Source organism: Pseudomonas fluorescens (genome assembly GCF_902497995.1).
In the GTDB taxonomy this organism is placed as follows: Bacteria; Pseudomonadota; Gammaproteobacteria; order Pseudomonadales; family Pseudomonadaceae; genus Aquipseudomonas; species Aquipseudomonas fluorescens_BK.
In genome coordinates this window covers 287,335-341,292 of sequence record NZ_CABVII010000001.1, presented here as the reverse complement: position 1 = coordinate 341,292, position 53,958 = coordinate 287,335, and the positions used below count along the sequence as shown (strand labels likewise).

Annotated in this window: 64 protein-coding genes (2 of these 64 cut by a window edge); 37 read left to right on the top strand and 27 right to left on the bottom strand. The window is 60.0% G+C overall.

Features of this window, described 5'->3' with window-relative positions; genetic code table 11:
- The 3 genes from F8N80_RS01580 to ribBA form a co-directional block, all read right to left on the bottom strand.
- Positions 1–956 carry the 5' portion of an ABC transporter substrate-binding protein gene (locus F8N80_RS01580; protein ID WP_150744361.1) on the bottom strand. It extends 70 nt beyond the left edge of the window, so 956 of the gene's 1,026 nt are visible here — the first part of the coding sequence; its start codon is at positions 954–956; its stop codon lies off the left edge, out of view.
- Between the two features lie 143 nt (positions 957–1,099).
- On the bottom strand, positions 1,100–1,576 hold the full coding sequence (locus tag F8N80_RS01575) for a hypothetical protein (RefSeq protein ID WP_150783069.1): 477 nt from the start codon (positions 1,574–1,576) through the stop codon (positions 1,100–1,102).
- A gap of 112 nt (positions 1,577–1,688) precedes the next feature.
- Positions 1,689–2,795 (bottom strand): bifunctional 3,4-dihydroxy-2-butanone-4-phosphate synthase/GTP cyclohydrolase II, encoded by a 1,107-nt coding sequence (ribBA, locus tag F8N80_RS01570; RefSeq protein ID WP_150783068.1) that lies wholly within the window; start codon positions 2,793–2,795, stop codon positions 1,689–1,691.
- Between the two features lie 71 nt (positions 2,796–2,866).
- Here ribBA and F8N80_RS01565 point away from each other — a divergent pair, with 71 nt between their 5' ends.
- Complete coding sequence (locus tag F8N80_RS01565; RefSeq protein ID WP_150783067.1) at positions 2,867–3,163, top strand: DUF1330 domain-containing protein; 297 nt, start codon at positions 2,867–2,869, stop codon at positions 3,161–3,163.
- Between the two features lie 186 nt (positions 3,164–3,349).
- Here F8N80_RS01565 and F8N80_RS01560 read toward each other — a convergent pair whose 3' ends face one another.
- The 9 genes from F8N80_RS01560 to F8N80_RS01520 all read right to left on the bottom strand — a co-directional run bounded on the left by F8N80_RS01560 (position 3,350) and on the right by F8N80_RS01520 (position 11,130).
- Entirely contained in the window at positions 3,350–3,913 is a 564-nt protein-coding gene (locus F8N80_RS01560; RefSeq protein WP_150783066.1) for an NUDIX hydrolase, read from the bottom strand.
- 2 nt (positions 3,914–3,915) lie between these two features.
- The gene (locus tag F8N80_RS01555; protein WP_150744357.1) at positions 3,916–4,668 is read right to left on the bottom strand and encodes a GntR family transcriptional regulator; all 753 of its coding nucleotides are present in this window, start codon (positions 4,666–4,668) and stop codon (positions 3,916–3,918) included.
- Positions 4,669–4,752: 84 nt separating this feature from the next.
- Entirely contained in the window at positions 4,753–5,142 is a 390-nt protein-coding gene (locus F8N80_RS01550; RefSeq protein ID WP_064677219.1) for a carboxymuconolactone decarboxylase family protein, read from the bottom strand.
- A 133-nt stretch (positions 5,143–5,275) separates the two neighbouring features.
- A complete protein-coding gene (locus F8N80_RS01545; protein ID WP_150744356.1) occupies positions 5,276–5,761 on the bottom strand; it encodes a flavin reductase family protein in 486 nt (161 codons plus the stop codon).
- Between the two features lie 12 nt (positions 5,762–5,773).
- On the bottom strand, positions 5,774–7,255 hold the full coding sequence (locus F8N80_RS01540) for an aldehyde dehydrogenase (protein WP_150744355.1): 1,482 nt from the start codon (positions 7,253–7,255) through the stop codon (positions 5,774–5,776).
- Positions 7,252–8,085, bottom strand: a complete 834-nt coding sequence (locus F8N80_RS01535; RefSeq protein ID WP_150744354.1) for an alpha/beta fold hydrolase — start codon at positions 8,083–8,085, stop codon at positions 7,252–7,254. Before F8N80_RS01535 ends, F8N80_RS01540 begins: the two co-directional genes overlap by 4 nt.
- Before the next feature lie 45 nt (positions 8,086–8,130).
- The gene (locus F8N80_RS01530) at positions 8,131–8,721 is read right to left on the bottom strand and encodes an amino acid synthesis family protein (protein ID WP_150744353.1); all 591 of its coding nucleotides are present in this window, start codon (positions 8,719–8,721) and stop codon (positions 8,131–8,133) included.
- Positions 8,722–9,097: 376 nt separating this feature from the next.
- Positions 9,098–9,730 (bottom strand): response regulator, encoded by a 633-nt coding sequence (locus tag F8N80_RS01525; RefSeq protein ID WP_150744340.1) that lies wholly within the window; start codon positions 9,728–9,730, stop codon positions 9,098–9,100.
- 32 nt (positions 9,731–9,762) lie between these two features.
- Positions 9,763–11,130 carry a cache domain-containing protein gene (locus F8N80_RS01520; protein ID WP_150783065.1) on the bottom strand — a complete coding sequence of 456 codons (1,368 nt, stop codon included), beginning with the start codon at positions 11,128–11,130 and terminating at the stop codon, positions 9,763–9,765.
- A gap of 397 nt (positions 11,131–11,527) precedes the next feature.
- On the opposite strand from F8N80_RS01520, the gene F8N80_RS01510 reads away from it, so the two are divergent.
- From F8N80_RS01510 to F8N80_RS01500, 3 genes are all read left to right on the top strand, one after another.
- Positions 11,528–13,585 (top strand): carbon starvation CstA family protein, encoded by a 2,058-nt coding sequence (locus F8N80_RS01510; RefSeq protein WP_150783064.1) that lies wholly within the window; start codon positions 11,528–11,530, stop codon positions 13,583–13,585.
- 14 nt (positions 13,586–13,599) lie between these two features.
- Positions 13,600–13,797 (top strand): YbdD/YjiX family protein, encoded by a 198-nt coding sequence (locus F8N80_RS01505; RefSeq protein WP_150744319.1) that lies wholly within the window; start codon positions 13,600–13,602, stop codon positions 13,795–13,797.
- 355 nt (positions 13,798–14,152) lie between these two features.
- On the top strand, positions 14,153–14,809 hold the full coding sequence (locus F8N80_RS01500; protein ID WP_150744318.1) for a trypsin-like peptidase domain-containing protein: 657 nt from the start codon (positions 14,153–14,155) through the stop codon (positions 14,807–14,809).
- A 90-nt stretch (positions 14,810–14,899) separates the two neighbouring features.
- Here F8N80_RS01500 and F8N80_RS01495 read toward each other — a convergent pair whose 3' ends face one another.
- The 7 genes from F8N80_RS01495 to F8N80_RS01470 form a co-directional block, all read right to left on the bottom strand.
- Positions 14,900–15,640, bottom strand: coding sequence for a metallophosphoesterase (locus F8N80_RS01495; protein WP_150744402.1), 741 nt, complete (start codon positions 15,638–15,640; stop codon positions 14,900–14,902).
- A 152-nt stretch (positions 15,641–15,792) separates the two neighbouring features.
- The gene (locus F8N80_RS01490; protein ID WP_150744317.1) at positions 15,793–15,993 is read right to left on the bottom strand and encodes a hypothetical protein; all 201 of its coding nucleotides are present in this window, start codon (positions 15,991–15,993) and stop codon (positions 15,793–15,795) included.
- Between the two features lie 230 nt (positions 15,994–16,223).
- Complete coding sequence (locus F8N80_RS31085) at positions 16,224–16,382, bottom strand: hypothetical protein (RefSeq protein ID WP_191632839.1); 159 nt, start codon at positions 16,380–16,382, stop codon at positions 16,224–16,226.
- A 44-nt stretch (positions 16,383–16,426) separates the two neighbouring features.
- Positions 16,427–17,758 (bottom strand): MFS transporter, encoded by a 1,332-nt coding sequence (locus tag F8N80_RS01485; RefSeq protein WP_150783063.1) that lies wholly within the window; start codon positions 17,756–17,758, stop codon positions 16,427–16,429.
- Between the two features lie 265 nt (positions 17,759–18,023).
- On the bottom strand, positions 18,024–18,233 hold the full coding sequence (locus F8N80_RS01480) for a hypothetical protein (protein ID WP_150744315.1): 210 nt from the start codon (positions 18,231–18,233) through the stop codon (positions 18,024–18,026).
- A gap of 1,012 nt (positions 18,234–19,245) precedes the next feature.
- Positions 19,246–19,788, bottom strand: a complete 543-nt coding sequence (locus tag F8N80_RS01475) for a hypothetical protein (protein WP_150783062.1) — start codon at positions 19,786–19,788, stop codon at positions 19,246–19,248.
- Positions 19,789–19,901: 113 nt separating this feature from the next.
- Positions 19,902–20,732, bottom strand: coding sequence for a hypothetical protein (locus F8N80_RS01470; protein ID WP_150783061.1), 831 nt, complete (start codon positions 20,730–20,732; stop codon positions 19,902–19,904).
- Between the two features lie 452 nt (positions 20,733–21,184).
- Between F8N80_RS01470 and F8N80_RS01465 the strand changes: the two genes are divergently transcribed.
- A complete protein-coding gene (locus F8N80_RS01465; RefSeq protein WP_150783060.1) occupies positions 21,185–21,832 on the top strand; it encodes a hypothetical protein in 648 nt (215 codons plus the stop codon).
- Between the two features lie 320 nt (positions 21,833–22,152).
- On the opposite strand, the gene F8N80_RS01455 is transcribed toward F8N80_RS01465, so the two are convergent.
- The 8 genes from F8N80_RS01455 to F8N80_RS01425 all read right to left on the bottom strand — a co-directional run bounded on the left by F8N80_RS01455 (position 22,153) and on the right by F8N80_RS01425 (position 26,368).
- On the bottom strand, positions 22,153–23,202 hold the full coding sequence (locus F8N80_RS01455; protein ID WP_150783059.1) for a tyrosine-type recombinase/integrase: 1,050 nt from the start codon (positions 23,200–23,202) through the stop codon (positions 22,153–22,155).
- Position 23,203: 1 nt separating this feature from the next.
- On the bottom strand, positions 23,204–23,446 hold the full coding sequence (locus F8N80_RS01450) for a DUF4224 domain-containing protein (protein WP_150783058.1): 243 nt from the start codon (positions 23,444–23,446) through the stop codon (positions 23,204–23,206).
- Positions 23,436–23,978, bottom strand: coding sequence for a hypothetical protein (locus F8N80_RS31080; protein WP_191632848.1), 543 nt, complete (start codon positions 23,976–23,978; stop codon positions 23,436–23,438). The genes F8N80_RS01450 and F8N80_RS31080 overlap by 11 nt, the downstream gene beginning before the upstream one ends.
- A gap of 52 nt (positions 23,979–24,030) precedes the next feature.
- On the bottom strand, positions 24,031–24,357 hold the full coding sequence (locus tag F8N80_RS01440; protein ID WP_150783057.1) for a pyocin activator PrtN family protein: 327 nt from the start codon (positions 24,355–24,357) through the stop codon (positions 24,031–24,033).
- A 158-nt stretch (positions 24,358–24,515) separates the two neighbouring features.
- Positions 24,516–24,800, bottom strand: coding sequence for a phage antirepressor KilAC domain-containing protein (locus tag F8N80_RS01435; protein ID WP_150783056.1), 285 nt, complete (start codon positions 24,798–24,800; stop codon positions 24,516–24,518).
- An 8-nt stretch (positions 24,801–24,808) separates the two neighbouring features.
- On the bottom strand, positions 24,809–25,399 hold the full coding sequence (locus F8N80_RS01430; RefSeq protein WP_150783055.1) for a hypothetical protein: 591 nt from the start codon (positions 25,397–25,399) through the stop codon (positions 24,809–24,811).
- Positions 25,396–25,569, bottom strand: a complete 174-nt coding sequence (locus F8N80_RS31075) for a hypothetical protein (protein WP_191632838.1) — start codon at positions 25,567–25,569, stop codon at positions 25,396–25,398. The genes F8N80_RS01430 and F8N80_RS31075 overlap by 4 nt, the downstream gene beginning before the upstream one ends.
- 76 nt (positions 25,570–25,645) lie before the next feature.
- Entirely contained in the window at positions 25,646–26,368 is a 723-nt protein-coding gene (locus F8N80_RS01425; protein WP_150783054.1) for an XRE family transcriptional regulator, read from the bottom strand.
- Between the two features lie 102 nt (positions 26,369–26,470).
- On the opposite strand from F8N80_RS01425, the gene F8N80_RS01420 reads away from it, so the two are divergent.
- The 32 genes from F8N80_RS01420 to F8N80_RS01265 form a co-directional block, all read left to right on the top strand.
- On the top strand, positions 26,471–26,695 hold the full coding sequence (locus F8N80_RS01420) for a helix-turn-helix transcriptional regulator (RefSeq protein WP_150783053.1): 225 nt from the start codon (positions 26,471–26,473) through the stop codon (positions 26,693–26,695).
- Between the two features lie 325 nt (positions 26,696–27,020).
- Positions 27,021–27,539, top strand: a complete 519-nt coding sequence (locus F8N80_RS01415) for a phage regulatory CII family protein (RefSeq protein WP_191632837.1) — start codon at positions 27,021–27,023, stop codon at positions 27,537–27,539.
- A complete protein-coding gene (locus F8N80_RS01410; RefSeq protein ID WP_150783051.1) occupies positions 27,532–27,759 on the top strand; it encodes a TraR/DksA family transcriptional regulator in 228 nt (75 codons plus the stop codon). The genes F8N80_RS01415 and F8N80_RS01410 overlap by 8 nt, the downstream gene beginning before the upstream one ends.
- Positions 27,749–29,965, top strand: a complete 2,217-nt coding sequence (locus tag F8N80_RS01405) for a VapE domain-containing protein (RefSeq protein ID WP_150783050.1) — start codon at positions 27,749–27,751, stop codon at positions 29,963–29,965. Before F8N80_RS01410 ends, F8N80_RS01405 begins: the two co-directional genes overlap by 11 nt.
- Positions 29,958–30,317, top strand: coding sequence for a PA0613 family protein (locus F8N80_RS01400; RefSeq protein WP_150783049.1), 360 nt, complete (start codon positions 29,958–29,960; stop codon positions 30,315–30,317). The genes F8N80_RS01405 and F8N80_RS01400 overlap by 8 nt, the downstream gene beginning before the upstream one ends.
- A gap of 514 nt (positions 30,318–30,831) precedes the next feature.
- A complete protein-coding gene (locus F8N80_RS01395; RefSeq protein ID WP_150783048.1) occupies positions 30,832–31,176 on the top strand; it encodes a phage holin family protein in 345 nt (114 codons plus the stop codon).
- 164 nt (positions 31,177–31,340) lie between these two features.
- Positions 31,341–31,898, top strand: a complete 558-nt coding sequence (locus tag F8N80_RS01390) for a terminase small subunit (RefSeq protein ID WP_150783047.1) — start codon at positions 31,341–31,343, stop codon at positions 31,896–31,898.
- A gap of 4 nt (positions 31,899–31,902) precedes the next feature.
- Entirely contained in the window at positions 31,903–33,924 is a 2,022-nt protein-coding gene (locus F8N80_RS01385; RefSeq protein WP_150783046.1) for a phage terminase large subunit family protein, read from the top strand.
- 1 nt (position 33,925) lies between these two features.
- Positions 33,926–34,132, top strand: a complete 207-nt coding sequence (locus F8N80_RS01380) for a phage head-tail joining protein (RefSeq protein ID WP_150783045.1) — start codon at positions 33,926–33,928, stop codon at positions 34,130–34,132.
- A complete protein-coding gene (locus F8N80_RS01375) occupies positions 34,132–35,613 on the top strand; it encodes a phage portal protein (RefSeq protein ID WP_150783044.1) in 1,482 nt (493 codons plus the stop codon). Before F8N80_RS01380 ends, F8N80_RS01375 begins: the two co-directional genes overlap by 1 nt.
- A complete protein-coding gene (locus F8N80_RS01370; RefSeq protein ID WP_150783043.1) occupies positions 35,610–36,761 on the top strand; it encodes a head maturation protease, ClpP-related in 1,152 nt (383 codons plus the stop codon). Before F8N80_RS01375 ends, F8N80_RS01370 begins: the two co-directional genes overlap by 4 nt.
- Entirely contained in the window at positions 36,758–37,102 is a 345-nt protein-coding gene (locus tag F8N80_RS01365) for a head decoration protein (protein WP_150783042.1), read from the top strand. The genes F8N80_RS01370 and F8N80_RS01365 overlap by 4 nt, the downstream gene beginning before the upstream one ends.
- Before the next feature lie 62 nt (positions 37,103–37,164).
- Entirely contained in the window at positions 37,165–38,160 is a 996-nt protein-coding gene (locus F8N80_RS01360; RefSeq protein WP_150783041.1) for a major capsid protein, read from the top strand.
- Between the two features lie 2 nt (positions 38,161–38,162).
- A complete protein-coding gene (locus tag F8N80_RS01355; protein ID WP_150783040.1) occupies positions 38,163–38,477 on the top strand; it encodes a head-tail joining protein in 315 nt (104 codons plus the stop codon).
- Positions 38,474–39,139: a hypothetical protein gene (locus tag F8N80_RS01350; RefSeq protein WP_150783039.1), complete on the top strand. Its 666-nt coding sequence runs from the start codon at positions 38,474–38,476 to the stop codon at positions 39,137–39,139. The genes F8N80_RS01355 and F8N80_RS01350 overlap by 4 nt, the downstream gene beginning before the upstream one ends.
- Positions 39,132–39,656 carry a hypothetical protein gene (locus tag F8N80_RS01345; RefSeq protein ID WP_150783038.1) on the top strand — a complete coding sequence of 175 codons (525 nt, stop codon included), beginning with the start codon at positions 39,132–39,134 and terminating at the stop codon, positions 39,654–39,656. Before F8N80_RS01350 ends, F8N80_RS01345 begins: the two co-directional genes overlap by 8 nt.
- Positions 39,653–40,234 carry a phage baseplate assembly protein V gene (locus F8N80_RS01340; protein WP_150783037.1) on the top strand — a complete coding sequence of 194 codons (582 nt, stop codon included), beginning with the start codon at positions 39,653–39,655 and terminating at the stop codon, positions 40,232–40,234. The genes F8N80_RS01345 and F8N80_RS01340 overlap by 4 nt, the downstream gene beginning before the upstream one ends.
- Positions 40,235–40,290: 56 nt before the next feature.
- Entirely contained in the window at positions 40,291–40,497 is a 207-nt protein-coding gene (locus F8N80_RS01335; protein WP_150783036.1) for a hypothetical protein, read from the top strand.
- Positions 40,498–40,501: 4 nt separating this feature from the next.
- Complete coding sequence (locus F8N80_RS01330) at positions 40,502–40,828, top strand: GPW/gp25 family protein (RefSeq protein ID WP_150783035.1); 327 nt, start codon at positions 40,502–40,504, stop codon at positions 40,826–40,828.
- Positions 40,825–41,715 carry a baseplate assembly protein gene (locus F8N80_RS01325; protein WP_150783034.1) on the top strand — a complete coding sequence of 297 codons (891 nt, stop codon included), beginning with the start codon at positions 40,825–40,827 and terminating at the stop codon, positions 41,713–41,715. Before F8N80_RS01330 ends, F8N80_RS01325 begins: the two co-directional genes overlap by 4 nt.
- Positions 41,708–42,343 (top strand): phage tail protein I, encoded by a 636-nt coding sequence (locus F8N80_RS01320; RefSeq protein ID WP_150783033.1) that lies wholly within the window; start codon positions 41,708–41,710, stop codon positions 42,341–42,343. Before F8N80_RS01325 ends, F8N80_RS01320 begins: the two co-directional genes overlap by 8 nt.
- A gap of 81 nt (positions 42,344–42,424) precedes the next feature.
- The gene (locus tag F8N80_RS01315; RefSeq protein WP_150783032.1) at positions 42,425–42,697 is read left to right on the top strand and encodes a hypothetical protein; all 273 of its coding nucleotides are present in this window, start codon (positions 42,425–42,427) and stop codon (positions 42,695–42,697) included.
- Positions 42,698–42,699: 2 nt separating this feature from the next.
- Positions 42,700–45,444: a glycoside hydrolase family 16 protein gene (locus tag F8N80_RS01310; RefSeq protein ID WP_150783031.1), complete on the top strand. Its 2,745-nt coding sequence runs from the start codon at positions 42,700–42,702 to the stop codon at positions 45,442–45,444.
- 112 nt (positions 45,445–45,556) lie between these two features.
- On the top strand, positions 45,557–46,867 hold the full coding sequence (locus F8N80_RS01305) for a phage tail protein (RefSeq protein ID WP_150783030.1): 1,311 nt from the start codon (positions 45,557–45,559) through the stop codon (positions 46,865–46,867).
- 68 nt (positions 46,868–46,935) lie between these two features.
- Complete coding sequence (locus tag F8N80_RS01300) at positions 46,936–48,096, top strand: phage tail sheath subtilisin-like domain-containing protein (protein ID WP_150783029.1); 1,161 nt, start codon at positions 46,936–46,938, stop codon at positions 48,094–48,096.
- A 12-nt stretch (positions 48,097–48,108) separates the two neighbouring features.
- Complete coding sequence (locus F8N80_RS01295) at positions 48,109–48,612, top strand: phage major tail tube protein (RefSeq protein WP_150783028.1); 504 nt, start codon at positions 48,109–48,111, stop codon at positions 48,610–48,612.
- A gap of 11 nt (positions 48,613–48,623) precedes the next feature.
- Positions 48,624–48,941, top strand: a complete 318-nt coding sequence (locus tag F8N80_RS01290) for a phage tail assembly protein (RefSeq protein WP_150783027.1) — start codon at positions 48,624–48,626, stop codon at positions 48,939–48,941.
- Positions 48,942–49,073: 132 nt separating this feature from the next.
- The gene (locus F8N80_RS01285; protein WP_150783026.1) at positions 49,074–51,572 is read left to right on the top strand and encodes a phage tail tape measure protein; all 2,499 of its coding nucleotides are present in this window, start codon (positions 49,074–49,076) and stop codon (positions 51,570–51,572) included.
- A 9-nt stretch (positions 51,573–51,581) separates the two neighbouring features.
- Positions 51,582–52,427, top strand: a complete 846-nt coding sequence (locus F8N80_RS01280; protein ID WP_150783025.1) for a phage tail protein — start codon at positions 51,582–51,584, stop codon at positions 52,425–52,427.
- Positions 52,402–52,611, top strand: coding sequence for a tail protein X (locus F8N80_RS01275; RefSeq protein ID WP_150783024.1), 210 nt, complete (start codon positions 52,402–52,404; stop codon positions 52,609–52,611). Before F8N80_RS01280 ends, F8N80_RS01275 begins: the two co-directional genes overlap by 26 nt.
- Before the next feature lie 72 nt (positions 52,612–52,683).
- The gene (locus F8N80_RS01270) at positions 52,684–53,724 is read left to right on the top strand and encodes a phage late control D family protein (RefSeq protein ID WP_150783023.1); all 1,041 of its coding nucleotides are present in this window, start codon (positions 52,684–52,686) and stop codon (positions 53,722–53,724) included.
- A 56-nt stretch (positions 53,725–53,780) separates the two neighbouring features.
- Positions 53,781–53,958: the 5' end (the start) of a glycoside hydrolase family 19 protein gene (locus F8N80_RS01265; protein WP_150783022.1), read on the top strand. It continues 482 nt past the right edge of the window; 178 of the gene's 660 nt are visible here — the first part of the coding sequence; it begins with the start codon at positions 53,781–53,783; its stop codon lies beyond the right edge, outside the window.

Here is a 53,958-nt window from a genome sequence, read left to right as displayed (position 1 = left end):
AGAGTGATCTGATCCTTGGCGTAGGCAGTCGGCAGGTTAGGTGCCAGCGCCGAATCCAGGCGTGCCACGCTGTCGACGTTGACCGGCGCATAGGCGGTCAGGTTGGAGAAGTCGGCCTGTCCCTTGGCGCTGCTGGCGTTGGCCAGGAACTTCATGGCCGCAGCCTTGTTCTTCGTCCCTTTAGGGATGACCAGAATGTCGGCCATGACCAGGTTCTGCTTCCAGCTCACACCCACCGGGGCGCCATCTTCTTGCAGGGCGTGGATCCGGCCGTTCCAGAACTGCCCCATGCTCACTTCACCCGAGGCCAGCAACTGTTGCGACTGCGCGCCGCCGCCCCACCAGACGATGTCTTTCTTGATGGTGTCGAGTTTCTTGAAGGCGCGATCCAGGTCCAGCGGATAGAGCTTGTCGGCGCTGACGCCATCGGCCAACAGCGCCAGTTCAAGCACGCCGGGGCTTGGCCATTTGTAGAGGGCGCGTTTGCCGGGGTAGGTCTTGGTGTCGAACAGCGCGGACCAGTCCTGAGGTTTATTGGCGCCGAGCTTGCCTTCGTTGTAGCCGAGGACGAAGGAGAAGAAGAACGAACCGACGCCGTGATCGGAGACAAACCGCGGGTCGATCTTGTCGCGCTGGATCACCGAGAAATCGAGGGGTTCGAGCAGGCCTTCGGCGGCGGCGCGCAGGGCGAAATCGGCTTCGACATCGACCACGTCCCACTGCACGTTACCGCTTTCGACCATGGCCTTGAGTTTGCCGTAGTCGGTGGGGCCATCCTGGACCACGGTGATGCCGCTGGCCTTGCTGAACGGGTCGGCCCAGGCCTGCTTCTGCGCATCCTGGGTGCTGCCGCCCCAGCTGACGAAGTTGACGCTTTCGGCCGCCATCGACGCTTGGCTGGTCACGCTTAGCAGTCCCGCAAAAAATATTGCGGTTGCACGTTTGTTCAACACCATTTTCACGCCCTCATTGTTGTGTTTATGAGCGGGGCTTTGCAGTGCCCGCCTATGGGGAGCAGTAGGTCCATCAGGCCAGTAAGGTCGTCCGGTCTATGGAATATCATATTATGGTATTCCAAGCTTTGTGCAAGCACTTTGCCTTACCGGCTATCCGCCAAAAGCGGTTTTTTTGTTGGCGATGAGGATTGTCCGTAGGAGCCAGGCTTGCCGGCGAAGACATCCTCAAGGGCGCCTTCGCCGGCAAGCCGGATCGCCGTATCGCTGGCTCCTACGAAAGCAATGGCGCTCTTTCGGACGCCTTCGCCGGCAAGCCTGGCTCCTACAAAAGCGATGGCGCTCTTTCGGGCGCCTTCGCCGGCAAGCCTGGCTCCTACAAAAGCGATGGCGCTCTTTCGGACGCCTTCGCCGGCGAGCCTGGCTCCTACGAAAGCGATGGCGCTCTTTCGGGCGCGTTCGCCGGCGAGCCTGGCTCCTACGAAAGCGATGGCGCTCTTTCGGACGCCTTCGCCGGCGAGCCTGGCTCCTACGAAAGCGATGGCGCTCTTTCGGGCGCGTTCGCCGGCAAGCCTGGCTCCTACGAAAAGCGAAGGTGTGCTTTTGGACGCCTTCGCCGGCAAGCGTGGCTCCTACGAAAGCGATGGCGCTCTTTCGGGCGCGTTCGCCGGAAAGCCTGGCTCCTACGAAAAGCGAAGGTGTTCTTTCGGACGCCTTCGCCGGCAAGCCTGGCTCCTACACGAACGGGATGCTCTCCACCACCTCCAGGTCGTAACCGGTCAAGCCTGCATATTTCAACGGCGGGCCGAGGTGGCGCAACTTGCCCACGCCAAGGTCTTGCAAAATCTGTGCGCCGGTACCCACTTCAGAATAGATGTGCGATTGCGAGCGACTGAATTGTCGTGGCGGCTGCGTTAGCTGCGGCACCCGCTCGAGCAGTGCCTGGGACGACTCATGATTGGCCAGTACCACCACCACACCGCGACCTTCTGCGGCCACTCGCTGTAAGGCTGCCCACAATGTCCAGTTGGACGGCCCGCTGTATTCGGCGCCCACCAGGTCGCGCAGCGGGTCGATCACATGCACGCGCACCAGCGTCGGTTCGTCCCGGCGCAACTCACCCATCACCATTGCCATATGGACACCGCCTTCGATGCGATCCTCGTAGGTGATCAGACGAAAGGTGCCATGCACCGTGGGCAATTCACGTTCACCGATACGCGCGACGGTGTGTTCGGTGCTGAGACGGTAGTGGATGAGGTCGGCGATGGTACCGATCTTGATGGCATGTCGGCGCGCGAACACTTCCAGGTCCGGGCGACGGGCCATGGTGCCGTCATCGTTCATCACTTCGACGATCACCGAGGCTGGCGTGAAACCGGCCAGGCGGGCCAGGTCGCAACCCGCTTCGGTATGGCCGGCACGGGTCAGTACCCCGCCTTCCTTGGCGCGCAGGGGAAAGATGTGGCCGGGTTGCACGATATCGGCGGGCCCCGCCCCTTGCGCGACGGCGGCGGCGACGGTACGCGTCCGGTCGGCCGCGGAGATGCCGGTGGTCACGCCGACGGCGGCCTCGATGGACACGGTGAACGCGGTGCTGAACACGCTGGCGTTGCTCGGCACCATCTGCTCGAGACCGAGGCGCTGGCAGTGGTCGTCGGTCAAGGTCAGGCAGATCAGGCCGCGGGCTTCCCGGGCCATGAAGCTGATGGCCTCGGCCGTGCAACAGTCGGCGGCCAGCAGCAGGTCGCCTTCGTTTTCCCGGTCTTCGTCGTCGACCAGGAGCACCATCTTGCCTTGGCGATAGTCTTCGATGATTTCTTCGATGCTGTTGAAGGCCATATGGGGATTCTCAGTGTTTGATGGAAATACTTTGTGGTATACCATAATACAACAATAACCGAGAGGTCACTATGAAGGCGTACTGGATTGCTCATGTAGATGTCACCGATCCCGATCAATACAGCCAATACACCCAGCGCGCGCCGGCGGCTTTCGCCTTGTATGGCGGACGGGTGCTGGCCCGGGGTGGGCGGTGCGAGGCGCTGGAAGGCGGGCCTGCGGCGCAGCGCAATGTGGTGATCGAGTTTGATTCCTACGAGCAGGCGCTGGCCTGTTACCGATCGGAGGAATATCAGGAGGCGAAACGGCACCGCGAGGGGGTGGCCCGGGCGCAGGTCGTTATCGTGGAGGGGGTGGTGCCGGTGTGATCGATGGCGCTCTACGTCGCCTGGATCGAGTCAGGATCTTGCGCAGGTACGCCGATCACCTGTAGGAGCCAGGCTTGCCGGCGAAGGCGTCTTCATGGGCGGTGCAGGACATGAGGCCGCCTTCGCCGGCAAGCCTGGCTCCTACGGAGGATCGGTGTACAGCCAAAAAAATTCGGTTGGAAGCCACTAGCGAATGAAGTGGATCTTGCCGGTATCGTCGTTGCCAATGTAAATGCCATAAACCCCAGCCTGCCGCTCCTCGATATAGCGCTCGAGGATCTGCCGGATCGCCGGGTAGTAAATGCTGTCCCAAGGAATATCCTCAGGCGCGAAGAATTTGTAGTCGAGGGTTTCCGGCCCGTACTGGCCGGTAATCTCCAGGGCGATGGCGCGGAAGATGATGTACACCTCACTGATCTTCGGCACGCTGAAGATCGAGTAGGGCGAGAGGATTTCCGCGCGCACGCCGCTTTCTTCCCAGACCTCGCGCAACGCGGCTTGTTCGGTGGTCTCGCCACCTTCCATGAAACCCGCCGGCAGGGTCCAGGTGCCGGGACGCGGCGGGATGGCGCGCTGGCACAGCAAATACTTGCCGTCCTGCTCGATGATGCAGCCGGCAATGATTTTCGGATTGATGTAATGGATGTAGCCGCAACCGCGGCACATCAGGCGCTCGTGCGTATCGCCCGGTGGCAGCTGAGACTTGAGGTCATTGCCGCCGCATGTTGGACAAAAGCTCGGGCTGAACATGATCAGCGACCTATGCGCGGTTCTTTCAGCGCGATCGGCAGGGTGATCTCGGGGATCGCCCCGGTCTCTTCCTGCTTGCGCTTGAGGTATTCCAGGGCCACGGCAGCGGCGGCGCGTACGTGGTCGACACACGCCTGGTGGGCGGCCAGCGGATTACCGCTCTTGATCGCCTCGACCATGCGCTCCATCTCCTGATTGCTCGAGCCGCGACGGTTTTCCTGGGACACCGACGTCGCGCGCAAGTAGCTGATGCGCGCCTGCAACTGACGCAATTGCAGCGCCGCCACATGGTTGCCGGAGCCTTCGAGCAGCACGTCATAAAAGCCTTGCACCGAATCGATCACCTGCTGCAGTTCGCCTTCCTTCAGGGCCTGGCGGTTTTCCTCGAGGGCTTTTTCCAGGGCCTTGATGTCCTTGGCCTTGGCGCGCAGGGTGAACAGCTGGACGATCAGGCCTTCGAGCACGCAACGCAGTTCATAGATATCGACGGCGTCGGCCAGGGTAATGATCGCGACCCGTGGGCCCTTGGCGTCGGCGAACTCCACCAGGCCTTCGGATTCCAGGTGACGCAAGGCTTCGCGTACGGACGTGCGGCTGACGCCCAGGCGATCGCACAGATCGCGCTCGACCAGACGGTCTCCCGGCAGAAGCTGGAAGTTCATGATGGCGCTTCGCAGTTTATCCAGCACGATTTCGCGCAGGGTAACGGGGTTGCGATTGACCTTGAAGCTGTCGTCGAGTGGCAGGCGTTTCATGGGGTCCGCTCTGAATGTGGCTGTCCATGCAAAAAGAGCACTTCGATCCGTGGATCATCAGTGCTCGGTCACAACAGCCAAGGGTTAACTGGAGGCCTCGGCATCGGCTTCGGCGAAGGCTTCACGGGCGAGCCGGAAACTGTCCACGGCTGCGGGGACACCGCAATAAATACCGACCTGAAGCAGAATTTCGCGTATTTGTTCACGACTCAGCCCGTTACGCAAGGCGCCGCGTACATGCAGCTTGAGTTCGTGCGGCCGGTTGAGGGCCGAAATCATCGCCAAGTTTATCATGCTGCGTTCTTTAAGCGACAAACCCTCGCGGCCCCAGACGTGGCCCCAGCAGTACTCGGTGACCATTTCCTGGAGCGGGCGGGTGAAGTCGTCGGCGTTCTCGATGGAGCGCTTCACGTAGGCCTCGCCCAGCACCTGGGTGCGGATTTTCAGGCCTTGTTCGTACTTGTCATTACTCATGTTCGTCCTCTCACCGCAGTTCCCTTGTGGGAGCGGGCTTGCTCGCGAAGGCGGTGTGTCAGTCAGCATCAGTGTTGAAGGTGCGACCGCATTCGCGAGCAAGCCCGCTCCCACAGGTTTTTTTGTTAACCCGTCAAGCCAGGGTGGGCAGCGGGCCCAGCTTGCCTTTGTGGTAGATCATCGGCGTCACCGGCTGCTCGGGCAGAATCAGGTTCTTCACCGCGCCGACGATGATCGCGTGATCACCGCCGTCGTATTCGCGCCACAGTTCGCACTCGATGATCGCCGTCGCCTTGCCCAGCAACGGATTGCCCAGGGCGCTGAGGTGCCATTCGATATCCCTGGCCTTGTCCTTGCCCTTACTGGCAAAGGCATAGGCTTCGGCGGTCTGGTCGGCGGACAGCAGGTGAATCGCGAACTGCTTGCTGTCGCGCAGGATCGGGTACGTGTCAGAGGCGTAGTTGGGGCAGAACAGCACCAGTGCCGGATCGATCGACAGCGCACTGAACGCACTGGCGGTGATGCCGACGATGCCGCCGTCCGGGTCCAGGGTGGTGACCACCGTGACCCCGGAAGGGAACGAGCTCATGACGTCTTTGTAGATGCCGGGTTCGATCATTTCGCCAATCTCCTAGCGCATCACAAACGGATCAGGCATGGGTGCCTGGGAAAGGTTGATCCACACCGTCTTGAGCTCGGTGTAGGCCAGCACCGAATCGATGCCGCTTTCGCGTCCATAGCCGCTGTTCTTGAAACCGCCGATCGGCGCCATGGCCGATACGGCGCGGTAGGTGTTGACCCAGATGATCCCCGAGCGCACGTCCCGGGCCAGGCGATGGGCGCGGCCCAAGTCGCGGGTCCAGATGCCGGCGGCGAGGCCGAACTGCGAGTCGTTGGCAATCGCCAGGGCTTCGGCTTCGTCCTTGAATCGAATGACCGAGGCCACCGGACCGAAGACCTCTTCCTGCATGATCTTCATCGAGTTGCTATCGCATTCGAACAGGGTCGGCTCGTAGAACCAGCCTTCGCCCAGATTCTCCGGACGCTTGCCGCCCAGGCGCAGGTGCGCACCTTCGGCGATGGCGTCGGCGACCAGGCCTTCGACCACGGCCAGTTGCTGCGCGGTGGCCATCGGCCCCATTTCGCTGCTGTCTTCCTGGGGGTTGCCGATGCGGATGCGTTTGGCCCGTTCGACCAGGCGCTCGACGAATTCATCGTAGATCTCGTCCTGCACCAGCAGCCGCGAGCCGGACACGCAGCTCTGGCCGGAAGCCGCATAGATTCCGGCGATCGCGCCGTTGATCGCGCTGTCGAGGTCGGCGTCGGCGAAGATGATGTTCGGTGATTTGCCGCCCAGTTCCAGGGACAGCTTGGCGAAGTTCTCGGCACTGCTGCGCACCACATGCCGCGCCGTCGCAGCGCCGCCGGTGAAGGCGATCTTGCGCACCAGCGGGTGGCGGGTGAGGGCCGCACCGGTGCTTGGGCCGTAGCCGGTGACCACGTTGACCACACCCGGCGGGATGCCGGCTTCCAGTGCCAGGCGCGCCAGCTCCAGAATGGTCGCCGAGGCGTGCTCGGACGGTTTGATCACGATGGTGTTGCCCGCGGCCAGGGCCGGGGCCAGTTTGATCGCGGTCAGGTACAGCGGGCTGTTCCAGGGAATGATCGCGGCGACCACACCCATGGCTTCGTGCACGGTGTAGGCAAACAGGTCCGGCTTGTCCAAGGGCAGGGTGCCGCCTTCAAGCTTGTCCGCCAGGCCCGCGGTGTAGTGGAAGAACTCCGGCAGGTAGCCGACCTGACCGCGGGTTTCGCGGATCAGCTTGCCGTTGTCACGGCTTTCCAGCTGCGCCAGTTGTTCCTTGTTTTCAGCGATCAGGTCGCCCAGGCGCCGCAGCAGCTTTCCCCGGGCGGTGGCGGTCAGGCCGCGCCAGGCGGGGCTGTCGAAGGCGGTCTGCGCAGCCTGCACGGCGCGCTCGACATCGGCTTCATCGGCATCGGGCAGTTGCGCCCAAGGTTCGGCCAGGGCCGGGTTCAGGCTTTCAAAGGTCTTGCCGGACAGGGCATCGACCCATTCACCGCCGATGCACATCTGGAAGGAGGCGAGTGTCATGCAACGATCCCCTTTATCTGGTTTTGTCGGGCGTGCGCGTTGTCGAGAAATTCCAGCAACAGCTGGTTGACCAGGCGCGGCGATTCTACGGGCATCATATGCCGCTGCTCGGCGAGCACGGCAACCGTGGCACCGGGAATTCGCTCGGCCAATTGCTGGGCCATTTGCGGCGTCGAGCCCGGATCAAGTTCGCCGGTGGCGACCAGGGTCGGTACCTGGATGCTCGCCAGATCCTCGGCGCGGTACATGTCCTGGGTCGCGAACAGCTCATAAGTGGTCAGGTAACCCTGCGGGTCGTTCCCGGCCAGGGTCTGGCGCAGCGCGGCAATCTGCGCCGGGTTGGCCGCCTGGTATTCGCGGCTGAACCAGCGCGACAGCGCGGCTTCGGCGTTGGCATCCGGACCGTGCTCGGCCGCCTGGGCAGTGCGGGCGATGACGCCGGCACGCTGTTCGGCGCTGCGATTGAACACGCTGTTGAGCACCACCAGGCCTTGCAAGCGTTGCGGGTAGTGCAAGGCAAACGCCCGCGCTACCAGTCCGCCCATGGAAAAGCCGATCACCGTCGCCTGGGGCAACTGCAGGTGATCGAGCAGCTCCAGCAACTGGTCGGCATAGCCGAGCAGCGGCGTGCCGCTGGCCGGACGCGGGCTGGCGCCATGGCCGAGCATGTCGTAGGCGATCACGCGGTATTTAGTGGCCAGGCCAACGACTTGGCCGCCCCACATTTCTTTGTTCAGGCCCACGCCGTGGATCAAGACCACGGGCTGGCCTTGGCCGGTCGCCAGGTAACTGGTGCCAGCCGGGGTGCGTTCAGCGGTGAGCCGAATCATGGAGCGCTCCTGCATGCCTTTTTGTTGTAGTTAGGCTGACCGGGATTACTGGGCTTTTTCGGCCGCCAGTTCTTCCAGGTCGATGTAACGGTTGCCGATGCGTGGGTGCAGGCGGCCGCCGTCGGCGCAACCCAGGACCACGACGATTTCGTCGGCGCGCGGTGCATCTTCGATTTTCATTTCCAGGGTGATGTAGTGCGAACGCAGGCCTTCGTCGTCCTTGTGCATCATCGGAATCTGGATCGAAGTGCCCGGACCGCCGCGCTTGTTGGTGAAGCTCAGGTAGCTCTTGGCTTTCACGGCTTCGCGGTAATGGTTGCCAAAGCGCAGGGTGTGGATGACGGCGGAGGCGTGCTCGATTTCACCGTCGGCGCCGACCACGGCCGCCTTGCCATAAGCCTCGATCTTCTCGGCGCCGCCGATGATGCCCACCAGGCGTTCAACCATCAGTGCGCCGAGGTCGGAGCAGTTCTCGCGGATCTGTGGTTTCAGGTCTTCGACAAAACCGTTGCCCACCCAAGGGTTCTTCATGACGACGGCCAGGCCGACCATGGTCACCGGTTTGTCAGCGGCCTTGCCGCCTTCGATGAAGGTTTCTTCGACGTAGCTGACGATCTTGCGGATTTCGAAACTCATGAGCTGCTCCGTAGGAGGTTTTGGGTGTCTGTGCGTCTGATGGTATACCATAATACCGGAAGCACAAGTCCCACGAATGAGTTTCTGGTCGGACGGTTTAAAAAAGGGGGCAGGCTCGCGAAAGCGGGGTGTCAGGCGACAGGTTTATTGGCTGGAATATCGCTATCGCGGGCAAGCCCGCTCCCACAGGGATCTTTGGCGAACACCCAATCGACGTACGGCGGGGGTTACTGTGGGAGCGGCGGTGCGGCGTCCCGACTTGCCCGCGATGGCGGCGTGTCAGGCGACGGCCCTATTGGCTGGAAGACCGCTTTCGCGAGCAGGCTCCCACAGGGATCTCATTAGCTGGTGAGGCCGGGTTTTGCGTCGAGACCTTCTAGCGCGAAATAATCCCGTGATCGATCGCGTATTTGACCAGCGCCGCCGGTTTGTCGATGTTGAGTTTGCGGCGGATGCTCAGGCGATGGGTTTCCACGGTGCGCACACTGATATCCAGTTCCCGGGCCATTTCCTTGTTGTTCAACCCTTGGGTCATTTTGTACAGCACTTGGCTCTCGCGGGGTGTCAGTTCGTTGTCGATGCTTTTATCGGCAATCAGCCGCTGGGCGATTTCGGCACTGTAGAAGGTGCCGCCACTGGCGATGGCTTCGATTGCCGCAATGATTTCCCGGGACGGCGAGTTCTTCAGCACATAGCCGCTGGCCCCGGCGCGGACGGACTCGCTCACGTATTCGTTATTGTCGTACATGCTCAGCACCAGCACCTTGAGCGACGGGTATTGGCTGCGCAGCACCCGGGTCAGTTCCAGCCCGTTCATGTCCTTGAGGCTGATGTCGACCAGCAACAGGTCCGGCTTGCAGCGGCCGACCATTTCAATGGCATCCGCGCCATTCTCGGCTTCGCCCACCACTTCCAGGGGCGCCATCACCGCCAGCAGCGCTTTGATGCCGTCGCGGACCAGGGAGTGATCGTCGACCAGGGCGACGCGGATCGGGTAGGGCAGGTTCATTGCAGGCATTCACTCTTGTTGTTGGGGACGACTCAGCGTTGTGTGCCGGGCATTTTCATCGGCAGCAGTACGTCCAGTTCACTTCTTCCCGGCATCGAAGTCAGGGCGAATTGGCCGCCGAAATGTTCGACGCGTTCGCGGATATTACGCAGACCGATGCCGGCGTGACGACGTTCGACCTGGGCGACGTTGAAGCCGATACCATCATCGACCACCGTCAGGCGTACACAGTCTTCAGAGCCGTGCAGGGTAATGGAAACATTCCTGGCCCGGGCGTGGCGCTCGATATTGGTCAGGCCTTCCTGCACGATGCGAAACAGCGAGACCGCGGCGCCATCGACCAGGTCGCAGGCGAATTCATTGTCGTCGTAGGTCACCACCAGGCCGCTGCGCTGCTCGAATTCGGCAGCCAGTTGGCCGATCGCCGCCGGCAGGCCCAGGGTGTCGAGCAAGGATGAGCGCAGGTCGTGGGACAGGCTGCGAACCTCGCCAATCGCATCCCCCAGGCGTTGCGTGGCTTCTCTTAGAATGCCCAGGCCCTTGGCTTGCCCCTGGCCATTCTCCAGCACATGGCTGGCCAGTTCGAACTGGAACTTGATCGAGACCAGGACCTGGCTGATGCCGTCGTGCAGCTCACGGGAAACCCGGCTGCGCTCCTCCTCCTGCAGGCTGACGATGCGCTGGGTCAGGCGCTGCAGTTTTTTGTCGGCCAGACGATGCTCGCTGACGTTCAGCGTCATGCCGCTGGCGAACACGAACAACACCGCCACCAGCGCCACGGCGGCAATCGCCAGCATGGTTTTGCGGATGCCCATGGCCACTTCGTCACGGGCCTGCCGGGTGGCGCGTTCCACGTCTTCCAGGTAGATACCGGTGCCGAGCATCCAGCCCCAACGATCCAGCATCACCACATAGGCGAGCTTGTCGGTCACCTGACCGGAGGAGGGTTTGTTCCAGGCGTACCGTTGGAAGCCTTCGCCCGATTGCGCAGTGTCGAGCAACGCCTGGATCACCGGCAGGCCGTGGGGGTCTTTCATGTCCCACAAATCCTTGCCGACCAGGTCCGACTGCCGCGCGTGCATCAGGCTGCGACCCTCGCGGTCGTAGACGAAGAAATAGCCATTGACGCCGAAGCTGAGCTTGCGCAGCTCTTCCAGCACTTGTTGCTGGGCGCGCGCGTCACCATGGCCGTCGTCGTACAGCGGGGCGATCAGGCTTTGCGCCATGTCGACGTAGTTTTTCAGCTCGGCGCGCTTGCTGGCCAGAATGCTGTCTTCGATCAGCTGTGCCTGTTGATCGCCCAGTTGACGGTTCAGGGAAATCACCAGCGCGCAGATGACGGCGATGGCCAATACCAGCGGCAGGATACCGAGCGCGACGATTTTGTGTTTGAGCTGCATCTGGGCTCCTGACCGGGCCGAAGGAGGGCGATGGCCCGGCATGATATGCCAAAGAGGTGCGCGGCCAGTAGCGGTGGTGGACGGAATGACCTGCTGCCGGGATCTGGGTCGGTTGAAATGCAAACCCCCTGTGGGAGCGGGCTTGCTCGCGAATGCAATCTGTCATTCAAAATCGATGTCGTCTGATGTACCGCATTCGCGAGCAAGCCCGCTCCTACAGGGGTTGTGTTTCAACCGACAGATCGGGGTGCCTACGTAGAACTACGTAGAGGGCGCGTACGTAGTAACGCGGATTTATTTGTGGACGCCATGCGCGGATATTGGGCCAGCTCCGCTCAGCGGACACAATTATAAAAATTACCGCCGCAGTTCACTGGCTGTCGGCAGGAGACACACTATGCCCCGTCTGGCTAAACACCTCGCCTGGTTTGCCGTGGCTGTCCTGGGAGCGTTCGCGCTGAGTGTCGTGGCCCTGCGCCGCGGCGAAGCCATCAACGCCATGTGGATCGTCGTCGCAGCAGTCGCTATCTACCTCGTCGCATACCGCTACTACAGCCTGTTCATCGCGAATAAGGTGATGCAGCTCGATCCCAATCGAGCGACGCCCGCCGTGCTCAACAATGATGGTCTGGACTTCGTGCCGACCAACAAACACGTGCTCTTCGGTCACCACTTCGCGGCCATTGCTGGCGCAGGGCCGCTGGTCGGTCCGGTGTTGGCGGCGCAAATGGGCTACCTGCCCGGCACACTGTGGCTGATTGCCGGGGTGGTGTTGGCTGGCGCGGTTCAGGATTTCATGGTCCTGTTCCTGTCCACCCGCCGCAATGGCCGTTCCCTGGGCGACATGGTCCGCGAAGAAATGGGCCGCATTCCCGGGACCATCGCCTTGTTTGGCTGCTTCCTGATCATGATCATCATCCTCGCAGTGCTGGCGCTGATCGTGGTCAAGGCCCTGGCCGAAAGCCCGTGGGGCATGTTCACGGTGATGGCGACCATCCCGATCGCGATGTTCATGGGCATCTACATGCGTTACATCCGTCCGGGCCGTATTGGTGAAATCTCGGTGATTGGTGTGGCGTTGCTGCTCGGTTCGATCTGGCTCGGTGGGCAGATTGCCGCTGATCCGGTCTGGGCCAAAGCCTTCAGTTTCACCGGCGTACAGATCACCTGGATGCTGATCGGCTACGGTTTCGTCGCTGCGGTGTTGCCGGTATGGCTGATCCTGGCACCCCGTGACTACCTGTCGACCTTCCTCAAGATCGGCACCATCCTCGCCCTGGCGATCGGTATCCTGGTCACCATGCCTGAGCTGAAAATGCCGGCACTGACCCAGTTCATCGACGGCACGGGACCTGTGTGGAAGGGTGGTCTGTTCCCGTTCCTGTTCATCACCATCGCCTGTGGCGCGGTCTCGGGTTTCCATGCGCTGATCGCTTCGGGCACCACGCCCAAGTTGCTGGCCAGCGAAGGCCATGCCCGTTACATCGGTTACGGCGGCATGCTGATGGAGTCCTTCGTGGCCATCATGGCGATGGTTGCCGCTTCGGTGATCGAGCCGGGTGTGTACTTCGCCATGAACAGCCCGGCGGCAATTGTCGGGTCTGATGCCGTTTCGGTCGCTCAGACCGTCAGCAGCTGGGGCTTCGCCATTACCCCGGAAGCGCTGCAAGCGGTGGCCAGGGACATCGGTGAAACCACCATCCTGGCCCGTGCCGGCGGTGCGCCGACCCTGGCGGTCGGTATCGCGCAGATCCTGCACAGTCTCCTGCCGGGTGAAAACACCATGGCGTTCTGGTACCACTTCGCGATCCTGTTCGAAGCATTGTTCATCCTCACCGCGGTAGACGCCGGTACCCGTGCCGGACGCTTCATGCTGCAGGACTTGCTCGGCTCCTTCGTACCGGCGCTGAAACGCACCGAGTCCTGGACCGCCAACCTGATCGCCACCGCCGGTTGCGTAGCCATGTGGGGTTACCTGCTGTACCAAGGGGTGATCGATCCGCTGGGCGGCATCAACACCTTGTGGCCGCTGTTCGGCATCTCCAACCAGATGCTGGCCGGGATCGCGCTGATGCTGGCGACTGTGGTCCTGATCAAGATGAAGCGCCAGCGCTACGTCTGGGTCACCCTGCTGCCAGCGGTCTGGCTGCTGATCTGTACCACCACCGCCAGCTTCATCAAGCTGTTCGACGCCAACCCGGCGATCGGCTTCCTCGCGCTGGCGAAGAAATACAGCGATGCCCTGGCCAACGGTCAAGTGCTGGCACCGGCCAAGAGCATTGAGCAGATGCAGCACGTGATCTACAACGCCTACACCAACGCAACGCTGACGGCGCTGTTCCTGTTCGTGGTCTTCAGCATCCTGTTCTTTGCACTCAAGGTCGGCATTGCCGCCTGGGGCACCAAGGAACGTACGGATAAAGAAGCACCGTTCCAGGCCCTGCCGGATGCTTGATCGAGGATTGCAGCATGTTCAATGACCTGAGTCGCCTCGGTAAATACCTCGGTCAGGCCGCGCGCCTGATGGTCGGCATGCCCGACTACGACAACTACGTCGAGCATATGCAAAACAAACACCCGGACAAACCGGTGATGAGCTACGAGCTATTCTTCCGCGAACGTCAGGAAGCCCGTTACGGTAGCAAGAGCGGGCCCAAGTGCTGTTGATGTTGTAGGAGCAAGCTTGCTCCTACAGTTTTTAAGCGCAAACCGAAAACGCCGCCCATTCGAGCGGCGTTTTCGTTTGCGCGGCGATAAAAGAAATTCGGAGCCAAACATATAGGCGCTCTATTTCTCTTCTCATTATCGCCAGCGTGTTGACGCCAGATATCTGCGCTGTCCGGTTGAAACAAAAAGCGATTGACATTAGTGCAAAACAGTTGTGCACGTTATTGAAGCGTCAACCATAAATAACAGCTGGTTCAGTAAAATCAATGGCTAATCAGGCCTATGACCCGGTGCGCAGGGAGGCGACAGAAAACTGACAAAAAAACATCTCCTCCCTATAAGTCGGTGATACATCATGATCAGGATCATGGCGTGCTTTCTAATAGGAGTTCTAGCTGCAGGATGCAATGGCATCGTTAAACCCGATCTTTCGGGAGCTACCAGCGATTTATACTTTCTAGTCTTCTCGGGCTTTCCTTTGCCGTATGCCTATATGGCCTCGGCGGTACAATGGAACGAGGACTACGCCGTCACCACCCGCCACACTCCGTTGATCTCCAGCGTGGAGCACAGCTGCAGCACAGGTTGCGATTTGGTTTTCTTCCAGCACAAGGCTAATGGCCGCTCCCCGTCCTGGCGCGCACCGCGTGTGGGCGAGCGCATCACGGCCGTGGGGGGAAGTCCTTATATGATGACCACCACCGGTAAGGGCAAGGTGTATCCAACGCCTTTTATCAATACCGATGAACACAGCGGCGATCTGTACGCTATCCATGATGCCCCGTTGATCAAGGGCATGTCCGGTGGGCCGGTCGTCGGTAGTGACGGCAGTGTCGTTGGCATTAATATCGGGTTCTATTCCACCACCTTGAACGATGTGAGCGCCTACCCCGGGGTCAATACCGCCGAGAGGATGAGTATCTTTGTGCCTTACTCGATCATTCTGCGCGAGTGGGGGTTGTTGCAGGCGAAGCTTGATGATCCGCACGGCACGAAATATGTCGCGAAGTAGGGGCTTCCTCTCAGGGTTGGAATGCTGCATGCCGGTGCCCGGCGGATGGGGGCCGCAAGGCATTTGACGCTACTTGTGCGTCGGGACCTGTTACCAGTGCCGGCTTTGGCCTGGTGGTGTCGCGGGGATGAATTCGAGCGTTTGCAGATTCAGCAGGGTGAAGTGACCCCGCTCCGGCAACCAGCCGCCGGTATCGATGTGGTAGACATTGCCCAGGATGACCGGCTGAGGCAGGGGGGTATGACCTACAACCACAGCGCGCACACCAGAAACGCCGCCGGGGTCGCTGTCGGTGATGCGCCGGCGTGACCACTGCAGGGTCGTGGCTGTTTGCTCGGCCTCCATCGCCGAGCCGGATAACGAGTGGGTCATTTGCCCCCAGCTTCCCCGTGGAACATCCGCGTGCACGATTCCGATCAGGCCTTGCGTCGTTTCGACCTCCATTACCAAGGGCAAGTCAGCGAGGATGCCCGCGTAATAGGCCTGCTCGCCGCCCGACAGGCCGTAGAACCAGGCACCACCATTGATAAAGTGCAAGCCGCGTTCAGCGCTGGTGCGGCCGGCGGCGTGCGAATCGACGGTCATCTGCTCATGGTTGCCCCGCACTGCATGAAACCAGGGCTTGCGCAGGAGCCATTCATCGACGTCCAGTGATTGCGGCCCGCGGTCGACCAGGTCGCCCACGCTGAACAGGCGGTCGATGGAGGGGTTGAATCCGGCAGCCTCCAGGGCAGCCTGCAGCCGGGTGAAGTGGCCGTGAATGTCGCCCACGGCCAAGTCGCGGCCGGCAGGATTGGCGGCGAAGCGCTGCACTTCTCTGGTTTCGAACATGGGAATGCCTTGCCCACCACACACCGGCGGGCTGGTAGTCCGTTGAGTCCAGGCCGGGAAGTGGTGGTTGACAGGTACGGTGTCGGTGCCGGTTTTGCTGGCGAACATCAAGCCATCAAGCCATCAAGCTACCCGACACCGATCAAGCGAAGTCAGAAGCCGGTAGCTTGTCCGAGATTGTTGTCCTGCTTACCAGCGATAAGGTGCAGGGGAATGTGTTGGTGCTCATCGATGGATGAAACTTCAAAACCTCCCACCACCTGGGGCTGTCGCTCGCACACTTCGGTCGACTCTCCTGCCAGTATTTTAGCCATTCTTGCGTGATTCGCGGCGATTTCATTGAGAGTTGACACGTTACATCCCCCGAGTGACTGACCAAGCGTATCGCTGGCGTCCTTGAACATTGATTTGAGTGCTGCCGCGTCAGAAATACGTCGATCTGGGGCTGCTATGGCCGGCCTTTGCAATCCTTGAGCCAGAGAGGGTTGGGTAATTGACGCTACCCTTAGCATAGGCGACGAATGGTGGGTTTGCGTTAAAGACGGATGGTTTTGGGGGGACATATCCGTTTCTGCGGTCACGCTCACTTAGGGTCGCCCTTGCGGCCATCGATCCCGGCCACAGGTTCGACCACCTGCGAACCCTGGTTGCGAACGTTGCCAATCGCCCGGCCAACCTTGAACCACTCGAAGGCCTCGGTCGGCCCACCCTGAAACAGCGCCATGTGCTCGGCGCGTTGCATGGGCGGGGTGGGCTTTTCGTGACGAATCCTCGGCCGAGGCAGGCTCAGGCCGTGGCGTCCACTTCTACGCCATTGCCCCTCGTCGGAACATCATGCAGGGAAATCCTTGAAGTCTCCGGCAGCGCCAAACCACCGGCCAGCGCGAGCAACGCAACAGCCATCAGATAGAACGCTGGCGACAGGTTGCTGCCGGTGGTGCTGATCAGCCACGTCGCCACCAGCGGCGCAGTGCCGCCGAACAGGGTGTAGGCCATGTTGTAGGTGATAGCCGACGCGGTATAGCGCGTACGGGTGGGGAAGGTTTCCGAGAGCAGGGCCGCGGTGACCACGCCACACAACACCGCGCCAATCGCCAACAGCATGACGCCGATGATGGAGGCTGCGAACGATCCGGAACTGGCCATCAGAAACGAGGGATACACCGCCACGATCAACAGGGCGCAAGCGGTCATCACCGTAACCCGACGCCCGACCCGGTCCGAATACAGCCCGGCCAGCGGGCAGATCGCCGCGGCGAAGATCAATGCAATCAGCGACACCAGCAACGCCGTTGCACGACTCAAACCGCCCGCGACTTGCAGGTAGGTAGCGAAGTAGGTGGTGAACATATAGAACGATAGCGCCGTCAGCGACACGAAGGCACCCAGGCAGCAGATAGCCGCGCCATGGTTGCGCAAGGTCTCCTTGAGCGGGGAATGTGCAACCGCATGTTCCTGGGTCACCGCCTGGAAAGCCGGGGTTTCATCCAGCTTCCAGCGCAGGTAAAGACCCACCAGGCCCAGCGGCGCGGCAATCAGGAACGGCAGGCGCCAGCCCCAGCTACCCATGGTTTCGGCCGATAATGACGCCTCGAGCGCGTAGGCCACCACGGCTGCCGCGGCGAAGGCGGAAAAGGTCGATACCGGAATGAAGCTGCCGTACCAGGCCCTTTTATCGTTGGGGGCATGCTCCATCAGGTAGGCACACGCACCTGCGTATTCGCCCCCGGCGGAAAAGCCCTGGGCGCAACGGATGAGGCTCAGAAGGATCGGCGCCATGACCCCGATAGCGGCGTAAGTGGGCAACAACCCGATCAAGGTCGTCGCACCCGCCATCAGCAGGATGGTCATGGCCAGGGTTCTCTTGCGGCCAATCCTGTCACCGAGCATGCCGAAGAAAATCCCGCCCAGCGGCCGGAAGGCAAAGGCCACGGCGAACACCGCGAAGGTTTTGAGCAAGGCGACGCTGGCATCGCCGCTGGGGAAAAATTGCTGGGCGATGGTCGTCGCCAGAAAACCGTAGACGGCGAAGTCGAACCACTCGACGAAATTGCCGATGGCGGCAGCGACAATTACTTTTCTCAGTGTTTGCGGGCTGACCTGAGCTGCGCTTGTCATGCTGAACCCTCGACATTCCATTGGTAAGCTTTCGATTATCGGGGCAGCGACTGAAACGGCTCACTTCAAAAGTGTCATCCGCATAGTCAGGACCGACTTGTTGCGAATGGAGTACGCATGATTCGTGCCGAAGGTAGTGGATCAAGGCAGCAAGTGCATTGCGAGGCCATGAGTAAACGGCAAATGGGCAAATGGGGGCAAATGGGGGCAGATGGCGGCCGCATCCAGCGATAGGCAGATACGAAAAGCCCGGCGCCAGACAGCCTTAATCATTCATCAGTTCGGCGACCCCGCGTGTGATGAACTCCAGGTTCTCATCGAGCTTGGTTAGAGAGCTGCGGATCCTGACGGCATCCTCGGCGGGACCGTGCAGCTGCTCAATCCAGACTGAAAGGTCCTCAACGGCTGCCGCGATGGCAAGCTGGTTTTCGTTGAGCTTGTAGATCAGGGAAGGAATGAGGTCGGGGTTAGACATGGCTTAATCCTCCTTTGCTTGAGGAAAGCGTAGCAGGCAAAAAAAACCGCTTGTGGGCGGGCTTCAAACGGGGTCCATAAAATGAACACCCCAAAACTATTCGTTTGAATGAATAGGGTCAAGGTAGGAGCAAGAAAGCCCGCACAAGGCGGGCTCTCTGTACACGTGGCCAAATCCCTTTGGCTGCCCGCATTGTGCTGGGTGGATGTGACGAAGGCGTGACAGGTTGCCGAATGTCGTGATGCATGCTTCCTGGCGATGCTCAGTCAATACGCCTGGGCTCAAGTATCTTCGGCCGAGTTATGGAACACGTCCGGAATCGTTATGGAACGCATCACCGGCTGGCTTCCCTCGAGTAAACCCCAGAAACGACAAAGCCCTGAATAATCAGGGCTTTGTCGGTACAAATATGGCGGAGGCGATGGGATTCGAACTCATGGACCTGTTACAGTCGACGGTTTTCAAGTCCGAGATACAAGCGCCCGTAATTCGTGGCCTGTAGCTTGATTTCGTTCTAATACGATCATTTTTTGGCTCCGCTGCAGGCCGCATTCTACAAGGGGTGGCATCAGCGTTTTGTAACGCGTTTTTCCGTTATTTTGACGGTTTCGCAATGGCGCTGACGCGACGGTAAACACGTTCAGATATGTCGCCCTCAGTATTCCCCAAGAGCAGGCTCGCTTCTGGCCCACTGCTGTCTGTCACGAGCCACCGAGTTCGACTCAAAGTTGCCGGTCATTGTAGTAGAGCCCTGAGGTAATCCGGCGGATAGGGCGTTCCGCACCTAATTAGTGATTGACTTATGTAGGAGCTAGACGAGCCCGGGCGACCGTCACACGCTAGCTACCGGCGTTTTTTCTATAAAGCGCCAACCAAGCCTCCGCACAACGAAATAGTTTTAACGCAGAGTCCCCATTTGTTTCGAGAGAGATTGAATAGTATCCAGCTGTCCTTTCTGTTTCGTTTAATGCTGCACGTAGCACTGTCCGCTTGAGCGACTTGTTAGGCAGCGCTATAGCGCCGCCGACATAGTTAGCGCAATTGTATGCGCTTGAACTCCCTTCTGTACTGCCAGCCAAATCATTGCTACAGAAAGAAGGCCCACCCCGACAGCTATGGCCCATATTGTTACTTTTAAATTTTGTAGGTTATCAATCTCGCTGATTGCTCCACCTGCAAGAAATAGCAATGCTACGCCAGAACCTGCCAAAGTTGTTCGATCAGCTAGAAGTTGTAAGTAGACCTGAATTGCCGCAGTCTTGTCGACAGAAAGCTTAGAAAGCGATGCTATATCTATTGCCTCTTGAGAAAAATCAGGTCCAAAAAAATATTGAATTGCTGCAGTAGCGATGACGCTGAGAAAAAGACCAATAACATATGCCATTACCAACACAGGCAATGCCGCAACAATGCCCCAGGTAGCTGTCCTCGCATACTCCTCAAAAGTAGGCAGTAGCGATGGCGCTCGCCCGTCGAAAAGCAAAAACAGACCGAGCATACACAACGAACCAACTCCGGTCGGACCAGCAATAGTAGATAGAGACTCTGGCTGCATGGTTAACCCCCTAGATCCAATGACTCAGGCGCGTGCCGTCCTAGTTCAGCCTGCCAGCTCGCCGCAGCTATGCGAAGGTGAGCCCGTAGGCTGGTTCCGATTGTTAGAAAGCACTAGCGATGCACATCGAACATGATCTCTCGCATCTTTTCGATTATTCCGCTCAGGTCGAGATGTTTTGCAAGTTCCACAATGCTGTCGAATGTTGTATCAGACCCCAAAAGATGCGCAGTTTCGTTGAATAGCGGAACCATTAGGGCAAGGAAGATAGACAGCTGAATCGACCAGCGTAGAATGTTAGGGATCATTCCCGCGAAGGCGATAATCCATTGGGTCGTGCGCATTACTTGGTCCCATCGGGCTATTTTTTTCGCGTTAGAGTCTGACGGCCTGCGACGGTTGAATACTGCCATTGATGCACTGGTCAACAAGGCACTCCATGCTTGCGCTATTACATCAAATATCAGCCCTACAGCATGAAATAGAACCCAAAGAAGTATGTATTTCGGCAGCGCTCGCTCCAATATAGCACGATCCGAATCGGCCTTTATAGATCGAAGCCGTGTGAGAGTGTCTTGAAGTTGCGGCAGTGTTTTCTCGATCTCGGCTCGATAAGATTCTACTCCTGCCTGTTTTTTTTGAGCGAGGTCATCGAGCAGTCCTTCTAATTCTGCCCTTGTTTTAACTTCTTCAGTTCTGATTTTCTGCGTTTCAGCTTGTGTTTTTTCTTGGTCATGAACAGAGCCAATTGTCCCTGTTAGCTGAGAAACAATAGCGATAACCGCGGCCGGCAGAGCCAAAAATTCTATGGCGCTCGTCCACCATGCCTTTTGCGGTGGCTTGGCAGCGGCATCAACTTCTTTTCGCTTTTGCTCGAGCTTCATCCTCTCAATTTTCATCGAGAGTCGCTCGACCTCTGCCGCTTGCTGATCGCTTTCGGTCATTTCCCGCTTCCTTTGTGCTCAAGGACTACCTTTAAACGTTCAAGTGGATGTAACGAAATTCCGACATGGGAGGTAACAATCCGTGTCGTTGAAGCTTCGTATGGGTTATGCACCCTGGAAGGATAGTCCAGACTGCTTGATTAGGCTCAGCTAAAAACTGCTGAGGGCTATTCGATTTGGCTTATTTCGAATGGTTCTTGCAGAACTCAATGACTGCTCGTGGCCGATTTCTGCCTGTCACGAAAGGCCGCAAACGACCCCCATATAATAGCTGCCTGTCGGGGGTAGGTAGAGATCGACCCCAAAGCGGTCTCCATAGAGCAGGGGGAGCTGCTATATTTTCCAGAATACAAATTTTTGTTATCGGTTGTCGGTGCCGGACATTTTAGAAACGCTGAATCAGAAAAAATGCTGCCCCTCCATTAGATACCAACTCCCTAAGGGTGGGGATTATGGAACCAGACAAAACGCCAAGTCGGAATCAACCAAGATCGGATGATCAGGACTTACCTACGGATAGAGGCACCTTTGAGCGCGCTATCGAGAAAATCAAGCGTCATCCTTTGATACTAGGAATCGCACTCGTGGGCAGCCTAGTAACGTGGGTCGCCGGGCAAACGGAAGCGCTCAGCACCATCGCCGATGCAATCGGGTTCCCAACGAAGCAAAGGAAAGCCCATGATTTGGCAGTCGAAATTTTGAGCCATACCTTCCGTAGAGCGACCTCGGTGAATTTCGGTGTACGTGAAATGGATGGAGTGGAACTCCTGCGAGTGCAGGAGTCTATTGGAGCTGCTCACGCGGCAGTACAATCCAAAATGGTGGACTTCAAATCCGTCGGTGATCCAGTCGCAGTGGGAATCCTAGAGTCAATGTTGACCAGCTTAAACAATCTAGAGAAGCAGTTCATTGAGATGGGTAAATTGCTGAGGACGTTTGATTTACAGAAGCCGGTGGTACTGATGAACACGAGCCTTGCAGGGGCAATGCTTCAACAGAAAATGAACATCGCGGAGCAGTTGCGACAAGAATATATATCCCGCCGAAACGCTTTCGCGGAAAAAACTAATGTTGTTCTACCGCTCGATCCTGACGATTGAATCCTGAACCTGCTTCCACTTTCCGGCGTGTCTGGGTGACCGCTTTTGGCCAATTGAGTTGAAAAAGTCGGTTTTCTGAAACGGCCAGGAAAGCGATCGGTGAAAACGCCTTACTAGGACGCTGCCACGTGAAATCTGAGTCTGGCAACCTCTCTCGGAAGTAAAAATTTCAATCTCAGACGCATGCTTTTCTGTTGCGAAAGCCATGGCCGAATTTTTCAACAGAATCGGCGGAAAGTAGTCATTGCGGCGACGATCTGAAGCTGGTGTCACCGCCAGCGTTATCTTGATCAATTCAGCGTCTTGTAACTCGTTTTCCACTATTTTGACGGCTTCGCAATGGCGCCAACGCGACGGTAAACGCGTTCAGTTATGTCACCCTTGGTATGCCCCAAGAGCAGGCTCGCCTCTCCGATGTCAGTAATTTCCGACGCGGCTTTTGGCCTGATGTCCCGAAACTGAAAGCTGCTGATTCTTCCAGCAAGCAGCGTGTCGCCAGTCTCGATCGCTTCTTTCTTGGCCTTTTCCCGGGCCTTATCCCAGCGGTCGCGAAGCATCTTGGCAGTCATACGCTTCCCACGCGCACTCACAATCAGGTAGCTCGATACGTGCTGAGCGTTTCGTTCTGCGATTTTTGCGATCAGCATACCTAGGCTGTTTTCCGTACCGCTGGCAGTCATCTGGATACGCAGCTTCTTGTGCGTTTTGTTCTGCTGCACCATCAAATACCCCCCTTCTATATCATCCTTGCGCATGACCAGGACATCGGCCGGCCGTTGCCCTGTCAGGTAGGCAAGGTCCATCGCATCTTTCAGCTCTTGAGCTGCTTTCTTGTAAACAGCATCCCAAACCACATCATTTGCGTAATAGTCCCGAGGCGTCTCCTTATTTTTGCGTACGCCCTGACAGGGATTTTCTTTGGAGGTAAGACCCCACTCACGCGCCATATTGAATACGTGAGAGAGCGTGGCTATCTCACGGTTGGCCCGGACCTTTGCAGTTCGAGCATCCCGATAGCCAGCGATCGTGGCCGGTGTGATTGAGTCGATGGGGGCATTGTCGAAAAGTGGTCGCAGCTGTTTGATCTCTGAAAGGTTGTCTCTTTGCGTGCGGGGCGCCTTCTTCGGGACGATATCGCGAATATAGCGGTCAAAGATCCCCTTCATAGTCCGCAAGTCCAGTGGTATTTCCTTGGTTTCGAGCTCCGCCCACTTGAGCCTGGCTTTGTCGAGATCCTTGCCCAGTGGGATCGCCTTTCCTGTGGAGTCCAGGTAGTAATAGGCGATCCAGGTTTTCCCGCTCTTTCGTGGCCGCGTCCATTGATACATCCGAGGCGGTAAATGGCGGGTTGCGTTTTTGCGGGGGCGCATATCAGTTCACTCGCGAGAAGTCGGGCGTCCATGCGGGCGCGGCTGGCAATGGGGTGGGGGTAATATTGGTTGGCGTGATCACGCCGAGCTTCATCCGGGCGTACATCCTTCCTACTAATGGGCGCTTGCCACGACTTTCGATATAGAGCCACTGGCGATCATCCAGCCAGCGACGTTGGTAGGCCCTGGCCTTGTAGCCGGTGATATGCGCCAGCTCTTCGTCCGAAAGGATTTCAGCTTCCATGATTGATCTCCCTGACCCGTTGCTCGATGCCTTCGATTTGGTGGTGTTTGCTGCATTTTTGATGGGAGGCGGCCTCGACGGTTCTGAGCCGCTGGCCATCGGATACATTGGGCACGAATCTCGCGCTTAATGGGTGCGTATACCCCACAGCAGGCTGCGCGGGCAGGCGATTCTGAGCGATTAGCGTTGCATCAAGGTGCCCTGCCTCGCGCAGCTTTTCGTGGGGTATAAGTGCCTCGGCAGTGGCGCAGACAGGCTTAGTAATGCCTGCTGCTGCGCAGCAGAGAATCTTTGTTTCTTGTGCGTCGACCATGCCGACGTTGCGGAGCAAAGCGGTCGAGGCTTCGGTGGTGTGCTGGTCGCTCTTCATGCCGCTTTCCACCGATGTTCGATCGCCAGTTGGTCCATCGGTCGCTGATGGTCGGTGGCCCTCGGCACGGCCATCGATCAAGCCGCCTCGATAACCGACCCAGTAGAGAAGGGTGGCGCCCAATATGAGGCTGAGCAGCGCGCAGATTTGTATTGCGGTCATGTGGTGTGCTCCTGGCGGTTTTGCTTGGCTGGTGGTGGCAGCCGTTGTTTGGTTAGTCGTCTTGCTCGGATGGTCCGGTTTGGTTCCTGTCCATCTCTTCATCGGCCTTGTAAGCGCGGATATCGATCAGGGCAGCGGCATGGCGTATATGCACAAACTTGAGTGCCTTGCGACTGTTGTTGAGCGTGGTGACGGGTAGCTGGATGCGGCCGCTACTTATCTCCGTCAGAAGCGTCTTTTCGTTAAGGTTGCGGAAGTACTGCACGCGCAGCTTTTCCAGGGGGATAAGCACGTCGCCGAAGGTGCGGTAGAGCAGCTCTACGGTGGCCGAATCCGGTGCTGGCAGTAGCCGCAATATGGGTTGATTGTCACTACTCATCGATCTTCAGGCTCTCCATGCGTTGTTGTCGTGCTGGATGGTTCCACGCGTTGAGGCAATGGCGCTTGGTCAGCTCCCGCAAATGCTCAGGCACTTCGAGGAGCGCAGCGTTGCGTTCCTCGCGAGTGCGCATTGCGACGATTTGGCGGGCGAACTCCCTAGGCCACGTCACGGTTGTCGACCGGGATAGCGGGAAGTTCGAGGCCGAGTTGTGCAGCCAGCCATTGGATGCCTGGTTCTTTCACACGGGTCGACTGGCTGTATTGCATGCCCAGTTCGGTGTGATACCAGTTGCTGTCTTTGACGCGCAGGTACTCTCGGTCGCGGGTCGGATAGGCCGGCAAATTGCTCTCGTTGATCAGGCCTTTGTTGCGCATCAGGGTGATTAGCTTGGGACGGGTAGTGCCAAGGTATTTGGCAGTTTGGGCAAGGGTGCGCTCCATCGTTCCTCCTAAGCTGCATGCGCCGCGGGAGTCGCCACGGCAGCCAGGTGGTTGATGCATTCGATAACTTTTTCATACATCTCTACCTCGGTCCCACACACGGTGAAGCATTTGGTGCGTGGCCGTTTCACGCCAATACTCATGATGGTGGTGACACCGGTGCGCGTTTGGTTGCGATGGATGGCGATCTGTATCGGGAGTTCAAAGCCCATGTCGAGGCTTAGAGCACCACCAGTGCGTACCAGCTCGAACACTTGCTGCTTGTGCTCGGCATCGAACGCGGCATATCGACGGCTTGCGTGAGGAGGTGGCTGCAGTTCTACCGTGTTGCTGGAATCGACAGGGCCGTTGGCGATTTCTTCGATAAAGTTGGCCAACTTGAGGTGCATCTTGGGGCCGTTCTGCAGGGTCAGCGTGTGGCGTTCGCCGCCCAGTACTACGGTGAAGAGCGTGTCCGATTTGCTGCGCTCAACCTTCAGGCTAAGCGACAGTACGACACTCAGTGGTGTGGAGCGCAGCTTGTGATTGAAGGTCTCGCTCAGATTGACCTGGGCATTGAGCAGTTGCAGGGTTCGATTATCGAGCTTGAACTTGTTCATGCTGCCCGCCCTCCGTCGTTTGGATCAAACGAGGTGGGCGTGGTGTGGGCTTGTTTGGGTTTGGCAGCAATGAACGTGCAGCCGGAATCGCGGGCTAAGCGGCGAATCTCGAAGATGCGGAACGGATCAGCAACGGCCGGATGGACGTGCAGAGTGGCTGTGGTGTGCATGGTGTTGCCTCGCTCTGTGGTGGAAGAGTGAGGCAAATATCACGTATTGTGTTTATCATGTCAACACGATGTGTGATTAATCGTTCTTGTCGTGAGCGAACCGTGATGATTTCAGAATCCCGCCGACTAGGTGGACCTTCGAAACATCGTTCTGGTCTAGGTGAATGGGGCTGTGATCCTGATTAACGCTGTCGAATCGATATACGCCGTCTCTTAAATAGATGAACTCTTTAATCATTGAGCGGCCGTCATAGGTTTGAACCATGACCTCGTCGCCGGTGAGGTATGTTTTGTTCGGTTCAATGAGAACGTACTCACCGCTTTTGATTCGAGGGTGCATGCTGTCACCAATAACTCTAAGGCCATAGGCGTTCGGGTCATCGCTGTAAATGTGTAAGTAGCCATCGCCATGCCCGACAGGGAAATCTAACGCTTCGAAGTAGCCATCCATCCCCAGTTTTGCTGTGCCGACCACTGGCACCACTCCTTCCTTTGTAGGGCCTAAGGGTCTAACCGCGCTTCCAGCTGTATTTGGCGACCAGGTCGAGATGGGAGGGGCGACGTTGCCCAAGGCAGACGCAATCAGCTGTTGCGATCCGGTGCCGCTGATTAAGTCAGCAACGGATACGCCTAATGCTGGGGCGAGCACCATCAGGTCCGTTAGGTTGGGCTCTCTGAGATCGCTCTCATAATTGCCGATCCGAGATTGCGACGACCAGCCGCAGGCCGCAGCCAAACCCTGCTGGGTGAGACCGTTCTGTTTTCTGAGCCGCTTGATGCGGGAGCCTAAAGTTTCCATGTCGGTTTTTTATCACGTATTGAAATGTTTTTTTCTCACTTATCGTGTTGAAATAATCACGTTACGTGTTTAGAGTGTGCGAAGTCAAAAGGAGTCAGATTCATGAACCGAATTGCCTGCCTCAGAAAGGAGGCGCAGATAAAGCAGCGGGATTTGGGTGAGCTTCTTGGTTGGACTCAGACAAGGCTGAGCAACTACGAGTCTGGTCATAGAACGCCAGGCCTCAGTGAGTGCCGAGCTATTACCGCTGCACTGAATCGGTTGGGGGCTGTTTGCTCGCTTGATGACGTATTCCCTCCGGAATCGGATATTCCCAAAGCGGCCTAGAAAAAAGGCGACCCGAGGGTCGCCCAGTTCCTCCCGGCACACACCACCACAGTGCTGTCGGGTCGCGGTAAAGGTAGGCGGGCACACCACATGCGAACCGCTAACCTTTATCGCGCTGCCAAGGCACGGATGTCTTGGGTTGCTGCCTTCTCCACCACAGATTGGGCAGCTGTTGCGCCAGAGGTGAACGACGGATCGTTTGCCTCGGCACGGTGCCGGTTTCGATCTTGAGGATCTAGCCGGCTTTTGGGCCCTTTCAAGCCACGCGGCAAATGTATCACCACTGCAAGCCGCGCGGCACTGGCAACTTATAAGGATTAATGCCATGAGCCGAATCGCTCTGAACTGCGTTGATCGAGCAAAGCGGGAAATCCTGCCGCTCGATTTGGCGCTCTACCATGCTGCGCGGGACTACCCTGGTGGCGCCGCTGCAATCGCCGCCACCACCGGCAGAAACCCCACCACGCTGCAGCACAAACTGTCACCAACCCACCCCAGCCACGCGGTGAACATTCAGGAGTTCGGCGAAATCCTGGAGTTGACCAAAGACCGTCGCATTCTCGATGCGGTGCATGCGTTGGTGGGGGATACGACCTGGCAAGAGCTGGCCGAGGCGTACACCAACGATATGCCCGAGACGTTGACCACCGGTATCGCCGCGTACTTCCGGCAGGTTGCCGATCTGGCTGATACCTGGGCCAAAAGCATTGGTGATGGCGTGGTCTCTGACCACGAATTGGCCGAGATTCGCTTGCAGGTGTTCCGTGGCATTCAGGGGCTGCTGGGAATGTTCAACCGCGCTTCCTACGTCAACCAAACAACTCGGGGGGCGGACCGTGGCTGATATCGCTGATTTTGCGAATGACCTGGTGCAGGAGCGCCTCGATCAGGCGCTAGCTGCTCGCAATGCAGCTAAACCTGCGTCGGCCGCACACTCTTTCATATTCTGCGACAACTGCGCTGAGCCGATTCCTGAAGCTCGCCGCCTCGCCGTGCAAGGTTGCATTTACTGCGTGTCCTGCCAGATCGTTGATGAAGTTTTAGGGGGGCGACATGCTCGATGAGGTTCTCGGTCAATTCGCAAACTATGGCCTCGAGCCGGAACAGCCGCTGACTTTTGGCAAACTGACCCGCTGCAAGACTTCGCAGGACAAGGGCAAGGAAAAGAACGGTTGGTACGTGGTGCACGAACACCGCACGGAGAAGGGCGAAACGCTGATTTTTGGTAGCTTCGGTGACTGGCGCTCCGGCGAATCGCAGAAGATCAAGGTCAAGGCCGGGCGCATGAGTCCGGAAGAGCGCGAGGTCATGCGGGCTCGTCAGGAGGACGCGAAGCGGCGCGCCGCCGAGATCGCGGCCAATGCCGCACGTCGAGCGGCGAACCGTGCGGCCGGTATGTTCAAGCGTATGCCGGAGAAAGGCCGCAGCACCTATCTGGATCGAAAGCAGATTGTCGGTTTCGGCGTTCGTTATGCACCGCGCTCAGGCGCGTTTTTAGTGCCTATGTGCAACGTCCGAGATCAGATTGTTGGCCTGCAGGTGATCTATCCCGAGAAGCAGGAAGAGACCGGGCGGGATAAATCCTACTGGCCTTACGGCATGTCGAAAGAGGGGGCCTTTCACCTGATCGGCCCGCATCCGGAACCGGGCGAACCGGTACTGGTGTGTGAGGGTTACGCGACCGGCGCAAGCCTGCATATGGCGACCTCGTTGACAGTGGCCATCGCGTTTGATGCGGGCAACTTGCTCGTCATTAGTAAGGCCATGCGCGAGCGTTTCCCCGGTTGCCCCTTGATCGTTTGTCGTGATGATGACTGGAAGACCAAACGCCCGAATGGCGATGCTTGGAACCCTGGTGAAGAGAAGGCTGGCAACGCCGCATTGATCGTTGGTGGTCAGGTTGTTGGCCCAATCTTCTCGGTCGAGCGTGAAGACAAATGGACCGACTTCAATGACCTGCACATCGCTGAGGGGCTGGAAACAGTTCGCCGTCAGGTCTTGGCAGTGGTCAAGCCACCGGCAGCGGGAGGATGGAAGGATCAACTGGCCCGTACTGAAAGCGGCGCGCTGATCGCGCACATGCAGAATGTCGAGCTGATCCTCGGCAACGACGAGCGTTGGGCCGGCGTGATCAGCTTCAGTGCCTTCAGCTCGAAGATCGTGAAGTTGCGGGCCGCCCCGTATGGCGGCGGCACGGGTGACTGGGCCGACATCGATGATATCCGGGTGATGAAGTGGCTCGCGCAGCAGTACAACCTTCGGGTGAAACCCTCCAGCGTAATCGAGGCGGTCAGCGTGGTCGCTCATGACCATGCCTTTCACCCAGTGCGCGAATACCTGTCCAAGTTGGAATGGGATCGAGTGCCTCGGCTGGAAAACTGGCTGACCAATGTGATGGGCGTTGAAGCCAGCGAATACACGGCCAAGGTGGGTAAGCGCTGGATGATCTCGGCAGTTGCGCGGGTCATGAAGCCAGGCTGCAAGGCTGACTCGGTCATGATTCTTGAGGGTGGTCAGGGCGAAGGTAAATCCACAGCCATGAGCATTCTCGGTGGTGAGTGGTTTATGGATACGCCGTTTGCGCTTGGTGACAAGGATGGTTTTCAGGCGATCCGGGGCAAGTGGATTATTGAGCTGGGCGAGCTGGACAGCTTCAACAAGGCTGAGAGCACCAAGGCCAAGCAATTTTTCTCGGCGTCCACCGACACCTATCGTGAAAGCTACGGCCGCAGAAGTAATGACGTGCCACGCCAGTGTGTTTTCGTGGGTACCACCAACCAAGACGAATATCTCAAGGACGCCACCGGCAACCGTCGTTACTGGCCTGTGGCGTGTACCAAGGTCGATCTGGCCCAGCTGCGTGACATCCGTGACCAGCTGTGGGCTGAAGCAATGTTCTGTTACGAGGCGGGCGATATCTGGTGGGTCAATCGTGAAGAGGCGTCGATGTTCGCCGAAGCCCAAGATGAGCGCTTTGTGGTGGATGAGTGGGAAGGTCCGATCCTGAGTTGGCTTGAGGATTCGCAGCTCGGTGAAACCACCACCGGCAGCGAAGTATTATCCGGTCCGCTGAAGCTGGATGCCGGTCACTGGGGCAAGCCAGAACAAATGCGCGTCGGAGCGATCATGCATCGCCTGGGATGGCGGCGTGTGCGCCTGCCGGCTTTGGCCAAGAGCGGCCAGCGGCCTTGGGCTTACAAGAAGCCTGCGGGTTGGGGAGGCGCTTCAGCGTTGCAGCGCGTCGAGTTCAAGGAGCCTTGCTTTGATTAAGCGAATCGACGAGATGCTCAAGCTCTGGGCAGAGGATCTGCACAGCGACCCACAAGGCTCGGAGCTGGGCGGCGGCAACATGATCGCGATGTTGATGGAATGCAAGGGCGAGCTGATTCGCGGAACTCGCGGTAGCAGGGTGTTGCTGGACGAGTCGGCAGATATCGAGCTAATCGTGAACAAGCACCTGGCACCGCAACAGTCGGTGATCGTGCGGGAGCACTACTGCAATCACGAAAGCTTTCTGTCTCAGAAGTACACCCACTGCGGATGCAGTCGTGACACCTATTACCAGCGCCTGCATGAGGCGCATCTGTGCATTGCCGGCATGCTGATGGGGAAGGCTGCGTGACCCCAGGCATTACTCCGGCAGTCGTCGCCCCACTGGCCCGCCTTGTCCCGCTACGTTTTGACGTAGTGGGACAAGCGCGGGCCGCGTCGTTGTTGGGCTGTCCCACCGTCCCGCCCGCAGAAGTGCCCCGCCCGTGTGAGCGTAGCGGACAGCATCACGCGCCAGTGGCGCGCACGCGTGTTCTTCAATTTCCTTCTTTACATGAGAAAAGAGTAAAGAAGGTAGGACAGTGGGTCAGAGCATTGAATTCAGGCGTTCTCAAGCGTCCCACTTCGATTCTGAATAGTGGGGCTGGAAGGACAGCGCAAGAGGAGCAGGTAGCCGAGGGGTGTATTCGTCTACATTGCTAGGGCGTTGGGTACATATTCAGCGGTGGCATTAAAACTAGCTTGCTGCCACCGGAATCGACCTGTAAAAAGTACACATCTTCGATAGGTGCGACCGCAGAGAGCGGCAGGCACCACACACTTAACCCGGCCCTAGCGTCGGGTTTTTGCGTTTATGGGGTAGGGCGATGACGAACGAGCAGCAAGCGCTGGCAGAGATGCCGATTTGGTTGGTGATCGTCCTCGCGTTGGTCGGCGGCGTTTCGGGTGAAATGTGGCGAGCCGACAAGGATGGCGCGCGCGGCTGGGCGTTATTGCGGCGCCTGGCGCTGCGGTCCGGTGCCTGCATTGTCTGCGGGGTGTCAGCGATGATGTTAATGATCGGCGCCGGCATGACGATTTGGACCGCCGGCAGCTTGGGCTGCCTGACCGCGATGGCCGGCGCCGATGTCGCCATCGGCCTGTACGAACGTTGGGCAGCCAAGCGGCTCGGCGTCTGCGAAGTGCCGCCCGCCGACGGCAAGCAGGGGTGATGCACCGGTTTGGGGCGCCGAAAACTGCCGGGGACCCTGGGGTTATTCAGGGGGTACGGGGTCGGAAACCCGCGGGAAAGTGTTAGCGGACAGTTCACCAGCTTAGTGAACTGGGGTGAACAGGTGAACCCCCCGAATTCATTAGGTGAACAGGACATTCCATCATGACTGTAATCAGCAAAACGGAGTTTGCCGCACGGCGTGGCTGGGCTAAATCGTATGTTTCCAAGTTGGCTAATCAGGATCGGTTGGTGCTGACTGAGGATGGCAAGGTGGAGCTGGAAGCCACCGAAGCATTGCTGGCTGAGTCTGCCGACCCAAGCAAAGCCGCCGTCGCCGACCGACACGAACGGCTTCGTCTTCAGCGGGAAGCTCAAATCACCGCCGAAGAACCTGCGGTACCGCAAGTAGGGCAGGCAGCGGACTTTCAGAAGTCTCGAGCTCTACGGGAGCATTATCTGGCCCTGCAAGAGCAAGCCAACTTTCACAAACAGCAAGGTTCATTGGTCGAGCGCGTCGCGGTGGAAACTGGTGCCTATAACGCGGGCCGCCTGTTGCGGGATCAACTGCTGGGCATGCCCCCGCAGCTTGCACCGGAACTCGCCGTCATGACCGACCCTTGGCAAATCGAAAAGCATTTGACGGCGGCTATTCGTCGCTCGCTTGAGGACGCAGAGCGCTTATCCTCGGCGGATCTTGAACACGCCCTGACCACGAGTTAAGCCCATGCCCACGGAAATCCCTGACGGTGCAGAGGTGTACCGGGAGGCATATTTCCGTGGTCTGCATCCAGACCCGGACGTCTGGATCGATGAGTGGGCCGACGAGTACATGCGCATCCCGCGTGACACTGGTGCCGCCGAGCCCGGCCAATACCGCACCTCGCGCACACCGTATGCCCGCGAGCCCATGCGTTGCCTGTCGCCGGCTCACCCCTGCAAGCGCGTGGTCACCATGGTGGCCTCGCAACTGATGAAAACGCAGATCGCTTTGAACTGGATCGGCGGCCTGATCCACATGGCGCCATCCAATATCCTAACCCTGTTGCCAAGCCTCGGCCTGGCCAAGCGGGTGTCCTCGCGGATTGGTAAGACCATCAAGGCCACACCGGTATTGCGTGAACGTGTGGCGTCCAGCCGATCGCGGGATTCGCGCAACACCATGGACACCAAGGAGTTCGAGGGTGGTTCGTTGTATGTGACTACCGCAGGCTCCGCAGCGAACCTGTCAGAGCTGTCGGCGCGCTATGTCTACGGCGACGAGATCGATCGTTGGGAAGTGGACATCGGCGAGGAGGGCGACCCCATCGAGCTGGCTGAAACCCGGGGCAGTACCTTTGGCCGCAATGCGAAGTTTTACTTCTCCAGCTCACCGACAATCAAAGGCGCCTCGCGGATCGCGGATCTGTTCGAGGGCAGTGATCAGCGTCACTACTACGTGCCATGTCCGACCTGCGGGCACATGCAAACCCTTGAGTGGGAACGCCTGCATTACTCAAAGGACTACAGCGTGGTGCATTACCAGTGCGCCGGTCCTGACTGCGACGTGCTGATTGATGAGTACCACAAGGGCGAAATGCTCGCCCAGGGCGAGTGGCGAGGCCATGCCGAAGGCGATGGCGAGACGATCGGCTTCCACCTCAATGCGCTGTATTCGCCGCTGGGCTGGATGGACTGGAAGTCACTGGCCAAGCAGTTCGAAAAAGCCAAGAAGGCACAGGCCAAAGGCGACCTTGAGCCCATGCAGGTGTTCTACAACACCCGTCTGGCGAAGGTCTGGGATAGCGCACAAGAGCAAACCAAAGCCGATGTGCTGAGACAAAGAGCTCGGTTGGAAAGCTACGGTCTGGGGTCGATGCCGGCCGGTGTTCTGATGTTGACCGGCTCCGTCGACGTCCAGGCCAACCGCCTGGAGTTTATGGTGATGGGCTGGGGCATCGGTATGGAGCGTTGGATTGTCGACTTCCAGGTCGTGCCAGGCGACCCCGCAGATGAGCGCACCTGGGCTGCCTTGGACGAATTGCTCAAGGCTAAATATCGCCATCCGTGTGGTGTTGGTCTGGGCGTTCTTGCTACGGCTGTCGATTCCGGCGGTCACCACACCGATGAGGTCTACCAGTTCTGCCGCGTTCGCCGCTGGCGAAACGTGTTCGCCATCAAGGGCGCGAGCAAGCCCGGAAAGCCGGTGATTGCTCAGCGTCCATCGATGGTCGACGTGACTTGGAAAGGTCAGACCGAACGCAACGGCGCCGAGCTGTGGTTTGTCGGTACCGACACCGCGAAGGACTGGATTTACAACCGCTACCCATTCGAGTCGGGACCGGGTGCATTGCACTTTGCCAATGACCTGCCGGACGACTTCTTCGACCAGTGCGTCGCGGAGCGCAAGGTCGCGCGCTACGTGCGTGGCCACAAGCGCATCGAGTGGGTCAAGGGCAAGGCCGAGCGCAACGAAGCGCTCGACCTGATGGTGTACTGCCTGGCCATGGCGCATTACCTGGGCCTCAATCGCTACAAGGAACACGACTGGGAGCGGGTGCGCCAGTCCCTGGCGCAGTCTGGATTGTTCGACGAAGCCTTGGGCATCAAACCCATTCAAGGCGAACGCGTTAGCAGTACCGGTCAACCCACGCCTGCTGCTGCACCGCAATCGACTCCACAACTCGCTGCTCCAGTTGTGCAATCGCGACTCGCAGCACCACCACCTCAACGCCGCAGCTCCAGCAGCGGTTACCTGAAGAGACGCTGATATGTCATTTACCCAGAAGCACCTCGACGCAGTTGAGGCGGCGATCGCTCGCGGTGAAAAAACCGTGCGCTATGCGGACCGTACCGTGGAGTACCGCACGGTTGATGAATTGCTCAAGGCTCGTGAAGAGATCCGCACGTCGTTGGTCAATGCCGCCGGGCCGCGTTCGCGCGTGGTCCGACTGTGTCATGGAGGCAAAGGACTCTAATGGCCCGCCACTATCCGACGCTAACCCGCAACGGATTCGTATTGCCGTCGAACATCAAGGCCAGTTATGAAGGCGCCGGGGAGGGCCGACGGTCTGCTGGCTGGGATGCTCCCGACAACGGAATCAACAGCATCAACACCCCGGCACTGCGTAACCTGCGGTCGCGTTCCCGGGCAGCGGTTCGCAATGACCCGTATGCCTTCAACGTGATCGACAAGCGCGTCAGTAACTTGATCGGTACCGGCATCACGCCGAGACCGAAGACCGACGACGAAGTCCTGCGAAAGTTGCTGCAGGAGCTTTGGGATGATTGGATTGATGAGTCGGACGCCGATGAGCGCACCGATTTCTACGGTCAGCAGGCATTGGCGGCTCGAACGGTTGAGACCTCGGGCGAATGCTTTGTTCGGCTGCGACCTCGCAGTCTGGATGAAGGACTCGCGGTTCCGTTGCAGCTCCAGATTCTGGCCCCGGAATTCGTGCCGCATGACAAGTTCGAAACCACCAAAAGCGGCAACATCATCCGCGCCGGGATCGAGTTCACCCCAGGCGGCAAGCGTGTGGCGTACTGGATGTACCTGTCGCATCCGCGTGATGCCTCATCGCTGAACGCCGGTTACAACCAGCTGGTGCGGGTACCTGCGGCACAGGTGTTACACATCTTTGAGCCGGTCGAGCCAGGCCAACTGCGCGGCGTGCCTCGATTGTCACCGGTGCTCAAGCGCCTGCGCAGTCTCGACAATTACGACGACGCGGTGTTGTTCCGCCAGGAAGTGGCCAACCTGTTTGCCGGTTTCATCAGCCGCCCGGCTCCAGATTCAGGTCCGGTACCGCGCGATCCAGTGACGGGACAGCCACTGACCACCGACGGCGATGGCTTTACGCCGATGGTGGCGCTGGAGCCCGGCACGATGCAGGAGCTGGGTCCAGGTGAGGAAGTCGAATTCTCTAAGCCGCCGGATGCGGGCAACAACTATCCGGACTTCATGCGTCAGCAACTGATGGCTGCGGCTGCCGGCACCGGGACGCCTTACGAGATCCTCACCGGCGACATGCGCGAGGTCAATGACCGGGCGTTGCGCGTGGTGCTCAACGAGTTTAGGCGCCGTCTGGAGCAACTGCAGTTTGGTGTCTATGTGCACCAGCTCTGCCGCCCAGTGCGGGCGGCCTGGATGGACATGGCGGTGCTGTCGGGTGTCTTGGTGCTGAGGGATTACGCACAGCGTCGCCGTGAATACCTGCGCACACGCTGGGTGCCACAAGGCTGGGCCTACATCCAGCCGGTGCAGGACGTCCAGGCGCGGCGCATGGAAGTGCAGGCCGGGTTTTCCTCGCGTAGCGAGATGGTTCTCCGCACCGGCTACGACGCGGAAACGGTCGATGCGGAAAACGCCGCCGATCTGGCCCGGGCCACGCGTCTGGGTCTCAACTACAACACTCTCGACGCCGTCGACCCCATCGACGAAAAGGAGCAACCATGAGCAAAAAAGCGCGACCGCGCATTTACAACCGCGCAGGCAAGCAGGTGCAGGTGCAGGACAAGACCTGGTACGCCGTGCAAGCCAATGGTGAAGCCGCCGGGCGAGTGATCGAAGTTTTCGTTTATGGCGAGATCGGCGCCTGGGGCATTACTGCCAATCAGTTTGTGCAGGATCTGCGCGCCATGGATGACGGCGTCTCGCCGGTGATCGCGGCGTTCAACAGCATCGGCGGCGACTTGTTTGATGGATTGGCCATGCACAACGCGTTGTCGCGGTTAGGAGAGCGCTGCACCGGCCGCATTGATGCGCTGGCCGCCAGTGCGGCCAGCGTCGCGGTGTGCGGCGCACACAGGGTCGTCATAGCGGCCAACGCCATGTTGATGATTCACAACCCATGGACCTACGCGGCCGGGGATGCCGAAGACTTTCGTCAGGTGGCCGACGTGCTCGACCAGACCATGGAAGCGATCATTGCGGCCTACAAAGCGAAGGCCCCAGACATCGATGAGGTCGAGTTGCGGCGGTTGGTCGCTGCTGAAACCTGGCTCACCGCCAATGAAGCAGTGGCTCTGGGTTTGGCCGATGAGGTCGGCGACGGGCTCAAGGTCAAAGCCTGCCTCGGCCAGGGTGGTGTGCTGCAGCGTTTCCAACACGTACCGGCTGAACTGCTGGCCCAGCTCGACGAGCCACCAGAGGCGGATCCGGAGGAAGTTGTCGACCCGCCACTGACACCGCTTGTGGTCGACTCGACCAAGTTGGCTTTGATGATCACTCAGCGTTGCACGGAGGCGGGCATCAGCAACTTGGTCGCACCACTGCTCAGCTCGACCAAGCTTGAAAGCGAGGAAATCGTGCAGGCTGGTTTGACCCGCGCGAAGGCGGTGAATGACCTGTGTGTGGCCGCGCGACTGCCAGAGTTCAGTGCCGAATATGTCGCTGCTGGTTTGGATGCCGCAGCGGTTAGGGCACGCTTGTTCGACAAGATCGTCGGCAGCGGCAAAGGCTTCGAGATCGACAACAGCGTGCCGCTGGACAACGACCCGGCGCCCAAGGTGTTGGCCAAACAACCTGATCCCACTTCGATCTGGGCTGCTCGACAAGCCGCTCAATCTGGTACTGCGCACGGCGCGAAAGGAGCAAGACCATGACCATTAAAAAAGAACCGATCCACGCCGGTGAGTTCCTGCTGTCCGAAGGCGCTGGAAACATCTCGCGGGAAACGATCAACGTTGCTGCCGGCCCTGCGTTGTATCCGGGCCAGATCCTCGGCCTGGTGACGGCCTCCGGCAACTTTGCGCCTTACTCTCCAGACGCTGAAGACGGCAGCGAAACGGCTGTCGCTATCCTCTTCGGTCCGCTGGGCGAGTCCGATGTCGTGCGCCGTGGTCGCGCGGTGGTGCGACTGGCGGAAGTCAGCGAGGTGCATCTGACCGGGCTCGACCTCGCTGCGGAAACGGCGCTGGCCAGTCACTTTCTGATTGTTCGCTAAGACGATCAGTTCACTTTATGCACCCCGCCTTGAGCGGGGTTTTTCATTTCTGGAGAGCACCCATGGCCGATATCGCCATTTTTGACGACGAAGCGTTCACCGTGACCGCGCTGACTGCTGCACTGAACGATCAGCCTTATTTGCCGGGGCGCATCAGTGCTTTGGGTCTGTTTCGCGAAGAAGGGGTCACTACCTTAACCGTGCAGATTGAAAAGGACGGCGACACCCTGGCGCTGGTGCCTGCCGGTGAGCGCGGTAGCTCAGGCCTGGTGGTCGCGGCCAGCAAGCGCAACCTGATCCCGTTCAACACCGTCCACTTGCCGGAACGCTTCACCATCAAGGCAGACGAGATTCAGAGCATTCGTGCGTTCGGTACCCGCACCGAGTTGCAGGCGGTGCAGGATGTGGTCAATGCACGGTTGGCCAAAGCGCGTCGCCAGTTAGATGCGACCCATGAATTCCAACGCATGGGCGCACTCAATGGCCTGATCCTCGATGCCGATGGGCAGACGCCGCTGTTGAATCTCTACGATCGCTTTGGTGTGCAGCGTCAGAAACTACCCATGGAGTTGGCGGACCCAAGCACAGAGCTGCGGGTTAAATGCGTTGAAGCGCTGGATATGCAAGAAGACGCGCTCGGCAGTGTGACCAGCACCGGTTCCCGCGCGTTCTGCGGCAAGAACTTTTGGAACAAGCTGATTGTTCACGAGTCGGTCAAAGAGACCTACCTCAACAGTCAGCAAGCAGCGGCGTTGCGCGGTGATGCCCGTGAGAGCTTCGAGTTCGGCGGCATTGTCTGGGAACGCTACCGTGGCAAAGTCGCCGGCGTGTCGTTTGTCCATGACGACAAGGCGCTTCTGGTACCCGAGGGGGTTCCTGATTTGTACATCTCTGTGTTTGCTCCGGCCGACTACATGGAAACGGTCAACACCCAGGGCATTCCGTACTACAGCATGATCGAGCCGCTGCCGTTCAACAAAGGTATGGCCGGCGAAGCACAGTCCAACCCGTTGCACCTGTGCACTCGGCCTCGTGCTCAGATCCTCTTGGAACTCTGACCATGAGCTTTCGGGACCTGGTCGAAGACATCGACAGCACCGTGTTCGGCACCCTGGCTGATACTGGCTACATCGAAGGTCGCCAGGTCCTGGGCATGTTCTCTGCCCCTTGGCTTCAGCCGCAAATGGGGCGGCTGAACACCGGCCTGCGGGAGCCACGCTTCGTCATCCGTGTGGCCGATGCCGAGGGTGTGGACAAGGCGCAGGTGGTGCGTATCGATTTGCCGGCGCTGGATGGCGGCGGCGTGTACACGCTGGTCAATGTCGAACCCGGCGGGGATGGCCTGGTGGCACTGATATTGAGGATGCAGGCATGAGTGTTGGGAGTTACTACAAGACATCCGCCAGCAGCGCAATGATCACGCTGCAGCCTTCAGCCTCCGATCTACAGGCATTCCAGGAGTTTGCCGCACGGGTGCCAAAGGCTTCAGCCGTTGCCCAGCGACGGGCTATCAACAAGACCCTCGGTTGGTTGCGCACCCAGATCGCGCGTACGGTCGGTAAACAGGAGCGCATAGCGGTGGCTGCAGTTAGGCAACGGCTGCGCAGCTACCCGGTCAAGGGTGACACCGGACAAGGCAAGCTCTGGTTCGGTATCAACCCCATCGAAGCCAGCCGGACCGGTCGACCTCGGCAGGGCAAGGCGGGCGTGTCGGTGGCCGGTCGTCGGTACCGTGGTGCGTTCTTCAAACGGGTTTACGGGAGTCGGGCCGATATCTGGATACGCACCGGCAGCAAGCAATTTGCTGCCGATGATTACCCAGACACTCACGCGTCCACCGGAGGTGGCCACCGCTCTGGATGGATTTCGGAAAACGACAACCGATTCCCCTTGGCGAAAGCCAAGGTTTCGCTCGAAGACGTTCGTCCGCATTTCGAGTCATGGACCCGGCGTGCCAATGAACGCCTGCTGGTGGTGCTCAAGCAGGAGCTGAATTTTGAACTGCAGAAGTATTTAAAGGGGAGTTCACGTGTCTGATCAACCATTCAGCCTGGATCAACTCTACAGCGCAATCGAGCAACATTTACGCGAGGCATTGCCTGCTGTGCAGTACGTCGCGACCTGCCCGGATATCCGGGACCGGGTGGCCCTGCCGGCCGTGTTTCTTGAGCTGGCCGAGTTGGAACCGGGTCGAGACATCGGTACCGGCGAGACGACACTGGTGGCCAAGTTCGAAGCACGGGTGATCGTGGCGCCTGAGCAGGCCCATCATCAACAGAAGGCAGCGCACTTGGCTGCGCAAATTGCGGTGCTGCTGCGCACGCAGAGTTGGGGCTTGGCGGTGGATCCTGCCGAGTTTATTCAGGCCTCGCAAGACTGGACCAAACCCGAACTGGATGGTTACACCGTCTGGGTCGTGGAATGGACTCAGCAAATCTACCTGGGTGAGATCGAATGGCCCTGGCCGGACGAGCCGCCCGGCTCGCTGCTGTTCGCCATCCACCCGGGCCCGGTTGATCCTGATGTGCCGCTGGTGGCGCTGGAGGATGCATGAGTTACGCCGGCGCCGAACATGACCGCATGCTGGCCGGGCTGGTCAAGCCGTGCTACGTGGTTGCTCTGGACCTGGCAGCGGTGCCGCCGGTGTGTCGGGTGTCGGACGGCGAATGGATCAGCGCCTGGGTGCGCTGGCACAGCCTGGCGGCCGGCAAGGCGCGGCACTGGCGAGTGCCCAGCATGAACGAGCAGGGCGCATTGATCAGTGCCAGCGGTGACGTGTCGCAAGGCACCTTTGTGCCGGGGCTGTACGGCAACGCGGGACCGGCCCCGGACACCCGCGACCATGTCGAGCGCTGGCTGTTCGACGATGGCGGCTCGCTGACTTACGACTGGCAGGCCAAGCGGTACAGCATTGTCCTGCCGAGCGGATCGGTGGAAATCGCGGTCGGCAGTTCGGCCGCGACCGTGACCGATAACGCCGTGGTGGTGACGTCCGGTGCGATCGCCCTGGACGGTGACGTCACGATTTACGGTGACGTGTTGATCAATGGCGCGTTACGCGTAACGGCCGACATTCTCGGCGGCGGATCGATCATCGACACCGCTGGCAACACGCCGAACCACCAGCACTAAACGCAACCCTTTAGCCAGCCCGCCGCGTGCGGGCTTTTTGTTATCAGGAGACAACTGTGGCCAATCCCACTACCCCCAAGGCCGAGGCGGAAAGCCCGCGGCCGATCGCTTACCAGGACACCGCGTTCACGTCGCGCACCCTGATCATGCGCAGTGGCCGACAGCATGCGGTGGTCGCCGGCCAGGTTAGCGTCAGCAGTGCCGATGCCGAGGCGCTGGCGTTCCTCGACAAAGCCCCGGCTTTCCAGCGCTTGCCGGAGTAAACCCATGATCGGAATGGACCGCCATACCGGGTTGCCGATCTCGGGCATCGAGCATTTGCGCCAGTCCATTGCCGACATCCTCGGCACGCCGATCGGCTCGCGGGTGATGCTGCCCGAGTACGGCAGCAAGGTGCGCCGCTTCGTCGACCTGCCGGTTAACGCGGGTTGGAAAAGCGCGGTGCAGGCCGAGGCGGCCCGCGCCCTGGGACGCTGGGAAAAACGCCTGAAGCTGGAAAGCATTCAGGTGGTCGCGGTGCTGGATGGGCAAGTGCGCTTTCGCGTGCGGGGCACCTTCGACGATTTGCAGATTGATACGGAGGTGGACGCATGAGCGCTCTGGACCTGGCCAGCCTGCCGGCGCCGATCGTGATCGAGGCGCTGAGCTTTGAGGAGTATTACCAGCAGGCGTTGACCGAGTTTCGCGCACTGATGGGCGACCACTGGACCGCCGCCCTGGAGTCGGACCCGGTGGTCAAGCTGCTGGAACGGGCGGCCTATGAAAAGCTGATGACCCGGGCGCGGATCAACGACGCGGCCAAGGCGCAGATGGTGGCCTTTGCGCGCAAAACCGACCTCGATCACCTGGCGGCCAACTACAACGTCAAGCGCCTGACCGTGATCGAGGCCGACCCCACGGCCGTGCCGCCGATCGAGGCGCAGTATGAAGAAGACGATTCGCTGATGGAGCGCACGTTGCTGGCTTTTGAGGGGATGGCCGTGGCGGGGCCGAGCGGCGCCTATGAGTTTCACGCGCTGTCGGCCGATGGTCGGGTGGCCGATGCCAAGGCCAGCAGCCCGAGCCCGGCCACGGTGCTGGTGAGCGTCCTCAACCGGCTTAACGGTGGCGTCGCCACCGAAGACCTGTTGAGCAACGTCCGCGTGGCGTTGAGCGACGAGACCATTCGCCCGGTCGGCGATCGGGTGCTTGTGCAGTCGGCGGAGTTGATCGATTACGAAATTGAGGCGGTGCTGTATCTGTACCCGGGGCCGGAAAACGAATTGAGCCTGATCGAGGCCAATGCGTCCAAGGACCGTTACATCAACACCCAGCGCCGGTTGGGGCGGGACATTCGGCGCTCGGCGATCTATGCCGCGCTGCATGTGTCACGGGTGCAGCGGGTCGAGTTGATCAAGCCGGCGGCTGACGTGGTGATCGCCGATCACCAGGCGGCCAACTGCGTCAGCTCGGTGGTGACGATCGGGGGCACTGATGAATGATGCCAGCCTGTTGCCGTCCAACCGCACGCTGTTGGAGCAGGCCCTGGCGCAAGTGGGCCTGGAGCACCCGGCGTTGGCCGATGTGCTGCGCGACACCAAGTCGCCGGAAAACTGTTCGCCGAGCATGCTGCCGTGGCTGGCCATTGAGCGCAGCGTGGACCGCTGGGACCCGGAGTGGTCGGAGGATATCAAGCGCAAGGCGGTACGCGCTGCCTACGAGGTGCACAAGCGCAAGGGCACGATCGCGGCGTTGCGCCAGGTGGTCGAGCCGTTTGCTGACATCGTTGATATCGTCGAATGGCATGAACTAGAGCCCATGGGCGAGCCCGGCACGTTCAGCTTGAGCCTGGCGCTGCTAGAAAGCGGCTTGAGCGACAAGGGCATTGCCGAGCTGGAACGGATGATCAACGACACCAAGCCGATCAGCCGGCACTTGGTGGGGCTGGACATCACCTACAGCCCAAGCGGCACCTTTTACCTGGGCGCGGCGCTCTCCTCGGGTGATGAGACGGTGATTTCTTCGGCTGAGTTGTGGGCAGAGGATCTGGAATTTAGCCGTCTGGAAGCGGCGATCAATGACCTCAACTATTTCAGCAATATCGTCTTGCCGGGCCTGATGAGGGCTTGATGAGCAGGTTTGGTAATTGCCAGTGCGCTCCCTGCATTGGCGCGCAGGGCTAATGACATTTAAGTACCAAGGAAATTGCATATGGTAGACCAGGCAGGGCGGTTAGAGACCGCCACGGTGAAAGCAGAAGCGGGCAGTAATATCGTTTACCGGTTTGCCAATGACACAGAGGCGGCGGCTGCGATCCCGACCGGTTCCGGCGATATCCCAAACCTGAAGCAGGTCATTGCGAGCATGCGAGACACGGGCGCTGGCGAGCTTACCGCTCTCCTTGAAAACAACAGGACTATCAGCACATCCGCGCCCAGCACTATCCCTCGGGACGGTGAGGAGTGGTTCGTAGTGGAGAATTAAGCATGGTGGCTTTGCACGTTGCCAAGGACCAGGCCTGGCACAAGGTCAAGGACACCTATGTCGCAAGAAGCGGTCAGTGGGTTAAAGAAAAAGTCCGACTGGTGGGGGTTAACGGTGCCTGGGTGGAAAGTTACAGCGACGAGACGGCTCCGCCAAACGAATTCCTGGATGTGTTCAATCTGAAGTATCGGGCCGGCGGACCACTCCAGGGCGGGTTGGACATCAATGGTTTTGGCCTGACGGACATCGTCACGCCGGAGCCCCGCGTGGGAGCGTTCTACACCTTCAGAGGCAGCCTCAGCGACCATCTTGACAACTTTGCCAAGCTGGAACTGTTCGGGACTGAGCTGCCCTTGCCGACCCTGGAAAATGGCGTGCAAGCCTATGCCTTCGACGCGACCAAACAGCAAGGCGCCCAATTGCCCCTGGACCCGGCTGGGCCCTTCGATTTGCTCGGGTTGATGGGCAACGACGCCGCCGCTGTTGCTGAGCCCCGAGGTAAAAAACACTGGGAAATTGGCGGCAAGATCAAGCCCAAGGCCATGCCGAGCCTGGGGCAGGTTTGCTTTGTGTACTATTCAGGTACGGCCGATCAGCATCTTGCGGTGTGGTTCGATTCCACTGGCACGTTGTACAGCCAATTCAAGAACGGTACGTATGCCAAGGCTCTGCAAATTGCCGACGCCATTACCGTCAACGAGTGGGCGGGGTTTGTATTTCGGCATCGGCCAGCAGGCGAGACCCGATTCCTGGAGTTGCAACTGCATACCGGCGACAGCGCCAGTGTCGAGGCGGATCTGCCGCGCAGTGTTAACGGGACAGTCTACAAGGAGTTCTTGTATTGGAATCCGGCGCCCGATACGCCGATCCAAATTGCCTTTGGCACCAGTCCCGGGGCGATCGGTCCGGCCTCGGAATTCTTTCTGCCGAGCAACACCAGTGCCTCGCTGGCCATCAGCGGCGGTGGGTCTGAGCTGACCAGTGCCTTGATCGCCTACCGGGGGGCCATGCCGTCGGGTGACATGCCGCCCAACACGGGCAAGTATTACATCGAGATTGCCAACCGCACGTCGTATGACGTGCACTTCGGGGTGACCGATGCGGCCATGTCCAACGACGTGACGCCGGGGCAAATTGGCTGGTGCGTCAACACCATCAGCGGCCGTAAGTTTGCCAAGCAGACGGGCGGTGGCACGACGTGGACGTCGACCATCCCAAATAACTCGACCATTGGTTTGCTCTACGATTCGGATCAGGGTCTGTTTCATGTGTACGTGGATGGTGTGCTGCGCGCCGATCCGTTTGTGGCCGGGACCATCACCACCACCGTGCGCTTTATCATCGGTGGGCGAGCGTCTACGGCGACGACGCTGCTGTTTAACCCGAAGATTCAGCTGTCCCCCAGTTTGTGGGCGTACCAGCCAGCCGGCACCATGGCGCCCGTGCCGTTTAAGCAAGTGGAAACCCCGGGAGGGGTGGTGTACACCACGGGCACCTACAAGGACTTTTATGTCCGCAATGCGCCCATGACCGATGCCCGCACCATGGCCGTCTTGGACCCGTCATTGAAATTTGAAGTGGTTTATCACGAGATCGCCACCGGCAACACGTATGTCGTCAATGACAGCATCCTGGTGATGACGGGCGCCAAGGTGACGCTGTCGGTGCCTGACTTGCCTGAGGGTAACTACCTCATCCGCTGCCGTTACAGCGGCTATGCAGAAACCGCGCCTCGGCTGTTCACGATCCGCAAGTTTCAGTATCGCACCACGCCTTTGCACGTTGATTTTCGCACCAGCCCCATCGGCCACATCCGCAAGGAGCTGATGATCGGTCACAAGCAATGGGGCGGGCTCAATGGCGGCATTGTGAGTGACAACGTCGTATTGAATCGCCACACGGGCGAGTGCGAGATTACCGCGCTCGGCGATCAGTACGCCGGCCCCATTAAGGGCGTCGACCGTTTTGGGCTGCCTTCTGGTTTCAACACCCGGATTGGCGGCTGTGTGGTGACACGGGACTACTTCGGCCCCGGCAGCTATCGCATCCTGTGCAAGCCGACGACCCTGCCCGGGGCGTGCAATGCCATCTGGAGTTTCCACTACGAGGAAGGCTACCCCGGCTCGGTGCTGTTCAACCGCCATCTGGCAGACGGCCTGCACACCGCCGGCAATGAAGTGGATGGTTTCTACACGGTGCGCAACCATGAAATCGACATCGAGTTCCCGACGGCGCTGAAGACCAACCCGGATCAGGAGGACGTGGCTTTCACCCATGCCCGGTTTAATACCTGGCTGGGCGAGCAGCGCAACTGGGACGCCAAGTCGCCGGACTACCCGACGTCCGATTCAAACTGGGCACCGGTCCCGGACCCGGAGTACTGGTCGGAGTACACCGATGATTTCGTGGACCATGGGGTGAATTTGGCGGACGGCAACTTTCATGAGTTGCGTTATGACTGGCACTTGGGTGATGACCCACGGGTGGAGTTCTACATTGACGGGGTACTCATGCACACGGTCCGCACGCATGTCCCTGACATTCCAGGCAGGTACTGGGCTGGGCTGTGGTTCCCGAGTGCGAGTACCCACTGGGCGGGGCGTGGCGCCGACTGGGCGCTGCAAACCATGTGCGTGAAGTCCATCGACATCACGCCATTTGCCGAGGAACAAGATCACGCCCGGGCCATCGTTGAGTCGTACCCCAGCGACGTGTTTAGAGACTTCAGGAACATTATTCATCAATAACGGATTTTCGCCTGGAGAAGCAAAGGCCAGTCGCCCTGCTGCAATTTCAGCGGATGCATTCCTGACGCCGGCCGAGTTGCCGGCGTTGTTGTTTTTTTAATAAGGCGGATACATGGCCGAGCAAGATATTTTGTATATCGCGATGTTGACGGATGTTGGTGCGGCGCAACTCGCCAAGTCTGTTGCGAACGGTACAAACTGGAACATCACCCACATGAGCGTGGGTGATGGCAATGGGGTCACGCCAATCCCGTCGAAACTGCAAAAAACACTGATTCACGAAAATCTGCGCTTGCCGTTAAACCGGCTGACGGTTCGCGCGGATCGGCCGGTGATTGTCGCGGAGCTGATCCTGCCGCCCAACGTGGGCGGTTGGTGGGTGCGCGAGGTCGGTTTGCACGACTCGACCGGGGCCTTGGTCGCGGTGGCCAATTACCCCGCCGCCTTCAAGCCGCCCCTGGCCCAAGGGTCGGGGCGCACCCTGGGTATCCGCGTGCAGATCCTGGTCAGCAGCACGGCCAACATCGTGTTGATCGATGACCCATCCCTGGTTATGGCGACCCTCAGCACCGTGCGCGAGGAGATCGCCAAGGGCGAGGCGGGCAGCGCCGTCAAGCTGAAGACCCCCCGCACTATTTCGCTGACGGGGGACGGCACTGGGCAGGCCGTGTTTGACGGCACGGCCAGCCCGACTATCGCCCTGACGCTGGCCGATACAGGGGTTGCGCCGGGAGCCTATAGCAAGGTCACGATCAACGCCAAGGGCCTGGTGACAGGCGGCGGGCCATTGGCGGCGGGGGACATTCCTGCGCTCGATGCCAGCAAGATCACCACCGGCACGTTGAGCCGGCCCACCACCGGCAACGCGGGTAGCGCGACGCAGTGGCAGTCCGGGCGTTACCTGAGCTTTTCCGGGGCCGCCAGTGGCGGGGCCTGGCTCAATGGCGCCACGGACGTCAACGTGCCGCTGACCTTGAACGGCTTTGATGCCAGCAAGGTGATCTCCGGCGCGCTGGCCATGCAGCGCGGTGGCACCGGCGGCTGGGACGCGCCGTCGGCCCGGGCCAGCCTCGGGGCCGCTTCGCCGGCCTTGCTGTGGCACAGCGCCAATGGTTTCTGGTGGGACAAAAACACCGGGCTGTTTGTGCAGTGGGGTGTCGTCCACCTCGGGGATATGCCCGGGGGGATGTGGAATGTGCCGTTCGGCTTCACCTGGGGGTTTGATACGGCGCCTTTTATTGTGCTGCCCGTAATTACCCAGCTGGGTGGCGGCAATGTGGCGGCCGCTACGGTGACGTGTGCCATGAACGAAGGTTCATTGACCACCTCGGGCTTCACCCTGAGTTTCACTGAATATGACGGCAATGTGCAGAACTTCGGCGTGCGCTGGCTCGCCGTGGGCTACCGCTTGAGCCCGATGTAATTCAGGCAATACCCCGTTTCATGCAACCGCCGATGGGCGGTTTTTTCGTTTCTTAGGAGAGCGTTTTTATGAGTGGCTTCTTTCACGGTGTCACGACCAGCCTGGTCGAGTCCGGCGCCCGTACCCTCAGTTTGCCGTCGTCGTCGATCATCGGCCTGGTCGACACCTTCACCCCGGGGCTGGGGTTGGTACAGGACAACGTGCCCACCCTGCTGACCACTCCCCGTGAGGCGGTGGCCGCGTTTGGCGCTGACTCGCCGATCACCAAGGCCGCTCTGACGATTTTTGACCAGGCGTCGGCGGTCATTGTAGCGGTCGGGGTGACGTCCTCGGGCGAGGCGGCGGCGCTGACCAGCGCGGTGATCGGCGGTGTCCAGGTGGACGGTAAGCGTACCGGCCTGCAAGCCCTGCTGGACGGCAAGAGCCTGTTCAACCTTCAGCCACGGCTGATCGTGGCGCCCAAACACAGCGCAACCGAAGCGGTGGCCGTGGCCATGGGCGTGCTGGTGGGCAAGCTGGGCGCGATCGGCATCATCGACGGCCCCGGCACGACCGACGAAGCCGCGATTGCCTACGCCACCGAGCTGAGCGGCAAGCGCCTGTTCCTGGTCGACCCGGGTATCAAACGCTGGAACACCACCACCGAGGCGGAGGAAACCCTGGCAGGCTCGGCCATGGTGGCCGGCCTGTTTGCCCAGACCGATGCGCGCTATGGCTTCTGGTCCTCGCCGTCGAACAAGGAAATTGCCGGCATCACCGGCACTGGCCGCGCCGTGGAGTACCTGGACAACGATCCGTCGTGCCGGGCCAACATCCTCAACAACGCCAATATCACCACCATCATTCGCGACGGCGGTTATCGCCTGTGGGGCAACCGCACCCTGTCCAGCGACGCGAAATGGTCGTTTGTCACCCGTGTGCGCACCGTGGACATGGTCATGGCGGCGATTCAGGCGGGCCACCGCTGGGCGGTCGACCTGGGTATCACCAAGACCTACATCAAGGAAGTGACCGAAGGCCTCAACGCCTTTATGCGCGACCTCAAGGCCCAAGGTGCGGTGATCAACTTCGAGGTCTTTGCCGACCCCGAGCGCAACACCGCGAGCCAGATCGAGCAGGGCAAGGTGGTCTGGTCGATTCGTTTCTCTGATGTGCCACCGGCGGAAAACCCGATCTTTGAAGTCGAGGTAACCAACCAGTGGATGACCGAAGTTCTCGACGTAGCCTAAGGAGGCGCGCACATGATTCCTGAAGTACTGCACAACACCAATATGTTTGTCGGCGGTATCAGCCTGCAAGGCGATGCCCCGAGCCTGAATTTGCCCAAGGTCTCGGTCAAGGTCGAGGAATACCGCGCCGGCGGTATGGATGCGCCGATCGACATGGACATGGGCCTGGAGAAACTGGAGGCCAGCTTTACCACCAACGGCGTGCGTCGCGAGGTGCTGAAGTACTTCGGCGCCTTCGACCAGACCGGTTTTAACGCGGCGTTTCGCGGCTCGTTCAAGGGCCAGAAGGGCACGACCAAGGCGGTGGTGGCCACCCTGCGTGGCGGCCTGCGTGAAGTCGATCCGGGGGAGTGGAAGCCGGGCGAAAAAGCCGAGTTTAAATACGCGGTGTCCGTGACCTATTACAAGCTGGAAATCGACGGCCAGGTGATGTTTGAAATCGACCCGGTTAACTGTGTGCGCGTCATTGATGGCGTGGATCAACTGGCCGCTGAACGCGCCGCCCTGGGCATTTAAGGACTAAGACGATGACGACTGCAAAAAAACTGCCAAGCTGGCTGGAACTGACCGAAGAGGGCGCGAACATCACCTTGCGCAAGGCCTCGGACATCAACCAGGTGAAGGTCCAGCGCGTCAGCTTGCGCGCGCCCACGGTGCTGGATTTGCGCGCCGCCACCCTGCAATCCGGTGGCGATGCGGAAAAGCGCGAAATGATCCTGTTTGCCTCGCTGGCGGAGGCCGGCACCAAGGACATGGAGGCGCTGACGATCGTGGACTACAACCGCATTCAGGCCGGCTATTTTCGCCTGGTCGAGGATGATGAACCTTACCCCTACGACGCTTAAGGCGGTGGCCAAGCGGCTGGCCCGGGAGACCCATTTCTCGGCCAGCGAAATCGAAGCCATGCGGTTCGACCGCATGCTTTGGTGGCTCACGGATTGAGCCTTTCCCTTCGTTACGCGTAACAGGGCATTCCTATGGCAAACAAGATGGCGCTCGGCCTGGTGATCGGCGGCGCGGTCAGCTCGACCGTGGGCGCCGCATTCCGGGACGTGGAAAACCGCGTCAAGACGCTGAGTGACAAGGGCAAAAAGGCGCGGGTGCTGCAAAGCAGCATCGGCGAAACCATGCGCCTGCGCGACGAGTGGAAAAAGGCCCACGACGCGGGCGAAAAAGGCGCCGCCGGGCTGCTGCGACGCCTGGAAAACAACCTCACGGTGTTGCGCAAGGAGGGCATCGAGGTCGGTCGCCTGGCTCGGGAATATGAGCGCCTGGGCCGAGCCGGGCGCAGCGCTGAGTTGCAGGCCAAGGGGCACGGCCAGATTGACCAGGGCAAACAGGCGCTGCGCAATGGCATAGCGCAGGCGACGGTCGGCACCGGCCTGGTGGCGATCCCGATCAAGGTCAGCGCCGATTATCAGGCGATCATTCGGGACATCGCGATCAAGGCCGGGGTGGCCAAGACCGACCAGGAAGCGCAGATGTCACGCCGGGTGATTCAGACCTCGCAAGACGTCGGCATGGGTCGCAACGACGTGGCCGACGTGGTTAACCAACTGGTCGGTGCCGGCATGGAGCTGCGCCAGGCGCTGGAGTTCGCCCCGGTGGCCGCCAAGTTCGTGGTGGGTCAGGGCTCGAACGGGGTCGACACCGCCAAGATGATTTATGCGTTGCAGAGCAACGCCAAGATCACCGACCCCAAGCAGCTGGAAAAGGCTCTGGAGGCGGTGGCCTTCCAAGGCCAGGCGGGCAGCTTTGAGGCCAGCGACATGGCCCGCTGGTTCCCGGAATTGCTGGCCGGCATGCAGAAGCAGGGCATCACCGGCATGGATGCGGTGACGCAACTGGGCTCGATGCTTCAGGTGCAAATGAAGACCGCCGGCAGCGCCGACGAGGCGGCCAACAACCTCAAAAACTGGATGGAGAAAATCGGTTCCGGGGATGTGGTCAAGGCTTACAAAGATGCCGGCATTGATTACCAGAAGTCGCTCAACGACGGTATTCAAAACGGTATGTCGACGCTGGAAGCGAGCTTCGGCCTGGCCAAGAAGTACATCGAAACTACCGACCCGAAAAAGGCGCGGGAAATGGCCGAGGCGACGGCCAAGATCAACAAGGAGACCGACCCGGCCAAGGCCAAGGAAATGCTCGGCAACCTGGAGCAGATGCTGCGCACCGGCGATATTTTCGCGGACATGCAGGTCAAGTCGGCGCTGGCCGCCTACGTGCAGAACAAGGCCTTGTATGACCAGCTGAAAAAGGACGCGGGGAACGCCTCGGGCATCCTCGACAAGAACCTGGCCGAGCGCCGCGATACGTCGTCGCAAAAGTGGAGCGAGGCGCTGCAAGCGGGCAACGATGCGTTGCGCAGCGTGGGTGACGCGATTCGGCCGGCCACCGACGCGCTGGCCAGCGGGTTGACCTCGGCGGCCAAGGGTATCACCAGCATCAGCGATGCGTCGCCGCTGCTGGTCATGGGTCTGACCGGCCTGGGCGCCAGTGCGCTGGCGGCCATGACGGTGCTGAAAACCATCAAGATCGGTCAGGGCGTGTTCAACGTCGGCCGGGGTCGGTTGGGCGCGCGTGACGGCGGGGCCCCGGACGCCGATTCGCCGGCGACGCCAGCCGGCGCACGCCGTGATCCGGTGGACACCGGCCGGACAGTGCTCGATGCCCTGGGCGGGGGCACGCCGGGCGAAGCGGCCGGCGCCGCGCACATTCAAAAGGTGTTTGTGGTCAACGCCGGGGACTTCGGCGGTCCGGGCGCGGGGGGCGGCAGTCGTCGCGCGCCGCGTCGGTCGCGGCGCCCCGGGTCGCCACCGCCACCCCCGGCGGCGCCGTCGTCGTCCGCCGGGTTGGGCTTCAGGGATGTGGTCGGGACGGTCGGCAAGCTGGGCAAGGCGCTCCCGGGCGAGGCGGTGATTGAGGCGGGTATCAAGGCCTTTGAGACGTTCAACACGGCCAAGACCGACGACGAAAAGGGCGAAGGGTACGGCGCCGCCGCCGGCGGTCTGGCGGGGACGATGGCCGGTGCGGCCGCTGGCGCGGCGATCGGTTCGGTGGTGCCCATCCTCGGTACGGCGGTGGGGGGCATGGTCGGGGCCATGCTGGGCGCGATGGGGGGCGAATCGCTGGGGGCGATGTTGGGTAAATCGACGTTCGCCAAGTCGCTGTTGGGCAGTGAGTCGGCGCCGGGGGATGTCGTGCGCTCGATGACGGCGCCGGCGGGCCCGCCGCCACCGCCGTCGCCGCTGTTGCTCAAGCCCGAGATCAAGCCGGCGCCGATCGAGCAGAAAATCACCTTTGCCCCGCATATGCCGATCACGATCGAGGGCGACGTTAAGGACCCGGCGGAGTTGACCCGCCGGTTGGACACGATGCTACAGGACCGATTCCGCGACTTTTCGCGGGAGCTGGAAGACTCGGCCCGCCGGGCCAATGCTCGCCAACTGTACGACAGCCCGCACGTCGGGTAAGGAGGTGCCATGGCCTACATGGATCAGATGCAAAGCACCCTCGGTTATCTAGCGTCGGCTGGTGAGGCGGGGCGGCGCAGCTTGGACGGCATGATGGGGCCGGTCAACGGCGCGATCAGCGAAATCACCGGCGCCGCCTCGGAGCTGGAAAGCCTGCCGATCGTGGGGCCGATCATCGGCGAGAAACTACAACGGGTGATGCGCGGCATCAGCACCGCCCAGGCCAATGTCGGTCGGGTGGTGGCGGTCTACAACCAGGCCACCCGCGCCGTGTCGCAGATCGATGAGCGTTTGGACGTATTGGGCGTGCAGACGGCCCGGGCCAAAAGCGCGATCAACCAGATCGCCGGCAAGCTCAATCCGGCGCTGGGCGGCATCCTGCCCACCAGCGTGTTTGCCCCCAACGAAACGCCGGCGGTGGAGGCGATCAAGGCCTTTCCGCACCTGCTGATTCTCCAGCCGCACAAGACCACCGCGCAGCCGTATTACTTCAACCTGGACACGGCCGCCTTTGACGAGTTGCGCCGGCAAAGCGCGTTCCGCTGGGCGGCTCAAGAGCGGCTGACGCGGCGCCAGGCGCAACAGGCGGTCGGCATCGGCGATGAGAAAATGACCCTCAAGGGCGCGATCTTTCCCGGGCACAAGGGCGGGCTCAAGCAGCTGGACACCCTGCGCAGCATCGGCAACCAGTTGCTGCCGCTGGGGTTGACCACCGGTTACGGGCTGGTCCTGGGCGATTGGTGCCTGACCAGTATCGAGGAAGAACAAAGCGCCCTGTTGCAGGGCGGTATCCCGCGCAAACAAGCCTTTACCCTGGAGTTTGTCCGCTATGGCGAGGACTTGCAGAACCTCTGACGGAGACGTGCTGTACACCCTCTGTCACAACTATTACGGCCACCTGGACGGCAGCGTGGAAGCGGTGCTGGAGGCCAACCCCGGGTTGTCGGTCGAGGTCCAGCCGTATCGCGGCGGGCTGCTGATTGTGCTGCCCGACCTGGCCCGGGCCAGCGATGACCAGGTGATCCAGTTGTGGTCCTAAGCGTTACGCGTAACGACCTGTTGAAATTCCCCAGAGCCCCGCCCAAGTGCGGGGCTTTTTGTTGGAGCCGCCATGACCCCCCTGTTCCGTATCGTTGCCAATGGCAGCGACATTACCCGCCTGATCAACGACCGCCTGCTGTTGCTGCGCACCCTGGACAAGCCCGGCATGGAGTCGGACGAATTCGAGCTGCGCATTGATGACCGTGACAGCGCCGTGTCGCTGCCCGAGCGCGGGGCTAGCATCGAAATCTATTTAGGCTATGCCGAAACCAGCCTGGTGCGCCTGGGGCGTTACACGGTCGACGAGATCGAGCTGTCCGGCCCGCCGGATACCCTGGTGATCCGGGGCAAGGCCAGCGATATGCGCGGCAGTGGCAAGACCACGCGCAGCGGCAGCTGGGAAGGCGTCAGCCTGGCCGCCATCGTGGCCACCGTCGCCCGGCGCAACAGCTGGGAGCCGGCCTGTAGCGTGGGCACGCTCGTGCCCCGGGCGGATCAGCTCGGCGAATCGGATTTTAATTTCATCACCCGCTTGGCCAGGCAGCACGATTGCACCGCCAAGGTGGCGGACGGCAAGTTGCTGGTGATGCCGCGTCAGGGTGGGGTCACGGCCAGCGGCAAGGCCTTTGGCGTCGTGACCATCAGCCGCGCCGACGTCAGCCGCTTTTCATTCCGCCTCGGCGATCGCTCGACCCATAAGGCGGTTAACGCCCAGTACCAGGACCAGGCCACCGGCAAGCTGACGGTTGTCAGCCTGAGCAACCCCGACGCGCCGGCCGGCCTGCCGCCGGTGCATACCGATCGGCATATTCACCCGAACAAGACCGCCGCCGAGCAGGCCGTCAAGGCGCGCCTGGCCGCGTTCAACCGCTCGACCGCCGCCGTGCGCCTGGAAATGCCCGGGCGTACCGACCTGTTTGCCGAGCGGGTGATTAACGCCTCGGGCTTCAAGGTCGGGCTCGATGGTGAGTACCTGGTGGATTCCCTGGAGCAGGTGCTCACCCAGTCCGGCTGGTCGACCACGGTTGAATGCAACGGCGGCAAGCAGGGCAAGGCAAAGGCCAAAGGCAAGAAGCCCACCACGCCGCTGAAGATCGTTTCCCCGCTGTGATCCCCCTTTTTCTCTGACCGCCTACGGGCGGTTTTTTTGTGCCTGGAGTTCATGCAATGGCTTACCCCCCGCTTACCCAACAACACCTGTTGGCCATCCTGCCCAACTGCCGACCGGTGGTCGGTGCGTTCCTGCCAGCGCTCAACCGCGCCATGGCCCGCTTTGATATCAACACCCGGGCGCGCCAGGCGGCGTTTCTGGCGCAGATCGGCCACGAATCGGCGCAGCTGACCA

What these genes read in the sequence shown, in the direction of transcription:
- F8N80_RS01470 (WP_150783061.1), bottom strand. Translation starts at nt 20,732, where the DNA reads ATGACCGAAAGCGATCAGCAAGCGGCAGAGGTCGAGCGACTCTCGATG.
- F8N80_RS01555 (WP_150744357.1), bottom strand. Translation starts at nt 4,668, where the DNA reads ATGAAACGCCTGCCACTCGACGACAGCTTCAAGGTCAATCGCAACCCC.
- F8N80_RS01340 (WP_150783037.1), top strand. Translation starts at nt 39,653, where the DNA reads ATGAGTTACGCCGGCGCCGAACATGACCGCATGCTGGCCGGGCTGGTC.
- F8N80_RS31080 (WP_191632848.1), bottom strand. Translation starts at nt 23,978, where the DNA reads ATGACCGCAATACAAATCTGCGCGCTGCTCAGCCTCATATTGGGCGCC.
- F8N80_RS01390 (WP_150783047.1), top strand. Translation starts at nt 31,341, where the DNA reads ATGACTGTAATCAGCAAAACGGAGTTTGCCGCACGGCGTGGCTGGGCT.
- F8N80_RS01520 (WP_150783065.1), bottom strand. Translation starts at nt 11,130, where the DNA reads ATGCAGCTCAAACACAAAATCGTCGCGCTCGGTATCCTGCCGCTGGTA.
- F8N80_RS01485 (WP_150783063.1), bottom strand. Translation starts at nt 17,758, where the DNA reads ATGACAAGCGCAGCTCAGGTCAGCCCGCAAACACTGAGAAAAGTAATT.
- F8N80_RS01395 (WP_150783048.1), top strand. Translation starts at nt 30,832, where the DNA reads ATGACGAACGAGCAGCAAGCGCTGGCAGAGATGCCGATTTGGTTGGTG.
- F8N80_RS31085 (WP_191632839.1), bottom strand. Translation starts at nt 16,382, where the DNA reads ATGCAACGCGCCGAGCACATGGCGCTGTTTCAGGGTGGGCCGACCGAG.
- F8N80_RS01385 (WP_150783046.1), top strand. Translation starts at nt 31,903, where the DNA reads ATGCCCACGGAAATCCCTGACGGTGCAGAGGTGTACCGGGAGGCATAT.
- F8N80_RS01545 (WP_150744356.1), bottom strand. Translation starts at nt 5,761, where the DNA reads ATGATCGAACCCGGCATCTACAAAGACGTCATGAGCTCGTTCCCTTCC.
- F8N80_RS01530 (WP_150744353.1), bottom strand. Translation starts at nt 8,721, where the DNA reads ATGAGTTTCGAAATCCGCAAGATCGTCAGCTACGTCGAAGAAACCTTC.
- F8N80_RS01525 (WP_150744340.1), bottom strand. Translation starts at nt 9,730, where the DNA reads ATGAACCTGCCCTACCCGATCCGCGTCGCCCTGGTCGACGATCACTCC.
- F8N80_RS01350 (WP_150783039.1), top strand. Translation starts at nt 38,474, where the DNA reads ATGAGTGTTGGGAGTTACTACAAGACATCCGCCAGCAGCGCAATGATC.
- F8N80_RS01290 (WP_150783027.1), top strand. Translation starts at nt 48,624, where the DNA reads ATGACGACTGCAAAAAAACTGCCAAGCTGGCTGGAACTGACCGAAGAG.
- F8N80_RS01370 (WP_150783043.1), top strand. Translation starts at nt 35,610, where the DNA reads ATGAGCAAAAAAGCGCGACCGCGCATTTACAACCGCGCAGGCAAGCAG.
- F8N80_RS31075 (WP_191632838.1), bottom strand. Translation starts at nt 25,569, where the DNA reads ATGCACACCACAGCCACTCTGCACGTCCATCCGGCCGTTGCTGATCCG.
- F8N80_RS01415 (WP_191632837.1), top strand. Translation starts at nt 27,021, where the DNA reads ATGAGCCGAATCGCTCTGAACTGCGTTGATCGAGCAAAGCGGGAAATC.
- F8N80_RS01330 (WP_150783035.1), top strand. Translation starts at nt 40,502, where the DNA reads ATGATCGGAATGGACCGCCATACCGGGTTGCCGATCTCGGGCATCGAG.
- F8N80_RS01280 (WP_150783025.1), top strand. Translation starts at nt 51,582, where the DNA reads ATGGCCTACATGGATCAGATGCAAAGCACCCTCGGTTATCTAGCGTCG.
- F8N80_RS01310 (WP_150783031.1), top strand. Translation starts at nt 42,700, where the DNA reads ATGGTGGCTTTGCACGTTGCCAAGGACCAGGCCTGGCACAAGGTCAAG.
- F8N80_RS01360 (WP_150783041.1), top strand. Translation starts at nt 37,165, where the DNA reads ATGGCCGATATCGCCATTTTTGACGACGAAGCGTTCACCGTGACCGCG.
- F8N80_RS01425 (WP_150783054.1), bottom strand. Translation starts at nt 26,368, where the DNA reads ATGGAAACTTTAGGCTCCCGCATCAAGCGGCTCAGAAAACAGAACGGT.
- F8N80_RS01420 (WP_150783053.1), top strand. Translation starts at nt 26,471, where the DNA reads ATGAACCGAATTGCCTGCCTCAGAAAGGAGGCGCAGATAAAGCAGCGG.
- F8N80_RS01295 (WP_150783028.1), top strand. Translation starts at nt 48,109, where the DNA reads ATGATTCCTGAAGTACTGCACAACACCAATATGTTTGTCGGCGGTATC.
- F8N80_RS01465 (WP_150783060.1), top strand. Translation starts at nt 21,185, where the DNA reads ATGGAACCAGACAAAACGCCAAGTCGGAATCAACCAAGATCGGATGAT.
- F8N80_RS01375 (WP_150783044.1), top strand. Translation starts at nt 34,132, where the DNA reads ATGGCCCGCCACTATCCGACGCTAACCCGCAACGGATTCGTATTGCCG.
- F8N80_RS01495 (WP_150744402.1), bottom strand. Translation starts at nt 15,640, where the DNA reads ATGTTCGAAACCAGAGAAGTGCAGCGCTTCGCCGCCAATCCTGCCGGC.
- F8N80_RS01325 (WP_150783034.1), top strand. Translation starts at nt 40,825, where the DNA reads ATGAGCGCTCTGGACCTGGCCAGCCTGCCGGCGCCGATCGTGATCGAG.
- F8N80_RS01505 (WP_150744319.1), top strand. Translation starts at nt 13,600, where the DNA reads ATGTTCAATGACCTGAGTCGCCTCGGTAAATACCTCGGTCAGGCCGCG.
- F8N80_RS01565 (WP_150783067.1), top strand. Translation starts at nt 2,867, where the DNA reads ATGAAGGCGTACTGGATTGCTCATGTAGATGTCACCGATCCCGATCAA.
- F8N80_RS01440 (WP_150783057.1), bottom strand. Translation starts at nt 24,357, where the DNA reads ATGAGTAGTGACAATCAACCCATATTGCGGCTACTGCCAGCACCGGAT.
- F8N80_RS01450 (WP_150783058.1), bottom strand. Translation starts at nt 23,446, where the DNA reads ATGGAAGCTGAAATCCTTTCGGACGAAGAGCTGGCGCATATCACCGGC.
- F8N80_RS01320 (WP_150783033.1), top strand. Translation starts at nt 41,708, where the DNA reads ATGAATGATGCCAGCCTGTTGCCGTCCAACCGCACGCTGTTGGAGCAG.
- F8N80_RS01475 (WP_150783062.1), bottom strand. Translation starts at nt 19,788, where the DNA reads ATGCAGCCAGAGTCTCTATCTACTATTGCTGGTCCGACCGGAGTTGGT.
- F8N80_RS01380 (WP_150783045.1), top strand. Translation starts at nt 33,926, where the DNA reads ATGTCATTTACCCAGAAGCACCTCGACGCAGTTGAGGCGGCGATCGCT.
- F8N80_RS01435 (WP_150783056.1), bottom strand. Translation starts at nt 24,800, where the DNA reads ATGGAGCGCACCCTTGCCCAAACTGCCAAATACCTTGGCACTACCCGT.
- F8N80_RS01365 (WP_150783042.1), top strand. Translation starts at nt 36,758, where the DNA reads ATGACCATTAAAAAAGAACCGATCCACGCCGGTGAGTTCCTGCTGTCC.
- F8N80_RS01270 (WP_150783023.1), top strand. Translation starts at nt 52,684, where the DNA reads ATGACCCCCCTGTTCCGTATCGTTGCCAATGGCAGCGACATTACCCGC.
- F8N80_RS01480 (WP_150744315.1), bottom strand. Translation starts at nt 18,233, where the DNA reads ATGTCTAACCCCGACCTCATTCCTTCCCTGATCTACAAGCTCAACGAA.
- F8N80_RS01355 (WP_150783040.1), top strand. Translation starts at nt 38,163, where the DNA reads ATGAGCTTTCGGGACCTGGTCGAAGACATCGACAGCACCGTGTTCGGC.
- F8N80_RS01540 (WP_150744355.1), bottom strand. Translation starts at nt 7,255, where the DNA reads ATGACACTCGCCTCCTTCCAGATGTGCATCGGCGGTGAATGGGTCGAT.
- F8N80_RS01535 (WP_150744354.1), bottom strand. Translation starts at nt 8,085, where the DNA reads ATGATTCGGCTCACCGCTGAACGCACCCCGGCTGGCACCAGTTACCTG.
- F8N80_RS01430 (WP_150783055.1), bottom strand. Translation starts at nt 25,399, where the DNA reads ATGAACAAGTTCAAGCTCGATAATCGAACCCTGCAACTGCTCAATGCC.
- F8N80_RS01300 (WP_150783029.1), top strand. Translation starts at nt 46,936, where the DNA reads ATGAGTGGCTTCTTTCACGGTGTCACGACCAGCCTGGTCGAGTCCGGC.
- F8N80_RS01305 (WP_150783030.1), top strand. Translation starts at nt 45,557, where the DNA reads ATGGCCGAGCAAGATATTTTGTATATCGCGATGTTGACGGATGTTGGT.
- F8N80_RS01405 (WP_150783050.1), top strand. Translation starts at nt 27,749, where the DNA reads ATGCTCGATGAGGTTCTCGGTCAATTCGCAAACTATGGCCTCGAGCCG.
- F8N80_RS01455 (WP_150783059.1), bottom strand. Translation starts at nt 23,202, where the DNA reads ATGCGCCCCCGCAAAAACGCAACCCGCCATTTACCGCCTCGGATGTAT.
- F8N80_RS01510 (WP_150783064.1), top strand. Translation starts at nt 11,528, where the DNA reads ATGCCCCGTCTGGCTAAACACCTCGCCTGGTTTGCCGTGGCTGTCCTG.
- F8N80_RS01550 (WP_064677219.1), bottom strand. Translation starts at nt 5,142, where the DNA reads ATGAGTAATGACAAGTACGAACAAGGCCTGAAAATCCGCACCCAGGTG.
- F8N80_RS01560 (WP_150783066.1), bottom strand. Translation starts at nt 3,913, where the DNA reads ATGTTCAGCCCGAGCTTTTGTCCAACATGCGGCGGCAATGACCTCAAG.
- F8N80_RS01315 (WP_150783032.1), top strand. Translation starts at nt 42,425, where the DNA reads ATGGTAGACCAGGCAGGGCGGTTAGAGACCGCCACGGTGAAAGCAGAA.
- F8N80_RS01285 (WP_150783026.1), top strand. Translation starts at nt 49,074, where the DNA reads ATGGCAAACAAGATGGCGCTCGGCCTGGTGATCGGCGGCGCGGTCAGC.
- F8N80_RS01275 (WP_150783024.1), top strand. Translation starts at nt 52,402, where the DNA reads ATGGCGAGGACTTGCAGAACCTCTGACGGAGACGTGCTGTACACCCTC.
- F8N80_RS01500 (WP_150744318.1), top strand. Translation starts at nt 14,153, where the DNA reads ATGATCAGGATCATGGCGTGCTTTCTAATAGGAGTTCTAGCTGCAGGA.
- ribBA (WP_150783068.1), bottom strand. Translation starts at nt 2,795, where the DNA reads ATGGCCTTCAACAGCATCGAAGAAATCATCGAAGACTATCGCCAAGGC.